Source organism: uncultured Streptococcus sp. (assembly GCF_902463925.1).
In the GTDB taxonomy this organism is placed as follows: Bacteria; Bacillota; Bacilli; order Lactobacillales; family Streptococcaceae; genus Streptococcus.
On record NZ_CABQHE010000002.1, the window covers coordinates 57,672 to 115,342 of the forward strand.

Consider the following 57,671-nt stretch of genomic DNA (forward strand, 5'->3'; position numbering starts at 1 on the left):
TTGATAGTGTGTCAACGGGTGTCTTGACTTTCTTGCTTTCACTACCAACCATCGCCTTGGTTTATATCATTCGTTTGATTGGTTCTGAGATTGGTCTTCCAGATTCCTTCCCTATCTTGGGTGCAGGTGACTGGCGTTCATACGTCTTGCCATCTGTTATTCTCGGTCTCTTGGCAACACCAGGTCTTGCTATTTGGATTCGTCGTTACATGATTGACTTGCAATCACAAGACTTCGTTCGTTTTGCACGTGCCAAAGGGTTGTCAGAACAAGAAATTTCGAACAGACACATTTTCAAGAATTCTATGGTTTCCTTGGTTTCAGGGATTCCAGCATCTATTGTTGGGGTTATCACAGGGGCTACCTTGACAGAAACAATCTTCGCCTACCCTGGTATGGGTAAAATGTTGATCGATTCTGTTCGTGCTTCAAATAACGCTATGGTTGTTGGTCTGGTATTTATTTTCACAGCCCTCACGATCTTCTCATTGCTTGTAGGTGATATCCTTATGACTATGATTGACCCACGTATCAAATTGACATCTAAAGGGGGTAAATAATGGCTTCAATTGATAAAAGTAAGTTCCAATTTGTAAAGCGCGATGATTTTGCCTCTGAAACAATTGATGCACCAGCTTATTCATACTGGAAATCAGTGATGCGTCAATTCTTTAAAAAGAAATCAACAGTAGTAATGTTGGGAGTCTTGATTGCCATCGTTTTGATGAGTTTCATCTACCCAATGTTCTCTAAATTTGACTTCAATGATGTCTCAAAAGTAAATGATTTCAGTTTGCGTTATGTACATCCAAACGCTCAATACTGGTTCGGTACTGACAGTAATGGTAAGTCTCTATTTGACAGTGTCTGGTTCGGTGCTCGTAATTCAATCCTTATCGCTGTCATTGCTACCATCCTTAATGTTGTCATTGGTTTGCTTGTGGGTGCTGTTTGGGGGATTTCTAAGACCTTCGATATGGTTATGATGGAAATCTACAACATCATCTCAAATATTCCTGACCTCCTTGTGGTTATCGTCTTGACTTACTCATTGGGTGCTGGATTCTGGAATATGATCTTTGCCATGACTGTTACAGGATGGATTGGTATTGCCTATACTATCCGTATTCAAATTATGCGTTATCGTGATTTGGAGTATAACTTGGCTTCTCGTACTTTGGGAACACCAACTGCTAAGATTGTGGTTAAAAATATCATGCCACAGCTTGTGTCAGTTATCGTAACCATGGCTAGTCAACTTTTGCCAGGATTTATCTCTTACGAAGCCTTCCTTTCATACTTTGGTTTAGGACTTCCCGTTACTACGCCTAGTCTTGGTCGTTTGATTTCAGACTATGCACAGAACGTTACAGTCAATGCTTATCTCTTCTGGATTCCATTGACTACCTTAATCCTCGTTTCCCTTGCTCTCTTTATTGTCGGTCAAAACTTGGCGGATGCCAGCGACCCACGTACGCATAGATAGGAGTCCAATATGACAGAAAATAAAAATGTAATATTATCGGCTCGCGATATCGTCGTGGAGTTTGACGTTCGTGACCGTGTTTTGACAGCTATTCGAGGAGTTTCCCTTGACTTGGTTGAAGGTGAAGTTTTAGCCTTGGTTGGTGAGTCTGGTTCAGGTAAATCAGTATTGACTAAGACTTTCACAGGGATGCTTGAAGAAAATGGTCGTGTAGCTAGCGGTTCTATTGATTATCGTGGCCAAGATTTGACTAAGCTTAAGAGTCACCAAGATTGGGCACCTATTCGTGGGGCTAAGATTGCGACTATTTTCCAAGATCCTATGACCAGTCTTGACCCCATTAAGACAATTGGTAGCCAAATTGTTGAAGTCATTGTCAAACACCAAGGAAAATCAGTCAGAGAAGCTAAAAAAATGGCTATTGATTACATGGATAAGGTTGGTATTCCAGATGCTGAAAAACGTTTCAACGAATATCCTTTCCAATACTCTGGTGGGATGCGTCAACGTATCGTCATCGCCATTGCCTTGGCTTGTCGTCCTGATGTCCTTATCTGTGACGAGCCAACAACTGCCCTTGATGTGACCATTCAAGCTCAAATCATTGACCTCTTGAAATCTCTCAAAGAGGAGTACGGTTTCTCAGTGATTTTCATTACCCATGATCTTGGTGTGGTAGCAAGTATCGCTGACAAGGTTGCTGTTATGTATGCTGGTGAAATCATTGAGTACGCAACGGTTGAGGAAATTTTCTATGAGCCTTGTCACCCATACACGTGGAGCTTGCTTTCAAGCTTACCACAGTTGGCTGACGATAAGGGTGAGCTTTTCTCAATTCCAGGGACACCACCATCACTTTATACACCGATTGTTGGAGATGCCTTTGCCTTGCGTTCAGACTATGCCATGCAAATTGACTTTGAGGAAAAAGCACCACAATTCCAAGTTTCAGATACTCACTGGGCTAAGACCTGGCTCTTACATGAGGATGCACCAAAAGTTGAAAAACCTGCGGTTATCCAAAATCTACATGAAAAAATCCGTGCCAATATGGGATTTGCACATTTAGAAGATGAGGAGGAAGGCAATGTCTGAGAAGTTAGTTGAAGTAAAAGATGTGGAGATTTCCTTCGGTGAAGGAAGCAAGAAATTCGTTGCGGTCCACAATGCTAATTTTTTCATCAACAAGGGTGAAACCTTTTCCCTCGTTGGTGAGTCTGGTAGTGGTAAAACTACTATCGGTCGTGCCATTATTGGTCTAAATGATACAAGTAATGGTGAGATTATTTTTGACGGTAAGAAAATCAATGGACACTTATCGCACTCTGAGAAAAACGACCTTATTCGTCGTATTCAGATGATTTTCCAAGACCCTGCGGCTAGTTTAAATGAACGTGCAACAGTTGATTATATCTTGTCTGAGGGCTTGCATAACTTCCATCTCTATAAGGATGAGGAAGATCGTAAAGCCAAAATCAAGGAAATTATCAAAGAAGTGGGACTTCTTGAGGAACACTTGACACGTTACCCTCACGAATTTTCTGGGGGACAACGTCAACGTATTGGGATTGCACGTTCCTTGGTTATGCAACCTGACTTGGTCATCGCTGACGAACCTATCTCAGCCCTTGACGTGTCAGTCCGTGCCCAAGTTTTGAACTTGCTTAAGAAATTCCAAAAAGAGTTGGGATTGACCTACCTCTTTATCGCTCACGACTTGTCAGTGGTCCGTTTCATTTCTGACCGTATCGCTGTTATCTATAAGGGGACAATCGTGGAAGTTGCTGAGACAGAAGAACTCTATAACAATCCTATCCACCCTTACACCAAGTCACTCTTGTCTGCTGTTCCTATTCCAGATCCAATCTTGGAACGTAAGAAAGTCTTGAAGGTTTATGATCCAAACCAACACGACTATTCGGTTGATAAACCAGAAATGGTGGAAGTACGTCCAGGTCACTTCGTTTGGGGTAACAAGAAAGAAATTGAGACTTATCGTAAAGAACAAAGTAAGTAAGTCTTTTCAATGCAAAAAAAATCGTGTTCCACAAGGAACACGGTTTTTCTTTAGTCTAAATTTAAGCGCTTTGTCATGATATAGTAGGTACCAAAGTAACTTGCTGCGATGAGAATGAGAGATTGAACTAGACTAAAGATATATGACGAGTTATTAATTATAGTGTTTGTTGCATTTCCGGTCAAGGATGCACCGATTCCAAAGAAGAAACCAATAAAGAACAGGATAGCCTGAATGGCGAAATAGGCGACAAATCCCATAAGAACTTTGTTATTATTGAAGAGGTTTCCGATACTGATACAGAGGTAATAGAATAGGATACTGCCAATTGTTCCTAAAATTGTAGTAGGGATGAAGAGATAGAGAGCTCCCATTTCTTTTAAGATTTGACCAAAGTAGCTGGTAGTCAGTAAGATATCTTTCATATCAAGGTTGAAAGTCGCTATAATGCCAATTGAAGCGAGTACAACGAGAGATGAAATCGTATCTAAAATAAAAGCTGCCAAAAGTTTAGACAAGATTAATTGGTGCACTGAAACAGGAAGTGTGTTGCTTAGGTAGCCTTCTCGTCCAAAGACGCTAGTCGCAAAGCGTTTGATAATGAGAACAATGGTTGCGATATAGATGGTTCCCCAAACAACAATGGTAGCAATCACAATCAGTGTGAAGAAAGCCATAAACAGTAAGCTTGGTTCCTTGTGGCTGTGTTCAAAGGTGACCGTTAATTTCTGAAGCATTAAGCCCAAAGGTATGGACAGTAGGATAGCAATACCATAGATGCCGAGATACCATTTACGGACTGATTGTAATTCATATTTAACTAATTTCCAAAACATGCTCATACCTCCTAGTTGTGGAACATCTCTCTAAAGAGTTTGTCGATAGATTTGCCATGGGCTTGACGAATATTATCAGCGTCACCCTGAAGTTCAATCTGACCGTACTTTAAGAAGACAACTTCATCTAGAACGGATTCAATATCTGCAATCAAATGAGTTGAAATGATAACAGAAGCATCTTCAGAGTATTGGTTGATGATGGTTTTAAGGATGTAGTCACGTGACGCAGGATCGACACCACCGATAGGTTCATCGAGGAGATAGAGTTTAGCCTCACGACTCATAACCAAAATCAACTGAACTTTTTCTTTGTTACCTTTTGAAAGATCTTTAAGGCGCAAATCAGGCTGTAGCTTTAGATCCTGCAAGAGTTGCAAGGCAAGGGGATAGCGAAAGTCAGCATAGAAATCTTGGAAGAAGTCCAAGTAGTATTGGATAGTCTTACTTTCATCTAAATAAGTTGTATCAGGTAGATATGCCACTTGAGCTTTGGTGATAGGTGATGGCTGAAATCCATTAATAGTTACTAAACCAGAAGTTGGTTGGAGGAGGCCATTCAAAATCTTGATGAGAGTTGTTTTACCACTACCGTTTGGTCCTAAGAGACCAATGATTTTACCAGAAGGAATGGACATGGTCACATCTCTAAGGGCTGGAATACCATGATAGGTCTTGGTGAGATTTGTTAGAGTTACAATATCAGTCATCGGTCTATAAGTCCTTTCCTGTTTGTTCGATGTAGTCAGTAATGATAGCTTTGATTTCAGGTGAGCTAAAACCAATAGCTGCCATCTCAGTGACAAAGTTTTTCATGAGACTTTGGGCAATCTCGTGTCGTTTTTGATCAATAAGTTTTTCATCTTCGGTAACAAAGCGACCAGAGGTACGGGCAGAATAGACCAGCCCCTCTTTTTCAAGTTCTTGGAAGGCTCTTTGTACGGTGTTGGGATTGACCCCAGCTTCCTGAGCGAATTCCCTTACAGGTAGGAGTTGTTGTCCCATGCTCAATTCCTTGGAAGCTATCTTCAGTTTGACGCGATAGGCGATTTGGAGATAGATTGGCGATTTTTCATCAAATGTCCAAGCCATAAGAGACTCCTTTCTAAAAGTATAATAGTATTATTTTTGTACTACCGTAATGATACAATTAAAACGATAAATTTGCAAGTAAAATGCCATATTTTCTCTAATTTCTTTGGCTTTTCCCAAACTTATATTCCTATTTTTGGTACAATAGGGGCAAGTATATTCGACCTGAAGGGAGATTATTTTGAAAATTTTAGCAACAGATATGGATGGTACCTTTCTAGACCATCTTGGTGCCTATGACAAAGCACGTTTGGATAACCTTTTGGATGCTTGTGAAGCTAAAGATTATGTTTTTACTGTAGCTTCTGGCCGAGCTCTCTTGGCTTTGGAAGAGCTTTTTGATGGATTTGTGGACCGCATTGCGATTATTGCGGAAAATGGGGCCTTGGTTCAGTACAAGGGAGAGGTCTTGTTCGAGTCCAAGCTAGACCCTAAAGATTATTTGGAAATTGCAGATACAACCCTAGCCTTGCCAACTTGTGAGGGAATTCTTTTATCAGGCCGTCGTGGTGCCTATGCACCAAATGATGCAGACCCAGCCTATCTTAAGGCCATGGAACGTTACTATGAAAATGTTATGGCAACGGACCTTGACGCGGTCACAGATGATATTTTCAAGGTAACTGCTAAGTTCCAAGGGGACACCATCATGGAACGTGGTGACTACCTCAACACAATCTTTGAGGATATGACAGCTGTGACAACTGGCTTTGATTCTATGGATATTATCCTTAAAGGTGTGGACAAGGGCTTTGGTCTCTACCATCTTTGTCAAGAGTTGGGATGCCAGGCTTCAGATGTTGTAGCCTTTGGTGACAATCTCAATGATATGGAGATGTTGACCTTTGCAGGGTATGCGGTTGCTACGGAAAATGCGCGTGATGAGATTAAGGTAGTAGCAGACGAGGTGATTGGTCACCATAAAGACGGTGCAGTTTTTGACTACATGGAAGGATTGGTGGGCTCAGATGTCTGAGATTAAATTATTGGCCTTGGACCTAGATGGGACCCTCTTTACCAAGGATAAGCAAGTAACAGCTGAAAATAGAGCTGCTCTGAAGGCGGCAGAAGCTAAGGGAGTTCATGTGGTCATTACGACTGGTCGTCCTCTGCCAGCTATTACTCATATCTTGGAAGATTTGGGCTTGTTAGATGATAAGCACTATAGTGTGACCTTCAATGGTGGCTTGGTTCAGCGTAATAATGGGGATATCCTCATAAAGAAAGAGATGAGTCGAGAAGATTTAAAGCAGATTTATGCTGTCTTTGAACCTCTAGGGCTCCCTATGGATGTTATCAGTGATGGCATTGTTTATGGTGTTCCGAGTAAAGGCAATCATTCTCTCTATCGTCAGGCTAATCCTACCTTGACCTTCGTTGATGTGGAGAGTATTGATGACATTCCTGAAAATATCGTCTATAATAAGGTAGTTACGGTCTGTGAGGAAGCATTTTTGGATGCCCAAATTCAAGAGCTACCTGACCATCTATACCAAGCGTTTGAGGTCCTTAAGTCTCGTGAGATTATCCTTGAAGTCATGCCCAAAGGAGTTCATAAGGCTGTGGGCTTGAAACTTTTGTCTGATTATCTTGCCCTTGATAAAAGTCAGGTTATGGCTATGGGAGACGAGGAAAATGACTTGACTATGTTGGAGTGGGCTGGTCTAGGTGTGGCTATGGCAAATGCTGTTCCTAAGGTTAAGGCTGTTGCCAAGGCAGTAACGACAAAAACTAATGAGGAATCTGGAGTGGCTGAGGCCATCCACAAGTATATTCTAGATAAATAAGGAGAACCAAATGGGTCTATTTGATCGATTGTTTGGACAAGAGGAAAATCAGTCACAGGAGACTGTAGCAAATCAGGAAATTTCAGAAACTGAGGCTCTTGATAATCAAGACTTATCAACAAGTAAAGGGACAAGCCAAAGTAAAACAGAACAGCTCAGTGAGTCAGAGACTCAAGTAGAAGAGATTTCGTCTACAGAATCTGTTGAAGAAAGCGAACCTACAGTGACAGAGGAAAGTGAAGCAGAGGGCGTATCAGAGTCAGAAGAAAGCCAAGTCGCTGTGGATAACCATTTCGCAGATGTCATGGCTGATTACTATGCTAAAAAGGCTCAGGTAGCTGCTGCTGCAGAAAAAGGTGAAACAGTTACTTTTGAGGCTGTTCAAACCCGTAAAGTTGAGGAAAAACCTGAAGAAGTTCAGGCTTCAAAAACTGAAACAGAACAAGAAAAATATAATCGTACCCTTAAGAAGACGCGTACAGGTTTTGCTGCCCGCCTGAATGAATTCTTTGCGAATTTCCGTCGAGTTGATGAGGAGTTCTTCGAAGAATTGGAAGAAATGCTGATTCTTTCCGATGTTGGTGTTAATGTTGCCACGCAATTAACGGAAGACTTGCGCTATGAAGCCCGCCTAGAAAATGTTAAAAAGACTGAGGATTTGCAACGCTTGATTATTGAAAAACTTGTGGATATCTACGAGAAGGACGATGTTTACAAGGAGCAGATTAATTTCCAAGATGGTTTAACAGTCATGCTTTTCGTTGGTGTCAACGGGGTTGGTAAGACAACGTCTATCGGTAAGTTGGCGCATAAATACAAACAAGAAGGCAAAAAAGTTATGTTGGTAGCTGCTGATACCTTCCGTGCGGGAGCTGTCGCTCAGTTGGTTGAGTGGGGACGTCGTGTTGATGTGCCAGTAGTGACTGGTGCTGAGAAGGCTGACCCGGCTTCAGTGGTTTTTGACGGTATGGAAAAGGCTCTTGCTGAAGGAGTTGACGTCCTTATGATTGATACTGCGGGACGTTTGCAAAATAAAGACAATCTTATGGCAGAGCTTGAAAAGATTGGTCGTATTATCAAGCGTGTGGTTCCAGAAGCACCTCATGAAACCCTCTTGGCCTTGGATGCCTCAACAGGTCAAAATGCCCTTAGTCAGGCCAAGGAATTTTCAAAAATCACACCTCTTACAGGTCTTGTCTTGACTAAGTTGGACGGTAGTGCCAAGGGTGGTGTGGTTCTAGCCATTCGCCAAGAGTTGGATATTCCAGTGAAGTTAATTGGTTTTGGTGAGAAAATTGATGATATTGGTGAGTTCCATTCAGAAGAATTCATGCAAGGTCTCTTGACTGGTTTGGTTTAAAAGAGTGTTTAAAAAGAGTGAGTACTGGGAAAAGGGATTCACTCTTTTTAATGGTGTCCTCACCTTGAAAAAAGTCGCTTTTATTGATAGAATAGTAAGAAAATACGACTGCTTTGAAAAGTGAGCTGTAACTTAATCATTGAACAACCCCTAAGCCATAAAAAGAGATGATTTACTTCTCTTTTTTAAGGTGAGTCATAAGAAGAATTTTAATCTTAGTTTAAGGAGAAGACATGTCTGAACGTGGACTTTTAATTGTTTTTTCAGGGCCTTCTGGTGTCGGAAAAGGAACTGTTCGTCAGGAGATTTTTTCAACACCTGACCACAAATTTGAATACTCAGTATCAATGACCACACGTGCTCAACGTCCTGGTGAAGTTGATGGGAAGGATTATTTCTTCCGTTCGCGTGAGGAATTCGAAGAGCTTATTCGTAATGGTCAAATGTTGGAATATGCTGAGTATGTAGGTAACTACTACGGAACACCTTTGACTTATGTCAATGAAACCTTGGATAAAGGGATTGATGTTTTCCTTGAAATCGAGGTTCAAGGGGCCCTACAGGTTAAGAAAAAGGTTCCAGATGCTGTCTTTATCTTTTTGACACCACCAGATTTGAACGAACTTGAAGAACGTTTAGTTGGCCGTGGGACAGATTCTGAAGAAGTTATTGCTCAACGTATCGAGCGTGCGCGTGAAGAAATTGCTCTCATGAGCGAATACGATTATGCCATTGTCAATGACAAAGTTCCTTTGGCTGCTGAGCGTGTCAAACGTGTCATTGAAGCAGAACACTTCCGAGTTGACCGTGTGATTGGCCGCTATCGTAATATGATTTCTGAAAAGAAATTGTCAGATAAATAAATTAGAAATAGGTATAGAATTATGATGTTGAAACCCTCTATTGATAAACTTTTGGATAAAGTGCCTTCAAAATATTCATTAGTTATTTTGCAAGCAAAACGTGCCCATGAATTGGCAGCTGGTGCTGAACCTACTCAAGAATTTTCGGCTGTAAAATCTACGCTTCAAGCCCTTGAAGAAATTGAATCTGGTAATGTCACTATCCACCCAGATCCAGAAGCTAAACGTGAATTGGCACGTTTGAAAGTTATCCAAGCGCGTCTTGCTGCTGAGGAAGAAGAACGTAAAATCAAAGAACAAATCGCTAAAGAAAAAGAAGAAGGCGATAAAATCTAAAATCAAAGTCTTGCTTTGGTTTACGAGGATAGGAGGAGCTGAGGCATAGTGTCTCAGCTTCCTTCTTTATGATGAATATCACTAGCTCAAGATTTCTGGAGCTTAGGAAATCGCTGGTCCAAAGGTGAAGAGAGGAGATATATGGTTTTAGTTGCACAAATAATTGTAGATGTTCCTCTGATGCAGACGGACAGGCCTTATAGTTACCTTGTACCGGAAACCATGCAAGCACAAATCGCCATCGGTATACGGGTTCATGTGCCTTTTGGTAAAGGAAATCGTCTATTGCAAGGTTTTGTTATTGGTTTAGAAGATCAGGAGAACTTAAGAGATTTTCCTGAATTGAAACCTATCGCTGAGCTTTTAGATTATGAGCCAGTCCTTAATCAGGATCAGCTGGATTTGGCTGATCAGATGCGACATACGGTCTTTTCCTATAAGATTTCCATCTTGAAGTCAATGCTACCTGGTCTCCTTAATTCACAGTACGATAAGGTTATCATGGCAACTGATAAACTGAGTGAAGAGGATAAACAGACTTTTCTTCAGGGGCAGGACCATATTCTTTTCTCGCAGTTGTCAGAGGAGCAGCGTCAAGCCATTCCTCGTCTGGTCCAGTCTGGGCGTGTAACGGTTGATTACCTTGCTAAGGATAAGCAGAACATTAAGACTGAGAAGCACTATAGTGTTCAAAAGGGCATTCTTGAGACTTTGGCTATTTCGCAACGGGCTAAGAGGCGTTTGGAGATGCGAGACTTCTTGCTCGAGAAGAGCGAGTCAGGGAAGGTGGCAGACCTCCACAAGCTTTTTTCACGAGATGTGGTTAAGTTTTTCATTGGGGCTAGAGCTCTAGTCATCACTGAAGTTGAGGTCAATCGTGCTGATAGCTACTTTGAAAAAGTAGAGAAGACGGATTTTCTAGAGCTTAATGCTCAGCAGGCACATGCGGTTGAAGAAATGACAGGTCAGATTGGTCATGGTGGGAAGCCGTTCTTGTTGGAAGGAGTGACGGGGTCAGGTAAGACTGAGGTTTACCTGCATCTTATTGAGAGAACCTTGGCTATGGGAAAAACTGCCATTGTCTTGGTTCCAGAAATTTCTCTGACGCCACAAATGACCAATCGTTTCATCTCCCGTTTTGGTGACTTGGTAGCCATCATGCATTCAGGCTTGTCAGATGGTGAAAAATTTGACGAGTGGCGTAAGGTTAGGTCTGGTCAAGCAAAGGTTGTCGTAGGAGCACGTTCTGCTATCTTTGCTCCCTTGGACAATATTGGAGCAATCATTATCGATGAGGAGCATGAGGCGACCTATAAGCAGGAATCCAATCCTCGTTACCATGCTAGAGATGTGGCCTTGCTTAGGACTAAGAGTCATGGAGCTGTGCTTGTACTTGGGTCAGCTACGCCTTCTATTGAGTCGCGAGCAAGGGCTCAGAAAGGGGTCTACCATTTTCTTGAGTTGACGGAGAGGGCCAATCCTAAGGCTAAAATTCCGCAGGTGGAAGTGGTGGACTTTAAGGACTTTGTGGGTCGACAAGAGGCGAGTGATTTTACGCCCCCTCTCTTAGAGAAAATCCGAGAGCGATTGGCACGTAAGGAACAAGTCGTTTTGATGTTGAATCGTCGTGGTTATTCTTCATTTGTTATGTGTCGTGACTGTGGCTATGTGGATGACTGTCCCAACTGTGATATTTCACTGACTCTGCATATGGATACTAAGACCATGAATTGTCACTACTGTGATTTTCAAAAAGCTATTCCTCATGTTTGTCCTAACTGTCAGAGTCGCCAGATTCGCTATTATGGGACTGGGACACAGAAGGCTTATGATCAATTGACGGAACTTTTGCCAGAAGCCAGAGTGATTCGTATGGATGTTGATACCACACGTAAAAAAGGCGCTCACGAGAAGCTCCTAGAGACTTTTGGAAGTGGCCAGGCTGATATTCTGCTAGGAACCCAAATGATTGCCAAGGGCTTGGATTTTCCCAATGTTACCTTGGTAGGGGTCTTAAATGCGGATACATCGCTAAATTTGCCAGATTTTCGTTCGGCTGAGCGTACCTTCCAGCTTTTGACACAGGTGGCTGGTCGTGCTGGTCGTGCGGACAAGGAAGGGGAAGTTATTATTCAGACATATAACCCTAGTCATTATGCCATTCGTTTTGCTAAGCAACAGGATTATGAGGGATTTTATGCCTATGAGATGGGGATTCGCCGTCAGTTGGCCTATCCGCCCTATTTCTATACGGTAGGGATCACGTTTTCTCACAAGGATGAAGAGTTTGTGGTTCGTAAGAGCTATGAGGTCATGGCATATTTAAGAGAACACTTATCGGACAAGGTGACTTTCTTGGGACCAACACCAAAACCTATTGCCCGAACACATAACCTTTATCATTATCAGATTATTATCAAATACCGTTTTGAGGATAACTTGGAAGAAACGCTTAATAGGATCCTTGATATGACTCAGGAACCTGAAAACAAGGACCTGCGTTTGATTATTGATCACGAGCCTCAGAATTTTACCTAATCTAGAAAAGGAAGAATATGACAAAAATAGTATTTATGGGAACGCCAGCATTTTCAGCGACAGTGCTGGAGGGACTTTTGACAGATGAGCGTTACGATATTGTTGCTGTGGTGACGCAACCAGACCGTGCTGTCGGCCGTAAAAAAGAAATCCGCATGACACCGGTCAAGGAAGTAGCCTTGGCGCATGACTTACCAATCTATCAACCTGAAAAGTTGTCAGGTTCCGAGGAAATGGCACAACTTATGTCACTTGGTGCTGATGGGATTGTTACAGCAGCTTATGGACAATTTTTGCCAAGCAAGTTGCTTGATAGCATGGATTTTGCGGTGAATGTTCACGCTTCACTCTTGCCCAAATACCGTGGTGGAGCACCTATCCATTATGCCATTATCAATGGTGATGCAGAAGCGGGTGTGACAATCATGGAAATGGTCAAGGAAATGGATGCTGGTGACATGGTCAGCCAAAAGGCCTTGCCAATTCTGGACCAAGATAATGTCGGTACTATGTTTGAAAAATTGGCAGTCTTGGGTCGTGACCTATTGCTTGAAACCTTGCCTGCCTACATTGCTGGAGAAATCAAACCTGTTCCTCAAGATGCCAGTCAGGTAACGTTTTCACCAAACATTAGCCCAGAAGAGGAACGCCTTGATTGGAATAAGTCGGCTCGTGACATCTTTAATCAAATTCGTGGCATGTACCCATGGCCCGTGGCACATACTTTGCTTGATGGCAAACGTTTCAAAATTTATGAAGGAGACTTAGTAGAAGGGCAAGGGCAGGCTGGTCATATTATCGAAAAAACTAAGAAGAGTTTGGTCGTTGCGACTGGTCAAGGAGCTATTTCGCTTAAGAGTGTTCAGCCTGCAGGTAAACCTCGTATGGCTATTGCCGATTTCCTTAATGGAGTCGGTCGCAATCTTGAAGTAGGTGATGCATTTGGCCAATGATTGGAAAAAAACAGCCCGTGGACAGGCACTTGAAATCTTAGAAGATGTCTTCCAGGAAGGGGCTTACTCAAATATTGCCCTCAATGCACGTCTGAGCAATTCATATCTAACAGATAAGGACAAGGCACTGGTAACGGAAATTGTTTATGGGACCGTAGCTCGTAAGATTACTTTGGAGTGGATTTTAGCCCATGTCATCGAGGACCGAGATAAGCTTGAACCTTGGGTCTATGACCTCTTGCTTTTGAGTCTCTACCAGTTGGCCTATTTAGATAAGATTCCAGCCCATGCGGTGGTTAATGATGCGGTTTCTATTGCCAAAAATCGTGGCAATAAAAAGGGTGCTGAGAAGCTGGTGAATGCTGTTCTTCGTAAACTATCTAGCCAGCCTTTGCCAGATCCAAGCAAGATTAAACGCGTCAATAAACGCTATTCTGTTCAGTATTCTTTACCTGTATGGTTGGTAAAAAAACTTATCGACCAGTATGGAGAGGACCGTGCCCTTGCTATTTTCCAAAGTCTCTTTGTTAGAAATAAGGCTAGTGTCCGTGTGACGGACGTGTCCCGTATGGAAGAAATTGCGGAGGCCACTGGGGCTGAGCGTTCAGCTTTGTCACCAGTTGGGCTTGTTAAATCTTCGGGTTATTTTGCTGGGACTGATTATTTTAAAGAGGGTTTATTGACCATTCAGGATGAGACCAGTCAACTGGTTGCGCCAACTTTAGGGATTCAAGGTGAGGAAGAAATCCTGGATGCTTGTGCAGCACCTGGAGGTAAGACTGTCCATATGGCTTCATACTTGACAAGTGGACATGTGACGGCGCTTGACCTCTATGATCATAAGCTTGTCCTTATCGAAGAAAACGCACAACGTCTTGGTCTAGCTGATAAGGTTAAGACTCAGAAGCTGGATGCTAGTCAGGTGCATCAAGTCTTTCCATCTGATAGTTTTGACAAGATTCTAGTGGATGCTCCTTGCTCAGGGATTGGTCTCATTCGTCGAAAACCCGACATCAAATATAATAAGGATCTCCAAGACTTTGAATCCCTCAAGTCTGTGCAATTGGATATCTTATCCAGTGTTTGTCAAACTCTACGAAAAGGTGGTATAATAACCTATAGTACTTGCACCATCATAGCAGAAGAAAATCAAGAGATGATTCAAGCCTTTCTTGAGAGCCATCCTGATTTTGAGCAAGTTGCCTTGGATCATCCATGCAAGGATATCGTGGTCAATGGCTGTTTGGCTATTACCCCCGAACAGTATCTAACTGATGGTTTTTTTATCGCTCAGTTGCGTAAGAAGGTCTAGGGTTACAGAGGAGGAAACACTGACGCAAGTCAGAAAGAGAATTATGGAAATATCATTATTAACAGACATTGGCCAAAAACGGTCAAACAATCAAGATTTTGTTAATAAATTTGTCAACAAGGCTGGTGTTACACTTGTCATTGTTGCAGATGGAATGGGTGGACACCGTGCTGGAAATATTGCCAGTGAGATGTCAGTAACTGACCTTGGTCGTAACTGGATTAACACTGATCTTCGTGAGTTGAGCCAAATTCGTGATTGGATGATTGCTGCCATCGATGAAGAAAATCGTAAAATCTATGAGCTTGGTCAAAATGAAGAATATAAAGGAATGGGAACTACTATCGAGGTTCTTGCCTTAGTTGATAATGCTGTGATTTTCGCTCATGTTGGGGATTCACGTATTTCTCTTATCCGTAATGGTGAGTATAAGCAATTAACGAACGATCACTCCTTGGTTAATGCTCTTATCAAGGCTGGTCAGTTGACAGAAGAAGAAGCAGCAGTTCACCCACAACGTAATATTATTACGCAATCTATAGGGCAAGCTGCTCCAGTTGAAGCAGATCTGGGTGTTCAACAATTGGAACCGGGAGATTATATTTTGGCCAATTCAGATGGATTGACTAATATGATTTCAATTGAACAGATTATTCATATTGTTAACAGTCCTGGTTTCGTCGAAGAAAAAACCAGTCGTTTAGTTGCCGCTGCCAATGAGGCCGGTGGTTATGATAATATTACCGTTGCTCTCATCAAAGTAGAAAGTGAGGAAGGATAATGATCCAAGTTGGCAAATTGTTTGCTGGACGTTATCGAATCCTTAAGTCTATCGGACGTGGTGGTATGGCGGATGTTTATCTGGCTAACGACCTGATTCTGGATAATGAAAGTGTAGCTATTAAGGTGCTACGTACCAATTATCAAACTGATCAGGTTGCTGTAGCGCGTTTCCAGCGTGAAGCGCGTGCCATGGCTGAGCTTAGCCATCCGAATATAGTTGCGATTCGAGATATCGGTGAAGAAGACGGTCAGCAGTTCTTGGTGATGGAGTATGTGGACGGTTCGGACTTGAAGAGATTCATTCAAGACCATGCTCCATTGTCTAACCAAGATGTTGTGCGTATTATGGGGGAAGTCCTTTCTGCCATGACTCTTGCCCACCAAAAGGGCATTATTCACCGTGACCTTAAGCCACAGAACGTTCTATTAACTAAGGATGGTAGAGCTAAGGTTACAGACTTTGGTATCGCAGTAGCATTTGCTGAAACCAGTCTGACACAAACTAACTCAATGTTGGGGTCAGTCCATTATTTGTCACCAGAACAGGCACGTGGTTCTAAAGCCACTATCCAAAGTGATATCTATGCTATGGGGATTATGCTCTTTGAAATGTTGACAGGACATATTCCTTTTGATGGCGATAGTGCAGTAACCATTGCACTTCAACATTTCCAAAAGCCCCTACCATCGATTTTGGCTGAGAACCGTAATGTTCCTCAAGCTTTAGAAAATGTTGTTATTAGAGCAACTGCTAAAAAGCTTGAAAATCGTTACAACAGTACTTTGGAAATGAGTCGCGACCTAGTAACTAGTTTGCATCCTAGTCATAGTCGTGATTCTAAGGTAGTTTTTGATGATATGACGGATACTAAGACCCTACCAAAGGTTGATTCAGTTCCATCAGTAGGTCCTGAGAAAAAGGTTTCTCCTAAACCATCAGAGCCAACACCGGCTCCAAGCAAACAACCGAGGGAAAAAGCTTCTCTAGCTAAAAAGAAGAAAAATATCTTTTCAACTCTACTCAAGGTTCTCCTAGGCTTAGTCTTTATAGGAATTATCATTTTTGCCTATCTTGTTTTTACCAATCCTGATAATGTCCAAGTACCAAATGTTGTAGGTCAAGAGTTGTCAACAGCTCAGACGAAACTTGAAAGTGCAGGCTTTAAGGTTGGCGATGTTAATGAAGTCGAGGATGATTCAGTCGATAAGGGCAAAGTTATCAAGACCGACCCTACAGCTGGGACAACGCGTAAAGAGGGAACAAGCATTGATGTCTATGTTTCTTCTGGTAGCAAAGGTTTCACTCTGAAAAATTACAAGGGGAAAAATTATAAGGATGCCATTGAGGATTTAACCTCGAATTATGGGGTTTCCGAGGATCAAATTGATATTCAACATGTCGAAGACGACGATGCTAAAGAAGGTGAAATCCTATCTCAAAGTCCGGGGAAAAACAAGTCCTTCAATCCTAAAGATAGTAAGGTGAAAATCAAGTTCCGTGTGGCAACTCCTAAGACTATAACTATGCCTGATGTGACTGGTTTAACTGTCTCGACAGCAGTCCAAACCTTGAATCGTACAGATATTTCAAGTAGTAGTATTGAGTATCACGACTATAATACTGGTGTTAAGTTGGATAAGAGTAAGGTACCTAGTAATACAGAGGTACTTTATCAAGACCCACAAGTTGGTACTGCCGTTGATGGTACAGTGATTCTCTATGTTTCAGTTGTAACTGAGAGTTCAAGCATTCAACAGTCAAGCTCAGAAAGTATGATGCATTCGTCATCATCTACAAGTTCTAGTTCTTCAAGTACAACTTCTAGTACCGAAACAGCTACAGAAGCTACTCACACAGAGCAATAATAAGTTTGGAAATCTTAGATATAAGAGAAAGAGAGGTTTTCTGCCTCTCTTTTTGATTCAATTGCTTGGGGATTTTAAAGTGGTTGCTTGTCAGGAATGGCAGATTCTTTTATAATGAACGCATCACATAGAGGAGAGGCGCAATGAGAAACCGTAGAAAACTGAAAAAGGTATATTATTAGCTACGATATTGTCATGACGATTCTAGCACTTCTTTCCATATGGAGAGTGATTTTTGATTTGGTTGGGTTGATTACTATTGGGAGACACTCTTTTCTATTTATTAATCAGACCACTTCCCTTATATTTTCTTTAGATTATACTATTGGTTCCTCCTTGGCACTATAGATGATATTTGGTGGTCTGTGGCAACAGTTATCACAGTAGGTTACGGGGAAAGTATCCTTAAAACCCTTGTAGGTAAGGTGATTGCTGTTGTGCTCATGCTTAGTGGAATTACTACTCTGGGGTTGTTGACTAACTCTCTTAATAATATTTTGTACGTTCAGGTCGTCAAACTGAACGAAAATTAGCTGAGTTTGAGAAGGAGTTGGCTGAACAACATGCCATTATTGAGGAAATCAGAAGTACGGTGCTTGCTATGAGTAGGAAAATGGATAAGAACGACGACTAGGTTTTCTATGGCTTAAAGATTGTACTTTCTATAATAGAGGCACTTTTTTGCTCCTATATTCCATAGCTAGTAAGTTCTCAAACTAGGTCTTTTTGTCAATTAGTCCAAAATTTGATAGAATGAACCCTGTATACTTTTATTTGAGAGGTCCTTATGACCAAATTTAATTTTTTCTTAGTGGTGGAGGCTCTTCTTTTAACTCTAGGCTTAATCACCATCTTTAATAATGATATTACCAGTTTTATTTTCATACTGGTTTTGACCTTGTTGGCAGTTCGCTTCTTTAACAAGGAGTCCAAGAGCGACTTTGTCTTGACAATCTGCTTGATTTCACTTTTTCTGGTTTCTATGTGGAATATCTATGTGGTTCTTGCTATCTTAGTGGGTGTGGCCTATGTCATGATTAACCATTTTTCACAGGTCAAGAAAAAGAATCGCTACGCTCTCATTCAATTTAAGGAAGATGACTTGAATCCACAGGCTGTGCGAAATCAGTGGATTGGGACTCGTATGGAACCTGTCAGTGATCGCTATGACTTTGATGATATTAATATTATCCGTTTCTTTGGGACAGATGTGATTGATTTGACCCAGGTTGTCGTTTCAGGTCGAGAAAATGTCGTCATTTTACAGAAACTTTATGGGCCAACGACAATCTTGGTACCAATTGATGTTTCTGTAAAGCTGAATATATCAGCTATCTATAGCTCTGTGACCTTCTTTAATGAAGATGAATACGACCTCCGTTACGAAAGATTGACCTTGCAGGGAGCGGAGTATGAGCATGCCCATCGCACGGTTAAATTGATTCTCAATGTGGGAGCTGGACCAGTGGAGGTACGTCGTAAATGAAGAAACAGTACCTATTTTTAATCCTAACTTATTCAGTTGTTGTTTTAATTGGGGTTACCCTTGTGGTTATGGATAGCTTTAACCTCAACTTTTCGCTGGTTTTCGGTAGTATTTCTCAGGCATTTCACTTCTTTTTTAACATGTTTTTTGTGGTTCTGAGTTTGCTCATTTTACTGTATATTCTTTGGGCCATTGCTAATGATAATAGTATGCGTTCGGTCAATCAGGACTTGCGTCGTATTATCAATAACCAGCCAGTCAAACGTCAGGGAGATATTGAGTTGGACAAGAATATGATGCGTCTATCTCATAAAATGCGTAAATTGACCAAGGATCTGCAAAAAACGGAAAATGCTCAGGCTTTGCAAAGTCGTGATATTCTTAAGAAAGAGCGAGGCCGCATTGCTCGAGATCTTCACGATACCGTTAGCCAGGAGCTTTTTGCGGCTAGTATGATTCTCTCTGGTGTCTCTCAGATGGTGGGCCAGCTAAGTAAGGAAGATTTACATAATCAGATTCAGGCAGTCGAGGCCATGCTGACAGATGCTCAAAATGATATGCGTGTCTTGCTTTTGCACCTTCGTCCGACAGAGCTTGAGAACAAGACCTTACAAGAAGGCTTGCAGATGATTCTTAAGGAATTAACCGATAAATCCAATATCCGTGTTGTCTACAAGGATATGGTCAAGAAAGTGCCCAAACGTATTGAAAATAATCTCTTTAGGATTGCCCAAGAGTTTATCTCTAATACCCTTAAACATGCCAAAGCTAGCCAAATAGAGGTTTACCTCTATCAAAATAGTCAGGAAATTCAGTTAAAAATGCTAGATAATGGTGTTGGTTATGATTTGAATGCCTCGACTGACGAGATGAGTTATGGGCTAAAAAACATTCAAGAGCGTGTTGATGAAATGGCGGGAACTGTGCAGTTCCTATCAGCTAAAGGTAAAGGGACGTCTATTGATGTTCGTGTGCCAATATTAAGAGGAGAAGACAATGTCGAATAAGATTAATGTGATTTTGGTAGATGACCATGAAATGGTTCGTTTAGGCCTTAAGAGTTTCTTGAATCTCCAAGGAGATGTAGAGGTGGTGGGAGAGGCAGGAAATGGTCGTGATGGTGTCGATCTTGCCCTGGAGTTGCGTCCAGACGTTGTTGTTATGGATCTTGTTATGCCTGAGTTAGATGGTGTTCAGGCGACTTTGGAATTACTCAAAGAATGGCCTGAAGCTAGGATTCTAGTTTTGACCAGCTATTTGGACAATGAAAAAATTTATCCAGTCATTGAAGCTGGCGCCAAAGGCTATATGCTTAAAACGAGCAGTGCAGCAGAGATTCTAAATAGTATCCGAAAGGTTTACCGTGGAGAAGAAGCTATCGAAACTGAGGTGGATAATAAAATTAAATATCACGATAGTCATCCGGACTTACATGATGATTTGACCGCACGTGAACGTGATATCTTAGCCCTCTTAGCTAAAGGCTATGACAATCAAACCATTGCTAATGAACTGTTTATTTCTTTAAAAACAGTCAAGACCCATGTGTCTAATATCCTTGGAAAATTAAATGTTGATGACCGTACTCAGGCTGTAGTTTATGCCTTTAGACATCATCTGGTTTCACAGGATGATGAATAAATCTATTTTAGGAGTTGGAAAAGGTTAATTATGGCTGTGCAAATTATCTCTTATTTTGCGAGTCAAAGTGTTTGACTTTATTTCTAGCAACATATATAATTAAATTATCCTAAAACTTTTCTTTTTTATATGAGGTTGCTTTAACCTCGAATCATCAATCTAAGGTCACTTAGATGATGAAATCTCCTAACTCCTAGCAATCGGTTATGCCGATTGTTTTTTTTTGAAAAAAAGTTAAGAAAGGTATTGACAGCCTCCTGATTTTTCTGTAAAATAACAAGAGTCTTTTGGGGTATAGCCAAGCGGTAAGGCAAGGGACTTTGACTCCCTCATGCGTTGGTTCGAATCCAGCTACCCCAGTTCTATCTGAGGGTAGAGATACAGATTATGGTCCGTTGGTCAAGGGGTTAAGACACCGCCTTTTCACGGCGGTAACACGGGTTCGAATCCCGTACGGACTATAAGCACCAGCTAGAGAAAGCTGGTTTTTTTGTGTCCTTTTTGATAAAATAGAGGGGTTGACTGGTCTAAGCTAGACATTTTATATCGCTTTAAAATAAATAATAACAAGAATCTAACCTGGTTTAAAACGTGTGTTTTGAGATGCCGTCATAGGCTACTTGATAATTCGTTGACTCATGGTTTGATTTGAATAAGAAATAATAAGGAAGTTAAATGACATATTATAACGTTGGAAAGATTGTAAATACACAGGGATTGCAGGGTGAACTTCGTGTTTTGTCTGTAACAGATTTTGCGGACGAACGTTTTAAGAAGAAGAGTGTACTAGCTCTTTTTGATGACAAAGATAATCACATCATGGATGTCGAGATTGCGAGTCACCGTAAGCATAAGAACTTTGATATCGTTAAGTTCAAAGGGCTTTATCATATCAATGATGTAGAAAAGTATAAAGGTTGCAGTCTCAAAATTGCTGAGGAAAATCTAACAGATCTTGATGACGGTGAATTTTACTACCATGAGATCATTGGACTTGATGTTTATGAGGGAGAAAATCTCATCGGTCAAGTCAAAGAGATTCTCCAACCAGGTGCTAATGATGTTTGGGTAGTGAAGCGTAAAGGTAAGAAAGACTTGCTCTTGCCTTATATTCCACCAGTAGTTCTTGATGTTGATGTAGCTGCTGGTCGTATTGAGGTTGAGCTCATGGAAGGATTAGACGATGAAGATTGATATCTTGACTCTATTTCCAGATATGTTTGCTCCCTTGGAACACTCCATTGTTGGTAAGGCAAAGGACAAGGGACTCCTAGAAATCAACTATCACAATTTCCGTGAAAATGCGGAGAAGGCACGTCATGTAGATGATGAACCCTATGGTGGTGGGCAAGGCATGTTGCTACGTGCCCAGCCAATTTTTGATACCTTTGATAAATTAAATGTGACTAAGCCTCGCGTTATTCTCCTAGATCCCGCGGGTCGTACCTTTGATCAGGCCTATGCAGAAGAATTGGCGCAAGAAGAGGAATTGGTCTTTATCTGTGGCCATTATGAGGGCTATGATGAGCGTATCAAAACTTTAGTGACTGACGAAATATCACTAGGAGACTTTGTCTTGACTGGGGGAGAGTTGGCTGCTATGACTATTGTAGATGCTACTGTCCGCTTGATTCCTGAGGTCCTAGGTAAGGAAGCTAGTCATAAGGATGATAGTTTCTCGTCAGGGCTTTTGGAATTTCCACAGTACACTCGCCCAGCTGAGTTTCGTGGCATGAAGGTGCCAGATGTACTCTTGTCAGGTCACCATGTCAATATTCGACGTTGGCGTATGGAGCAGAGTTTGCGTAAGACATGGGAGCGTCGACCAGATCTTTTGGAAAACTATGATTTTACGGATGAAGAACGTCAGATTTTAGAAGAGATAAAAGCAGAAGGAAAATAAAATGTCAGAAGAAAAGATTTATGATATTACCATTATCGGTGGTGGACCAGTAGGACTTTGGGCTGCCTTTTATGCCGGTCTACGTGGCATGACTGTTAATATTATTGAGAGTCTGTCAGAACTTGGTGGACAGCCTGCCATTCTCTACCCTGAGAAAAAAATCTATGATATCCCAGCCTTTCCTCAGACGACAGGTGCCGAATTGACAGAAAACCTCTTGACTCAGCTTAAGCGTTTTGAAGATCGTGTCAGCATTCATTTGAAAGAGGAAGTTCAAACCTTTGAAAAGACCGATGGCGTCTTCACAATTGCTACTAGCAAGGGCCAACACTTGTCTAAGGCTATCGTCATTGCCTGTGGAAATGGTGCCTTCGCTCCACGTCCATTAGGTGTGGACAATGAAGAAGAATATGCGGACAATAACTTGTTCTATAATGTGCATAGCCTGGACCAATTTGCTGGCAAGAAGGTTGTGATTGCTGGTGGTGGGGATTCAGCTGTTGACTGGGCCAATCACCTAGATGGGATTGCTGAGAGTGTGACCTTGATTCACCGACGTGATGCCTTTCGTGCCCATGAGCATAGTGTAGAGCTTCTTCATCAATCATCAGTTAATGTGATGACACCTTATGTACCCCTTGAAATCAAGGGTGAAAATGGTCTTGCCAAAAGTTTGACTGTTCAAAAAGTGAAGTCAGATGAAGTTGTGGAATTGCCGCTTGATGCCCTTATTGTTAGCTTTGGCTTCTCAACCAACAATAAAAACCTTCGTAACTGGAATGTTGACTTCAAACGCTCTAGCGTTACGGTCAATGCTCAGTTTGAAACTTCACAAGAAGGTGTTTATGCTATTGGTGATGCAGCAGAATATGAAGGTAAGATTGACTTGATTGCTGTAGGAATGGGTGAAGCTCCTATCGCTATCAACCAAGCCATCCAATATATTAATCCAGACGGTAAGAATCGTCCGGTTCACTCAACATCATTAATTGAAGAATAATGTCAAAAGAAGACTTTGTCTTCAAACTAAGGAGAGACTTGTCTCTCTTTTTTCATGTCTAAAAACGTGGTATAATACACCTATGGCTACAACGAAAAAAACGAAAAAAAGGACGGCTTCTAAGAACGGTAAGAAGCGTCTTACAAAAGCAGAATTAGACAGACAGAAGGCGATTAAGCGAATGCTATGGACCTTCTTTTTTGCCTTTGTCTTAATTTTCCCAGTCTTTCGATTGGGTTTCTTTGGGGTTGCCCTCTATAATATCTTTCGAGTATTTGTGGGGAGTATGGCTTACCCTTTAATTTTTGCTATCTATGTTTATCTCTTTGGCTTTAAATGGTTACGTAAACATAGTAACTATGTAACAGGATTTTGGATGGTCTTTGTGGGGCTCTTGTTGGAGTTTCACGCCTATCTCTTTAGTCTAGAACGCATGAGTGGTCTGGATATTTTCCCTGGTACCAAGGATTTGCTTTTTGGGGAACTTGTGAGTGTGCAAGTCGCTCGTTTTGCGGGTGGCGGTATGTTGGGGGCTCTCCTATACCAACCGATTTCCTTCCTCTTTTCAAATATCGGTAGCTTCATGATTGGGGTATTGATCATTCTCTTGGGTGCCTTCATTCTTAGCCCTTGGGATGTCTTGGATATCATGGAGTATGCTAAGGAAGCTTGGCAGAAAGGAGCTGAGAAGCGTTTGGAACGGACGGCTCAGCGTCAGGAGAAGAAGGCAGAACGTCAGGCTCAGAAAGAGCGTGAAGCAGAAGAACGTGCCGAGGCCGAGCACCTGGCTGATTTGACTGTTGACGAGGAGACGGGAGAAATCTTGGATGATGCCGCAGAAGCCTTGCCACAAGAAGCTGAGATTTTTGCACCTGAACCTGAAATCAGAGATTATGCCTCTGAGGATTACTATGATAATCTGCCTCCAGGGGATTATGAGGATTTCCAAGATAGTTATGTTCCCTATCCGGAGGAATTGCCAACCGAAGAATTTCCACCATCTATGGTGGTTGAGGGAGATGATGCTCCTGTTGAGGTTGATTTTACACCGAAGAAACTCCTACAGTATAAACTTCCTGATATAGATCTCTTTGCACCTGATAAACCAAAGAGTCAGTCTAAAGAGAAAAACATCGTTCGTAAGAATATTCGAATCTTAGAAGATACCTTCAAAAGTTTCAACATTGATGTCAAGATTGAGCGGGCTGAGATTGGACCGTCTGTAACTAAGTATGAGGTCAAGCCTGCTGTTGGGGTTCGAGTCAATCGTATCTCCAATTTAGCGGATGACTTGGCTCTGGCTCTTGCTGCAAAAGATGTCCGTATTGAGGCACCTATACCTGGAAAGTCTTTAGTTGGTATCGAAGTGCCTAATTCCGAGATAGCAACGGTTTCTTTCCGTGAACTTTGGGAACAGTCCAAGACGGATCCTAATAAGCTCTTGGAAGTTCCTCTTGGTAAGGCTGTTGATGGTTCAGCTCGTAACTTTGACCTAGGTCGGATGCCTCACTTGTTAGTGGCTGGATCAACTGGTTCTGGTAAATCTGTTGCGGTTAATGGAATCATCTCTAGTATTCTTATGAAGGCTCGCCCAGACCAGGTTAAGTTCCTTATGGTCGATCCTAAGATGGTTGAACTTTCTGTTTACAACGATATTCCTCATCTCCTTATCCCTGTGGTGACCAATCCACGTAAGGCCGCCAAGGCTCTTCAAAAAGTGGTCGATGAGATGGAAAATCGTTATGAACTCTTTAGTAAGTTTGGCGTGCGTAACATTGCTGGCTACAATGCCAAGGTGGAAGACTGGAATGCCCAGTCGCAAGAGAAACAGATTCCCTTGCCTTTAATTGTGGTTATCGTCGATGAGTTGGCTGACTTGATGATGGTGGCCAGTAAGGAAGTGGAAGATGCTATCATTCGCCTTGGACAAAAAGCACGTGCAGCTGGAATTCACATGATTCTCGCAACCCAACGTCCATCGGTTGATGTTATCTCCGGTTTGATTAAGGCCAATGTGCCATCTCGTGTGGCCTTTGCTGTGTCTTCTGGAACAGATAGTCGTACCATTTTAGATGAAAATGGGGCAGAGAAACTACTCGGACGCGGGGATATGCTTTTCAAACCGATTGATGAGAATCATCCTGTTCGTTTGCAAGGTTCCTTTATTTCAGATGATGATGTGGAACGTATTGTGACCTTTATTAAGGAGCAGGCTTCAGCTGACTATGACGAGAGCTTTGATCCTGGTGAAGTTTCAGAGAATGATTTTGGTGGTGGTTCATCCACTAATGGTGGTAGCTCGGAAGGGGATCCTCTCTTTGAAGAAGCGAAGGCCTTGGTATTGGAAACACAAAAAGCTAGCGCTTCTATGATTCAACGTCGTCTGTCGGTTGGATTCAACCGTGCCACTCGTTTGATGGAAGAACTGGAAGAAGCCGGAGTGATTGGACCAGCTGAAGGCACTAAGCCACGTAAGGTTTTGATGACTCAAGAGTGATGATGGGAAAAGTACTACCCACCATTTACATATGTTTTAAAAATAATAAAAGGATGAGAGAGTAACTGTTTCGGCGCAAATTTTCTCATTCTTTTTTATGTTTAACACAAATCAAAAAGTGTCAAACTGTTTCATAATAACGCTTACAAAACGAACGCTTTTTGCTATAATAAAAGAAAAGTGAGTAATAAAGATTAAAGGAGTTTAAAATGGACAATTTATTAACCGTTCATTTTCATAGTATGCATGGCGACTATTCGAGATATAATATGTGGAAGTGGCTAGATGGTTATTGGGGCGAAGAAGCCTATTTTTCTCGCGAGGATGATTTTGGACTGGTAGGTCAGCTCACCTTTCCGGCTAATCGTTTTATTGACTATGTCAATCTCTTGGTTAAGACGGAAGATTGGTCAAAGCAGACACATGATTATCGTATCAGACGTTTCTTGGGGGATGCCCCGAATGCTATTTGGGTGGTTGAAGGAGACCCGACTGTTTATTATTCTAAACAGGCTGCTTTGACGAGTCATAGTTTTGAAGGGCGTGATCAGCATGCCTTTGATATGGCTCTTCGTAGACAGGAATTTGATCAAAAGTGGGGATTTCAAGGTTGGTTAGGACATAAGTATGAAAAAGGTTCCACAGAGTTTCGCCTTTGGGGGCCACTAGCTCGGCGTGTGCAGCTACTACTTTTTAAAAAAGGTAGTAAAACTAAGGTGATTAAGATGAGCCGAGGAACCAGTGTAAATAAGGATCGTCACGAGATGAACACACACGGTGTTTGGAGCGTCTCTGTCCCTGGGGATTTGGATGGGGTAGCCTATCAGTTTCGAGTCTACCATGAGGAGAGTTTCTATCAAGATACTAGAGATCCGTATAGCATTGCCCTTAGCTTAAATAATAAAAAGAGCTTGGTGGTAAACCCTGAGCGTTTGGTTCCTAAGGGGTATCAGAAGGTTACAAGACAAGAGGCCAACTGGCGTAATGCCAACGCCTGCTCATCTGTTATTTGTGAGATGCATCTACGAGACTTCTCAATCTCAGAAACATCTGGTGTTAAGAAGGCATATAGAGGGACTTATCTGGGTGCCTGCCAGAAAGGAACTAAAAATGCCCAAGGGGATGTGACTGGTTTTGATTATATCAAACGCATGGGTTACAACTATGTCCAGTTACAGCCGGTCTTTGATCATCACAAGAACTATGATAAGAATGGTAATCTTCTCTATAATTGGGGATATGATCCCGAAAATTACAATGTTCCAGATCGTCAGTTTGCGGTTGATCAAAAAAATCCCTTAGCACCAATTTTGGAGCTTAAGAAGATGATTCAGGCCTACCATGAAGCGGGTATTGGGGTTATCATGGATGTTGTTTATAACCACACATATTCGTCATACAGTTCGCCCTTCCAACTGACAGTACCAGCTTATTATTACCGTATGCATGACAATGGTTCATTCCAAGATGGATCAGGTTGTGGGAACGAAACGGCTAGTGAGAAAGAAATGTACCGCAAGTATATGATTGATTCTTTGACCTATTGGGCAGAGGAATTTGGAGTGGATGGTTTCCGTTTTGACCTTATGGGCTTGCATGACGTTGCTACTATGAATGCCATTCGTTCAGCCATGGATGATATAGATCCTAGGATTCTTATTTATGGTGAAGGATGGGACATGGGGATTGGGCTTCCTGTGGACCAAAAGGCCAAGAAGGATAACGCAGCTTTGATGCCTAGAATAGGATTTTTTAATGACAATGCGCGTGATGCCGTTAAAGGGGCAGAAGTCTATGGACAAATCAGCAATGGTTATGTGTCCGGAGCTCCTTTAGAAGACAAAATTGCTAAGAGTTTACTTGGTAGCCGTGGCTTTGTAAACTACCTCATGCCAGGTCAGGTTCTTAACTATATTGAAGCTCATGACAATTACAATTTGAATGATCTTATGCATCATCTGCATCCACATGATTCGCCAGAGGATATTGAAAAACGAATTTACTTGGCTAACGCTCTTAATCTGACTATGCAGGGGATGTGTTTCATGCAATTAGGGCAAGAATTCCAGCGTAGTAAGATGGTTGCAACAGGTGAAGATGGAAATTACACAGAAGCAGATGTTAAGCGTGCTATGAATAGCTACAATGCCCCTGATGAGGTAAATTGTGTGGATTGGAATCAGGTGACTCTTAAGAAAGAATTGATTGATAAAATTGCCAAATTAATTGAACGCAAGCGAACAGTAGCAGAATTTTCATATCGTTCATATGCGGATATATATGATAATCTCTACGTGACTAAAGCAGACTTTGCTTCAGGTATCGTGGAACTACATATTTCTGGAAAACTGGATGAAACCTTAGTGTTCGATAATATGAAAAAAGATTTAGAGGTTTACTGACAAGGCAGTAAAAAAATGATATAATATAGAAAACGCTTACAAAATTGATTTTTGTGGGCTTGAAAGCTCTATCATCGTAAAGGGTTTTCTGGTGTATTTACAGATATTAATTACAATGTTTTAGTGCCTTGATATCTCTTATCAAGACGAGTTTAAGGAAGGAGTGATGGTATGAATCTTGATGAAGCCATGTACACGTTTGGAACAGGTGAGAACTTCCACCTTCAGAATTATTTGGGTGTGCATGAATTGGAGGGTGAAGAAGGATTTGTCTTCCGTGTGTGGGCCCCTCATGCTGAGCAGATTCAGGTAATCGGAGATTTCACAGGTTGGTTTGATGCACCTCTGGATATGACTAAAAACCATATCGGCGTTTGGGAGGCGACTTCAGCTCTCCCTGAAGAAGGACAACTTTATAAGTTCTTGGTGAAACGTAAGGGAGGTCAAGTCGTCGAAAAGATGGATCCTTTTGCCACTTATTTGGAACCACGCCCAGGAACAGGAGCTGTCATTCGTAAGCAGAAAGCTAAGAAGTGGAAAGATGGCCTTTGGATGGGGTGTCGCAAACGATTTGGGTTCCAAAAACGTCCGGTAAATATCTATGAAGTTCATGCATCGTCTTGGAAACTAAAAGAGGATGGTCAGCCTTATACTTTCAAGGAATTGAAAGAGGAGTTGATACCATATTTAGTTAAGATGAATTATACTCACGTGGAATTTCTGCCACTCATGGCTCACCCATTAGGGATGAGTTGGGGTTACCAGCTCATGGGTTACTTTGCTTTTGAGCATACTTATGGTACACCAGAAGAGTTTCAAGATTTTGTTGAAGCATGCCACCAGAATAATATCGGTGTCTTAGTGGACTGGGTCCCAGGTCACTATACACAAAATGACGATGCTTTGGCCTATTTTGATGGCACACCAACATTTGAATATCAAGATCACGATCGAGCTCATAATTATCGTTGGGGTGCATTGAACTTTGACTTAGGAAAAAATCAAGTACAGTCATTCCTTATTTCAAGTGCTCTTTATTGGATTGAGAATTATCATATCGATGGTATCCGAGTGGATGCAGTTTCTAATATGCTCTATTTAGACTATGATGAGGGTCCATGGATGCCCAACAAGGATGGTGGTAATCGTAACTTGGAAGGTTACGGCTTCCTTCAAAAACTCAATCGTGAAATTAAAAAACGCTATCCAGACGTTATGATGGTTGCGGAAGAATCAACTGCAGCAACGCCAATTACACAACCTATTGAAGAAGGTGGTTTAGGCTTTGACTTCAAATGGAATATGGGTTGGATGAACGATATCTTAAGATTCTACGAGGAGGACCCTGTTTACCGTCAGTATGATTTCAATCTGATGACTTTCAGTTTCATGTATTGCTTCAATGAAAACTATGTTCTACCATTCTCACATGATGAGGTGGTACATGGTAAGAAGAGTATGATGCATAAGATGTGGGGCGACCGATACAATCAGTTTGCTGGTCTTCGTAACCTCTACGCTTATCAACTCTGTCACCCAGGTAAAAAATTGCTCTTCATGGGATCTGAATTTGGTCAATTCTTAGAGTGGAAACATGATTACCAACTTGAATGGGGAAATCTTGAAGATGAGATGAACCAGAAGATGCAGGCCTTCACTAGTCATGTGAATGCTTTCTATAAGGATCACAAGTCTCTCTGGCAGATTGATGATTCTTACGATGGTATTGAGATTATTGATGCGGATAACCGTGCTGAAAGTGTTCTTTCTTTTATCCGTAAGGGTGATAAAGGTGATAAGGGGGATATCCTAGTCTGTGTCTTCAATCTTACTCCAGTGGAACGTAAAGACTTCACTATTGGCTTGCCAATTGCCGGTATTTACGAAGAAGTCCTTAACACTGAGATGGAAGAGTTCGGTGGTGTCTGGAAGGAAAGAAATCCTGATACCCGTACCCAAAAAGCGAAGTGGAAGGATTATGAAAATACTCTTAGCTTTACATTGCCAGCTCTTGGAGCAAGTATTTGGCGTGTTAAACGTCGCTTGAAATAAAGGTTAGATGTAAATGTGTACACGATTTGTTTTTCAGAGATGATAGAAAGAAAGTCGCGGTTGAAAGAAGCTTTTGGGCGCCCAAACTATTACTACACTGAGAAACCTACTTTAATTGTCATAATCAGTTTCGACTGATTGTCTTACATTCTTTTGAGGATGGAACTAAAAATCATGAGGGGGACTATTCATGAAAAATGAAATGTTGGCTTTGATCCTTGCTGGTGGGCAAGGAACTCGTCTTGGAAAATTGACCCAAAGTATTGCCAAACCAGCTGTTCAGTTTGGTGGACGCTACCGTATCATTGACTTTGGTTTGTCTAACTGTGCCAATTCAGGAATTAACAATGTAGGTGTCATTACACAGTATCAACCACTTGCTTTGAATAATCATATCGGTAATGGTTCAAGTTGGGGCTTGGATGGTGTTAACTCTGGTGTATCAATTCTTCAACCTTACTCAGCTAGCGAAGGTAATCGTTGGTTTGAAGGTACCAGCCACGCTATTTATCAAAACATTGACTATATCGATAGCATCAATCCTGAATATGTTTTGATTTTGTCTGGTGACCATATTTACAAGATGGACTATGACGATATGCTCCAATCTCACAAAGACAACAACGCAAGTCTTACAGTCGCCGTTCTAGATGTGCCACTTAAAGAAGCTAGACGTTTCGGTATCATGAACACTGATGCTAATAACCGTATTGTTGAGTTCGAAGAAAAACCTGAAAATCCTAAATCTACGAAAGCATCAATGGGTATTTACATCTTTGACTGGAAACGACTTCGTAATATGTTAGTTTCAGCTGAAAAGAACTCAGTTGGTATGTCAGACTTTGGTAAGAACGTTATCCCAGCTTATCTTAAAACAGGTGAAAGCGTCTTTGCTTATGAATTTGAAGGCTATTGGAAAGACGTAGGTACTATCGAATCCCTTTGGGAAGCAAACATGGAGTACATTTCTCCTGAAAATGCCTTGGATAGTCGTAACCGTCAATGGAAAATTTACTCACGTAACGTGATTGCTACACCAAACTTCTTTGGTGAACATGCTCATGTTGAAGATTCACTCGTTGTTGATGGCTGTTTGGTTGATGGAACTGTTAAACATTCTGTGCTTTCAACAAATGCACAAATTCGTGAAGGTGCAGTCGTTGAAGATTCAGTGATTATGAGTGGTGCAGTTATTGGTAAAGGTGCAAAAATTAAACGTGCTATTATCGGTGAAGGTGCACACGTTTCTGATGGTGTGGAAATTGACGGTACAGAAGAAGTGCAAGTCGTAGGATACAATGAAGTAGTGGGGGTACCAAAAGATGAAGATTGATAAATATTCTGCAATTCTAGGAAATACCGTAGGATTCCATGACATGGATGGCCTGACTGATCAACGTCCTATTGCCAGTCTACCATTTGGTGGAAAATATCGCCTCATCGACTTCCCGTTGTCTAACTTGGCTAATGCTGGTATCCGTAGCGTCTTCGGAATCTTCCAAAACGAAAACATCAGTTCTGTCTTCGACCATATTCGCTCAGGTCGTGAGTGGGGCTTGTCTACTCTCCTCAGCCACTACTATCTTGGTATCTACAATACTCCAGTTGATAGTTCAACTGTTGATAAAGAATACTATCGTCAAATTTTGACCTACCTTAAACGTTCAGGCTCAGACCAGACTGTAGCTCTTAATAGTGATGTTTTGGTCAACATTGATCTTAACCAAGTTTTCCACCTTCACAATGCAACAAAACAAAAAGTTACTGTAGTCTACAAAAAACTTCCTAAAGAACTCATTTCAGATGTAAACAGCATTTTGGATATTGATGAATCTGATAAAGTTCTTAAGCATGAGCTCTTCCAGGGTGGGGATAAAGAAGTTTATAATATGTCTATAGACATATTTGTCGTGGATACACGATTCTTGATTGAAAAATTGGAAGAAGAAGCTGCTAAAGAAGAGCCACGTAAGCTTCGTTATGTGCTTCGTGATTTGGCAGTTGCTGAGAATGCTTTTGCTTACGAGCACACTGGTTACCTTTCAAATATCCACTCAGTGAAAGCGTACTTTGATGCCAACTTGGATATGTTGGAATCACAAAAATTCTATTCACTTTTTGCACCAAACCAAAAAGTTTATACAAAAGTAAAAAATGAAGAGCCAACATATTATGCAGACTCTTCTGAAGTTAAGGTTTCACAATTTGCATCTGGTTCGATCGTACGAGGTAAAGTTGATAACTCAGTGATTTCACGTAATGTTGACTTATCTGAAGGATCCAGTATTAACCATTCGATTATCTTCCCACGTGTTAAAGTTGCTAAAGGTGCAACAGTTAAATATGCTATTGTGGATAAAGATGTTGAAATCGCTGAAGGTGTTACGATTCGCGGTACAGAAAACAATCCAGTTGTCATCAAAAAAGGTAGTGTTGTAACAGAGGATATTGTACGATGAAAATTTTATTTGTAGCAGCAGAGGGGGCACCTTTTGCTAAAACTGGCGGTTTGGGTGACGTTATCGGTGCTCTTCCTAAATCTCTAGTCAAAAATGATCACGAAGTTGCCGTAATTCTACCATATTATGATGTGGTTTCGGCTAAATTTGGCAATCAAGTTGAAGACCTTGGCTTCTTCTATACAAATGTTGGTTGGCGTCGTCAATATGTCGGTATTAAGAAAATTGTCCGTGATGGTGTGACCTTCTTCTTCATTGATAATGAGCAGTATTTCAACCGAGGTACGGTATACGGTGAGTGGGATGATGGTGAGCGTTTTGGCTTCTTCCAAATGGCCGCCCTTGAGTTGATGGAAAAAGTGGACTTTATTCCAGACATTCTCCATGTTCATGACTATCACACAGCCATGATTCCATTCCTTCTTAAGGAAAAATACCATTGGATTCAAGCTTACCAAGGTATTAAGACGGTCTTCACTATCCATAATATTGAATTCCAAGGTCAATTTGACAGTGGTATGCTTGGGGAAATCTTCGGTGTTGGTTACGAGCGTTATGCAGACGGTACGCTCCGTTGGAATGACTGCCTCAACTGGATGAAAGCCGCGGTTCTTTACGCAGATCGTGTCACAACAGTTTCTCCATCTTATGCTGGTGAAATTCAAACACCTGAATTTGGTAAAGGTCTTGATCAAGTCATGCGCATGGAATCTGGTAAGTTGTCTGGTATTGTTAATGGTATCGATACAGACCTCCTTGATCCAGAAACAGATACTCACATTCCTTATCATTTCTCGGTGGATGATTTATCAGGTAAAACCCAAGACAAGGCAGCTCTTCAAGAGCGTGTTGGCCTCCCAGTTCGTGAAGATGTTCCATTGATTGGTATTGTATCACGTTTGACAGACCAAAAAGGTTTCGATTTGGTGGTTAACGAACTTCACAATATTTTGCAACATGACGTCCAGATTGTTCTTTTGGGTACTGGTTACAGCGACTATGAGAATTCTTTCTCTTGGTTTGGTCATGCTTATCCAGAGAAAATGTCTGCCAACATTACCTTCAACTTAGAGTTGGCTCAACAAATTTATGCTGGTTGTGACATTTTCCTCATGCCTTCAGCCTTTGAACCATGTGGGCTCTCACAAATGATGTCTATGCGTTATGGTACCTTGCCAGTGGTTAGTGAGGTTGGTGGTCTTCGTGATACTGTTGAACCTTTCAACCCTGTAACGGGATCAGGTACAGGATTCTCATTTGGCAACTTTTCAGGTTACTGGATGGTTAAAACCCTTGAAAAAGCTCTCGATATGTACAAAAATAATGCTGATGCTTGGAAACAACTCCAGCACAATGCTATGACTTGTGATTTCTCATGGGATACAGCAAGTTTGGCATATGTTGATTTGTATAAACAATTAGTGTAATCCAAAGGTAACTTTTCTCGAAAGGGAAAAGTTATCTTCATGTAAAAAAGTTTGAAAGCGTTGTAACTGCAGTTGAAAAAAACAAGATAGTCGCCCAAATCTTGTTGCTAAAGCAAATGAGAGAGGAGCTATCTAGAAGTATAACTCTCATTATGTTATCATTAATTTAATTTTTTTGACATTTTTTGTAAATAAAGATGCAGAAACTGAGGTTTCTAATCTTGACTTTCAAGTTTTGGAAGTTTTAAAGAAATTTCCAGTTCCCTTTTATCTTAATATTCACTCTATAAGATGTGTATCAAAGGTATAGAAGTATAAGAAAGGATTTCTATGCAATTCGAAAATTTAACAAAAGAACAATTTATCCGTGATTTTAAAGATACGCTCCATCAAGAACAGTTGATTAGAGTGGCTAAGGCTACACCAACCGAAATTTTCACAGCCTTGGCTGGTTTGATTCGTAAGTATTACACTGACACATGGATTGAACGTAAGCATGCACTTTCAGACAATCAAGAAAAGATTGCTTTCTACTTCTCAATCGAATTCCTTCCAGGTCGTATGTTGGAAACTAACCTCCTCAACCTAGGTATTCTTGACCTTGTTAAAGAAGGTTTCGCAGAACTTGATATCGACTTCCGCGAAGTAGTAAAAGCCGAGCATGACATGGCACTTGGTAATGGTGGTCTTGGTCGTTTGGCTGCTGCCTTCATGGATTCACTTGCGACTACTGGTTACCCAGGTTTTGGTAATGGTCTTCGTTACCGTTATGGACTTTTCAAACAACGTATTGTTGATGGTTATCAAGTTGAATTGCCAGATGGTTGGTTTGGCTCAACAGGGAATGTTTGGGAAACACGTAAAGACCATGATACCGTTGATGTGAAACTCTTCGGTGATGTTGTCCTTGAAAGCAATGAAGATGGTCGTTTTGTTCCAACTTATAAGAATGCTCAAGTCCTTCGTGCCGTACCTTACGATGTGCCACAAATTGGTTACCAAAATGGTGTGATTAACAACCTTCGCCTTTGGGATGTTGAAATTCCTGAAGAATATGAGTTGGATTACCCAACATTGGAAGCTCGCCGTCGTGTGAAAGATATTACAGCCATTCTTTATCCAGATGATTCAACGATTGAAGGTAAAGAATTGCGTTTGGTTCAAGAGTATTTCATGACAAGTGCAGGTCTCCAAACCATTATCAAATCTTACCTCAAGATGGGCTTGCCATTGAAAGATATCCACGAAAAGGTGTCTGTTCACATCAATGATACTCACCCTGCGGTAGCACCAGCTGAATTTATGCGTCTCCTCCTTGATGAATACGGTCTTTCATGGGAAGATGCTTGGAATGCGACTGTTAAGACAATGAGCTACACTAACCACACAATCCTTCAAGAAGCCCTTGAAAAATGGGATCAACAGCTCTTCAAACGTGTTCTTCCACGTGTTTACCAAATCATCTTGGAAATAGACAACCGTTATGTAGCTGAAATGGCTGGACGTGGTGTTGTTGCAGATGTTATCGAACGCACACGTATCGTTAAGGATAACCAAGTACATATGGCTAATTTGGCTATCATTGGTGGTCATTCAGTCAACGGGGTTGCCAAACTCCACACAGAACTTCTTAAAGAAGATACGCTTCACGACTTCTACAATATTTATCCTGAAAAATTCAATAACAAGACAAATGGTATCGTTCCACATCGTTGGACACAAATTGCAGCTCCAGAACTTTCAGCAGCAATTGATGATGTGATTGGTGACGGTTGGCGTAACGACATTCATGAGCTTGAAAATCTTACAACCTACTTGGATGACAAGGAAGTCTTGAACCAGTTCTATCAAGTTAAGAAGACTGCTAAACAACGTTTGGCAGACTACATCAAGGAAACTACAGGAGTAGAAGTGTCAACAGATGCTATCTTTGATGTTCAAGTGAAACGTCTTCACGCTTACAAACGTCAATTGCTTAACCTTCTTCACATCATCAAACTTTATTGGGATCTGAAAGATAATCCAGATAAAGACATGCTACCACGTGTATTCATCTTTGGTGCCAAAGCTGCACCTGGTTATCACTTCGCAAAATCTGTTATCAAACTCATCAACGAGGTTGCCAATCTTGTTAACAATGATGAAAGTCTTCAAGGCAAACTTAAAGTAGTCTTCCTAGAAAACTACCGTGTAAGCCTTGCAGAACTTATCATTCCAGCAGCAGATGTATCTGAACAAATTTCATTGGCTTCTAAAGAGGCCTCTGGTACTTCAAACATGAAATTCATGATGACTGGTGCTATTACCTTGGCAACACTTGACGGTGCCAACATTGAAATCAAGGACGAAGTTGGCGATGAGAATGTTGTTATCTTCGGTATGGACAAGGACGAAGTTTATGAACACTATGCACGTCACGATTATTATTCTCGTGCAGTTTATGAAAATAACCCAGTCATTCGTCGTGTCGTTGATACCTTTGTTAACGGTACGATTCCAAATGCTCAAGCTGAAGGTACTGAAATCTATGAAGCACTTATAACACACAACGATGAATACTTCCTCTTGGAAGATTTCGCTGCTTATGTAGAAGCTCAAGAGAAAATCGATGCCCTTTATCGTGATCATGACAAGTGGGCACGTATGAGCTTGGCTAATATTGCTAAATCTCATAAGTTCACTTCAGATGATACGATTACAGAATACGCTAAAGAAATTTGGGAATTGAAAAAATAGGCGATAGCTTATAAATCACAAAAAAGATAACGACTAGAATTGGTCGTTGTCTTTTATTTTTTTAAGAAGAGAGGAGTCGTAGACGGCCAAGTAGCATTTATAAAATGTAGTAGGAGTTTACCCGCAGATCTATCTTAGCCCTTGAAACTTGCACTTGCATATCAAGGTGTTATAATGACCTATAGGTATAAGTATCAAAAAGGGGGAAAATTTATGGCTTTACGTAGCCAATTAATTACCAAAGAGTTTCCAGAATTAGATAGGGTAGAGCGATTAAACAACGAGGCTTTTCCAGAAGAAGAACGTATTCCTTTGAGTGAGTTCTTACAACTAGATGGCCGTGATGATTATCATTTCTTTGCCTTTTATGACGAAGATGATTTTGTTGGATTTGCCTCAGTTCTCTACAATGCCAAAGTTTTTTATGTAAGTTTCTTTGCCATTGTCCCTCAAATGCGGAGTCATGGCTACGGAAGTGAGATTATTGATAAACTGGTGGACTTTTATGGACCATCGCGTTCTATGGTCTTGGAAGTAGAGCGCTTGGATGAACCCAATGACAATCCTGAGCAACGTGCGGCGCGTTGGGATTTCTATAAGCGTAATGGTTTTAAGACTTCCAACGCCTTTTTGGAATATGAGGGCTTAAGCTTTGAAATTCTCTATCGTGGCGATCACTTTGACGAAGAAGCCTACAGAGAGATATTTCATAAGCTTCAGGAAAATGCTTATTTTGATTTTAGTATCAAACATCGTCGCTTGAGTGATTTATAAAAAATTGAGTTAAACAGGTACTATTTGGCCTGTTTTTTCATTTGTTTTCAACGTTTGCCAATCGTTTTCAGAATATTTTGTCGTCCTATGCTATAATGGAGGTACTATGAAGAAAGTAATTTTACAGTATTTGGCAAGTGCTCTGACTGTAATCCTCATACTTGGTCTTGTGGTTTTTGATCGGCATCAAAACCAATACTTGGTCACAAAGGTCAATGATCCCGAGATTTCCTATATTTATCAGGATTCTCTTGAAAATCTAGACAAACTGGCTCTGAGTCGAGCTGGGGTCATTCAATCCTATCAACTCGCTCCCCTGTCAGTTAGGAAGGAAAACGGTAAGCTTCGTCTAGCTCTCCATATCAATCATTCCTATGATATGCAGGTAAATCTTGTCCTTAAGGCCGATATCTACGGTGATTTATCTGTGGTTGAAGCGACGCCGTCAAAGGCTTTGAAACTGGCTTTGGAGGCTGAGCCTTATCAGAAACGGTTGACCTTAATTTCCCAAAAGGCAGATGCCATTATAACTCGTGATCACTGGGATCAAGGCATTAAACCGGCCTATGTGGCTCAGGTCAGAAGTAAGATGAAGAAGACTTCTTTGAACCAGTTGGATAAGGTTCTGCAAAAAATCGATCAAGAAAGTAAGGAAGTGGGCTCAGATACCTATACAGCCTTTTTCCAAGCTTCTAAACTGCCTAATCGTGACAAGCTCAATTTGGTTATGGAGCACATGCAGGTTTATGTAGATAAGTATCAGTTCCTTCAATTAGGGAAGTCAGGTTATAAATTTTCCAAGAAACTAGAGCCAACCAGTCCTTTTTACAGTTACTTCCGCGAAGCTATTATGGAGACTTATCAGACGGATCTAGGGCTTGGGGTGGATGACTTAGGTATCAAGCTCCATCTTTTTAGGTCTTGGATTGATAAGCAGTCCATGGACTATATTAGGACCAACTACAAGGGCAAGACGGATTTGGACAAGCTTCTGGCCTACAGCAAGGACAAGAAGATTCGTCTGGATTATACGACAGGTGCTTCCTACCATAATCGAAGCTTGGGAGACTTTACCTATCCGCAGAACATGAAAATTCAGCTACCTCAGACCAGTGTCATGGGCCCTTACGGAGTTAGCAATTCCCGTTTTATTGAGTTTATTGTCAATATGGATACAGGGAGATTTGTCTCTGAGTGGAATGTCTACAAGAAAAGGAAAGACGACAGCATCGACTCTAATCCTAAGCATTATAAGATTGAAGATGGTGCTGACATTGCCGATACGGACTCTGCTAACTATGGGCTGTCTAAGGGCTTGAATGCTGACTTACCGGCCTATCTCAATAATAGCCATACCTATCTCGATGTTCGTCACCCTGCTGACAATGCGATTAGACGCAAGATGGTTAGGAAGTGGAAAAATCCCAAGAATGTCTTAAACGGTGGGCGCTATGCCGATATTGTTAAAAAAGGAGGCTTGAAAGACCTTGAAACATGGAGACAAGTTAAAGCTGAAGACCGGCTCCAGGTCTACAATGCTTACCTTGATTATATTCGCTCTCATCTTGTGCTTAATGGGTTTGACAGCTTTTACCAAGAAACCTACAAGTCCCAAGGTGGAGACAAAAAAGACTGGAACCCTTGATAGTGTTCTTGTCGCTAAAAATTTCTATCGTGTAAGGGATGCCTATGCCATCAAGCTCTACGGGCAGGATGAGGGGATGTCCTTTGATGTGGCTGGCCAAAGACTTTTTGGATCAAACATTGCTATTAAGGATGGCTTACTATATGGTTCCAGTCTTGGGGATTTAACCATTGAGGCTTATTTTCAAGGAGAGGTGTCCTACCTCTTAGAGGCTACCCAGAAGCTCCCAGTAGACAAAAATCGCATAAAAGCTAATCACTATAGTCAGGATATTGTTCTGAATAAGGTCTGGTCTAATCTGGAAGGCCAAGAGACCTCCAACAGTATCATCACTCAGTTTCAGGATAAGACCTTACTCAGGCTGCGCATCAGCTACAACAAAGAGTTTCTTCCCACAAAGATTCAAGGTTTCTACAATAGTCAGACCTTTAATGGCTGGCGGGATCTCTTTTACATAGATTATCCTTATAGTGATCAGGAAGCCTTCAATCAGGCTCAAGATGCCTACATACAACACATCCAGTACATGGAAACTCATCCTGAGGAAGAAGCAGGAGAGTTTGGTTAATAAAGCAAAATCACCTTTATCTCGAGATAAAGGTGATTTGTTTGCTCCTAAGATTTAAGTTTTAGTTTTTATTTGTGGCAACTTCTGGAAAAAGTTTATCTAGGATTTTAGGAGTGATAGCTTGGCCAGGACCTTCAGCACAGTAGGTGTGCATATACATCGAAGGGTTAAAGTTGAGCTCAATGCAGGTGCAATGAGGATTTTCCTTGCTAGCAGGTTGGGTTTTATCTGGAATAATGAGGTCAACCCCACAAGCCCAAGCGCCCATGCTAGTTGCCATAGCTGCAGCCAGTTCTTGGTAAGAGGAATCCATAGTCTCAGTGACATCAATAGAGTCACCACCCGTAGAAATGTTAGAGTTACGGCGTAGATTGACCTTTTTCCCTTCTGGGAGAATATCATCAGGTGCATAACCTTGCTGAGTTAACATTAATTGTTCGATATCTCCTAGCTCGATGATTTCAAGTGGTGAGCGGTGATCACGTCCTCGCAATGGATTGGCATTTTTCTGAGTGACCAATTCACGAATGGTGTGTTTTCCATCACCGACAACATTGGCAGCAACACGAAGGAGGACAGCCTCACAACGCCCATCCAAGATGAAGAAACGGTATTCGGTTCCTGGGATAAATTCTTCCACAAGAACAGCTGTATCTTCTGCAAAGGCAATTTCGAGGGCTTTCTTATAGTTCTCAAGGCTGGCAGGCTCTTGGAAAATGGAAATGCCCAGACCAAAGTTGGTTGATTTTGGTTTGACTACAATTTGCTTTTCCTTGATAAGAGGGTAGTAGGCAAGCCCTTGCTCCAGACTGGTAAATTCGTCGCCAGCGGGAACAGGGAAACCAGCATCAGCCAGGATTTTTTTGGTCACGGTTTTATTAGCCATGGCAAGAGGTACTACATAGTTGTCTTTTGAGGTCATGTTACCATTTTTGACGTACTCAACATGATCTTTATGCCAGAGTTTAAGGAACTGATCCTGCTCATCTAAAATCTCAAAATGAATCCCCTTTTGGATGGCATCAAAGAGCAACATCTGAGTGGAGAGTTCCATCTCTTCATAGCCCTTGAGAGCATAGTAGGCAGTCCAGTCGTAATCATGATAGGCAAGAGCTTTGTCAAGGGCAAAGTCAGCAAGGGACTTGTCTTTGATATGAGGCAGAAGTTGAGCAGCTAGTGTCTGGCTAGGATCAGCAAAGGCATCTTTGACTTGCTTGACTAAACCTTGATGATAATCACTAAGCCCAAAATGTTGCACCAGTTGGTCCAGAGCCGTCGTAATGTTTTGAGTTTCAGCTTCAGAAGGTAGAGGCTCTAAAGGATGAGAGAGGGCAACTTTTTCATTTAGCGCGTGACCTTGAGCTAGAGCCTGATCAACATTTTCAGGGGCATCCATCCAGAGGAAGGCTAGCAGAAGCAGATGTACGGTATCCATGGTAGTTTGGCTAATACCGATACGCTCAAAGGGGTTAAGGTCGAAGTTACGGAATTCCAGATAGGTGATTCCTTTGTCAAGGAAGGAACGATTAACCTTTTGTCCGCGGAAACGAACAGCCGAGTAAAATTCCTTCTCCGCAATCAAATCTCCTTGTTCGATATAGTTTTCGATGGCAGAGACATAATCTTCGAGGCTTGCAAAAGATACTCGGATTTCTTCCTTATTGACATAACCATGGTCACTGTTACGGAAGGAACGAACGAGTTCTGGCACTTCTTGGTCGAAGAAGCCTTGCTCAGCAACAGGTGCAGCACCAAAGAGATAGGTAATTACCCAACGGTAGCGCAAATAGTTCTGAGCCAGCTTAAGATAGAGGGCATTTTTGAAAGCAATCATATCAGTCTGGTCACTTTCTTTGAATAGGGCCTCAACCAAATCTTTCCCTAGTTCCATATTATAGTGGATACCTGAGATAGCTTGAAGTTTAGTTCCGTATTTTTCGGCCAAGTAGTTACGATAATGGCGTTCGAATTCATTTTCCAGTTGGGCGACTTGGATTTCTTGGGCCTTGATACGAGGTGGCATGGACAAGGGCCAGAGAAGTTCATCTTTACTGATGGAACGTCCAGCTACATCGGTAATGGCTCCAAGAAAACGACGGGCCTCAGTGGTAGATTTAGCAACTGGTGTGATGAGCTCCATTTGAAACTCGCAAAAGTCAGTCTGAATATGGGGGTGGAAACTTCGAGCTCCTAGGCAAGAAGGGTGAGGCGTATGTGCTAATTTTCCCTGTCTATTGACACGAAGACTTTCGCGTTCAATCCCAAAGTTTGCTTGAAGGATAGGGCTAGTAGGCTCTAGCTTTTGAAGCAGTTGATTTATAGTCATAGAGTCACCTTTTCATCTAATGTTAGTGTTAGTCTATTATAAATAGGGACAGAAAACAAATTTCTGCTACGTTTGGTAATGGTTTACGAACATTTATGATAAGTTTGTGAAAAATAAGCAGGTTTTAGAACTATTCTTTATCAAATGTTATAAAATACTTACAAATGTTAGTGAAATGATATTATGCTTGCAATTTTACTCAATTTAACCTATACTAGTGACATATATATGAGAACGAAAAAATCCCTAGGGTCTGCCCTCAGGGGCTTTTGTATGCTCTCAAAAAGGGTCTAGCCGTTCTTTTATAGATAAATGATAAGCATAAGACTGTTAGTTTTAAGCTTTGCTCTGCCCAACAGCGATGCTTTCGCCGTGATGATATTCCTATAACTGCAGAGCAGTTATAGGAAGCGGAGTTATCGAGACTTTGGCTCGATAACTAGTCATGGAACGACTGAGTCGGTCGCTGACGTCCGCCATCACTTAAGAAAGCATCAAAAAAGAAAAATTTCAAAAGAAAAAAGAATAAAAAACGGAGGTAATTATGTTTCAAACCCTGATCGCCCAGATAAAGGAATACAAGAAACCCTCAATCCTAGCGTCCCTCTTCATGACGCTAGAAGTTATGTTTGAGATTTCCATTCCCTTTGTCATGGCCAATCTTTTGGACAAAGGTGTCCAGCAATCTAACATGTCTAACATTTGGCTCTATGGTGGCCTAATGTTGGTCTGTGCCTTCCTGTCGCTTTTCTGTGGGATGCAGTCGGCACGCTATGCGGCCTTTGCCTCTGCTGGATTTGCCAAGAATCTACGTCAGGCCATTTTCAAAAAGGTTCAAACCTTCTCTTTTGAAAATATCGATAAGTTTTCAGCTGGTGGTTTGGTAACACGTATGATGACTGATGTTACTAACGTGCAGAACTCTTACCAGATGATTATCCGTGTCTGTGTACGTGCACCACTTAATCTGATTTTTGCCATTGCAGCAAGTTTCCTGATTAATGGCGAAATGGCTTGGATTTTCGTTGGTGTGACACTCTTCCTCGGTCTGGTTTTGGCCATTATTACCAAAATCGTATATCCTCTCTTTACTCAAGTGTTTGAGGCTTATGACAACCTCAATAACAGTATCAAGGAAAACATCACCAACATGCGTGTGGTGAAATCCTATGTTAAAGAGCAGGAAGAGACTGACAAATTCAAGAAGGCCTCACGTCGTATTTACAAGATGTTCATGCGTGCCATTCGTGTGGTTGTCATGTCTAACCCAGCCATGATGTTGTCTATGTATGCATCCTTCCTCATGATTTCTTGGTTTGGTGCCCATCTTATCGTTGGAGGTAGCCTGACTACTGGGGAATTGACTTCCATGTTCAGCTACACCATGACCATTCTCATGTCACTCATGATGTTTATGATGATCTTTGTCATGTTGTCTATCTCTATGGCCTCTGTAGAGCGTATCAATGAAGTTCTCAACACTGATTCAACCATTGTTTCACCTGAAAATGGCTTGACAGAAGTCATAGATGGTTCTATCAGCTTTGATCATGTGGATTTCTCATATACTGATGAAAATGGTGATAAGACCCATGTCCTCAAAGATATCACACTTGATATTAAGTCTGGTGAGGTTATCGGTATTCTTGGTGGAACAGGTTCTGGGAAATCAAGTTTGGTTCAGTTGATTCCTCGTCTTTACGATGTGGAAGCTGGTCAAGTTAAGGTTGCTGGCCACGATGTTAAGGATTATGATTTGGATAGCTTGCGTAAGCAAGTTGCTATGGTGCTACAAACCAACGTCCTTTTCTCAGGGACCATTAAGGAAAATATGCGTTGGGGAAATAAACAGGCGACAGATGAAGAAATCATTGAAGCTTGTAAGATTGCCCAAGCTGATGAATTTATCCAAGAGTTTAAGGATGGCTATGACACCAAGATTGAACGTGGTGGAGCCAATGTCTCAGGAGGACAACGTCAACGTCTTTGTATTGCACGTGCCCTTCTCATGAATCCAAAAATCTTGATTCTTGATGATTCGACATCGGCAGTTGATACTAAGACAGATAGTTTGATTCGTCAAGGTTTTGCGTCAAGCCTAAAGGAAACAACTAAGATTATCATCGGACAACGTATTTCATCTATCCAAGATGCAGACCGCATCGTTGTTATGGATGACGGCCGTATCGATGCTATTGGTACCCACGATGAATTGGTGGCTAACAATGCCATTTATCGTGACGTCTACAAGATGCAAACACAAGGGAAAGGAGTAGCAGATGCAGAATAAGAAAAAAGCTAATTGGGGCTCTCTAGCACGTCTTCTACGCTTTTTGTGGCAAGACTACAAACTTTCGCTTTCTATCGCCTTTGTCCTCATTGTGGTCGCTTCTTTGGCAACGGTCAATTTGACGGCTTCTATTCAGTCCTTGGTTGACGTTTATGTTCAACCCATGCTCAAATCTGGTAGCCACGATTTTAGACCGCTTTTACGTTTCTTGACTTCGGTGGGTGTTTTCTGTCTTATCGGTGTGATTGCCAACTATGTGTCATCACTCCTCATGGCGACGATTTCGCAAGATTCTCTGCGTTCCCTTCGTAATCAGCTCTTTGCTCGTATGCAAAAGCTGCCCGTTCGTTACTTTGATACTCACCAACACGGTGACATCATGTCTATCTACACCAACGACATCGATGCCCTTCGTCAGGCCATTGAACAATCCATTCCACAGTTGCTACAAACAGCCATTACCCTTATCGGTGTGACAGTAACCATGCTTACCGTGAGTCCTCTCCTTTTTATCGTGGTTCTGGTCGTGGTAGGTATCATGTTTATGGTTATTAAAAATGTATCCGCTAAATCAGGCCGTTACTTCGGTGAACAACAAAAGAATCTGGGGATTGAAAATGGCTTCATCGAGGAAATGATGTCAGGTCAAAAGGTGGTCAAGGCCTTTGTCCACGAAGAAGAAAGCATGGCTGATTTTGACAAGATTAACGAGCAACTCTTTGAATCTTCTTACTTGGCTAACCGCTATGCCAATGTTCTCATGCCAATTCTTGGGAACTTAGGAAATGTTTCCTTTGTTTTGACCGCCTTGGTCGGTGGACTCTTTGCCCTTAATGGCGTCGGTGGTTTGACTATCGGTGGTCTCATGGCCTTCCTACAATTGAACCGTTCCTTCAACGGACCTATTACTCAGGTCTCTCAACAACTTAACTTTGTCCTTATGGCGCTTGCTGGTGCTGACCGTATCTTTGACCTCTTGGATGAGCCAGAAGAAGTAGACCAAGGTAAGGTCACTCTGGTCAACTACGAATTGGTAGACGGTCAAATGGTTGTGACAGACAAGAAAACCAATCTCTGGGCTTGGAAACACCCACGTCCAAATGGCGACTACGAATTGGTCGAGTTGGTCGGAAATGTGGTCTTCCAAGACGTTGATTTCTCTTACGATGGTAAGAAACAAATCCTTCATGACGTTAATCTATACGCAGACAAGGGGCAAAAGGTTGCCTTTGTTGGTGCGACGGGTGCAGGTAAGACAACGATTACTAACTTGGTTAATCGTTTCTACGACATCCAATCTGGTGTGATTACCTATGATGGTATTGATGTCAAGCTGATTGAAAAAGATTCTCTTCGTCGATCACTTGGTATCGTGCTTCAAGATACCCATCTCTTCACGGGAACTATCGCTGAAAATATTGCCTATGGTCGTGCCGATGCGACACGCGAGGAAATCCTTGAAGCTGCCCGTATTGCTAATGTGGATTCCTTTGTGCAACATTTGGACAATGGTTATGACACTGTTCTTACAGATGATGGCGCAGGCTTGTCTAATGGACAACGTCAGCTGATTGCAATTGCGCGTGCTGCCCTTGCCAATGCACCGGTTCTTATCCTTGATGAGGCGACTTCCTCTATTGACTCTCGTACTGAAAAAATGGTACAAGAGGGGATGGACCGACTTATGGAAGGACGTACGGTCTTCGTTATCGCCCACCGTCTTTCAACCATCGTTAATTCTGATGTTATCATGGTTATGGATCATGGACGTATCATTGAACGTGGTGATCATGATGCCCTTATGGAACAAGGTGGTACCTACTACCGACTCTATACTGGTGGTCTTGAAATTGATTAACATTAAAAGAACTCAGGTTTTGCCTGAGTTCTTTGCATATGAAGAAAAGGTTTCTTTTGAGAATTTTCTTATAAAAACGACAGATTTAATGTCTTAAATCTCAACTTCTTCTAAACCGAGTGAGTCTAGTCGATAGATCTTTTGGCAGACTTGTCTGAGATAGTTGACATCATGTGATACTGTAAGAATTACACCTGGATAGTTCTCAAAGAGCTGTCGGACTTGGGGTTGTGAGGTGGGTAAAAAATTTTGGTTGCTTCATCTAAGATTAGGAGCTGAGGGCTTTCTAAGACTATATGCAGTAGGAGCAGTTTTCCTTTTTGCCCACCAGATAGGTCAGCGATTGAAGGCACTGCATCCATAAAATGAGACACAAAAAAAGCATATTCAGTAGAAACTAAGCTAGCCTGTATCGAATGGTTTCATTCTGTTCTCAACTCTGAAACCTTCCATCTCTATAATTGAAGAAACTTAACTATAGTATAATAGATATTGTTAAAAATGACATCATATTTTATAATGAAGCTAGAATTCAACAAAAATTAAATGACCAGTCTCCTGTAGAGTACAGAAAACTGGTCGCATAAGAGGTTTTTCTTGTCCCATTATTGGGGTGCAGTGCCAGTAGTGGGGCTCTTTTGTGTCTATTGAAAGATGATCTTCACTTACATTAAAGTATTAGATAAAGAATAAAATAAAAGAGATTAGACCAATTATTTTACTTTGGGATTGTTATTAGTTTAAATTTCAAGAGAATATTTTTACAAATGTTAGAGTCTTTGTAGTTATTTACATGAAAAGGTTTTAGATGTTTTCATGAAAGAAAAGTATGGTCGCTAAACAATTATTTATATTGATTAAAAATTAGAGAAAATACTTGCCTAAACATTAAAAAAAGGATATGATAGACCTCTGAAGAAGGTTAATAGATGCATAAAGTGCGTGTTTATCCGATAATATCTTTATTTTTGACGTGCCTTCGAGGTACAATGATTAACAAATAGGAAGTTTATGAATGAAACAAGCAAATCATGTTGTTGAAAAAGTGACAAAATACGCTATTCGTAAATTGTCAGTTGGTGTTGGACCAGTTGCTATTGGAACATTCTTCATAGCAGGTGGTCTTTTCGTGTCTAAGCCAGTTTCGGCGGATCAGGTTACTACGGATCCATCGGTACATCTGGCTTATGTTACTGAAAATGAATTGACAGCCGAAGAGCAGAAGCAAGTGGTTCATGCTATTCCAAAGGCATATCAAAATGATGATACTTTTTATCTGGTCTATAAACGTAAGGGAGATAGTCAAGCTACTCTGCCTAAGACAGGCAGTTCTGACTGGGCGGCAACAGGGTTAGGACTGACGACAGCAACTTTGGCTGTGCTCCTATTTTCAAAAAAATATCGCAAAAAGAGTATTGGATTGGTCTTGATTGGAGCAGCTGGGCAAAGCTTACTTATCCCTCTTGAGGTTCTTGCTTTGCAAAATAAAGAGTTGCAGGCTTATAATCAGAATCTAGCTGTCTCAGATGAGGCGGACCTAGCTAAAGGTGTTATTACCATTGATGGTTATGAGTATGTCGGTTATTTGCGTTACTCATCTAAGCCTGAGCTTGAACAACCTTTGGAGAATACTTTGAAAGGACTTGAGCCATCAAGAGAAGATAGAAACACAGCAAGCCGGTATGAAATAGATAAAGAAATAAGTTGGGGAAAAGGAACTCAGGAAGCCGGTCACGCAGGTGAATCCTTTGTTCAACCTGCCAATCTAGAGTACACTGACTCAATCAGTGCTAATGGCACGCAAGAATCAGGTCATGAAGGCGAATCCCTTGTTCAACCAGCAGTCCCAGAGAACACTGTCCCAGAGTACACTGGATCGATCAGTACCGATGGCACGCAAGAATCCGGTCACGAAGGCGAATCTCTAGTTCAACCAGCAACCCCAGAGTACACAGGTCCAATTAGTGATAACGAAACACAAGAATCCGGTCATGAAGGCGAATCTCTAGTTCAACCAGCAACACCAGAGTATACAGGTCCAATTAGTGCCAATGGTACGCAAGAATCCGGTCACGAAGGTGAGGCAGCTGTTCAACCTGCTAACCCAGACTATACAGGTAAACTGGAAGCCAAGGGTACACAGGAATCCGGTCACAAAGGTGAGGCAGCTGTTCAACCTGCTAACCCAGACTATACAGGCAAACTAGAAGCTAAGGGTACACAAGAATCAGGTCATGAAGGTGAGGCTATTGTCCAAGCTGAGAATCCTGTTTATACCCCAGTTGTCGGAAGTATCACAGAGACTGAAACGCAAGCCATTGATTATCCTATCGAAGTTATTACTGATGATAACAAATATGTGGATGAAGAAGTTGTTGATCAAGAGGGCCAAAAAGGTAGCCAAGAAATCCATAAAGTTTACCAAACCATTGATGGTGTTAAGATTGGTGAGCCGACTATTGTGTCAGGTAAGGTTATTGAGGTGCCACAACCTAGAAAAATCCGTCGTGGCAGCAAGCCTCTAGATGGGACAACGACTGAAGAGTCTATTGTAGAGCTTCCATTTAAAGAAATTGTCCAAGAAGATGATACACTTGAGAAAGGCGTTGTGCAGGTTGTCCAAGAAGGACAAAAAGGACAAAATAAAATTACCAAGATTTATAAGACCTTTAAGGGAAGTAAGACTGCTGAAGAACCAACTGTTACTGAAACAGTGCTAGTTCCTGCCCAAGATCGTATCGTTCGCAAAGGTACTAAGATATCTGAAAAACCAGTTCTTACACTGACACAGGTTGACAAGGATGACTTGAGTCGCAGTGCTAAACTTAGCTACAACTTGACTAATCCAGGTTCAGCAGCTATCACGACTATTAAGGCGGTCCTCAAGCAAGATGGACAGGTTATTCAAACGCTTGATATTCCTAGCACGACCTTGACTGCTGACTTAACCAACTTAGCCTATTACAAGCCTTATACCCTTACGACAACCATGACCTTTGATCGTGGCAACGGTGAGGAGAGTCAGGTTTTGGCAGACCAAACTATCCAACTGGATCTCAAGAAGGTTGAGCTTAAAGATTTTACACGTACAGATTTGATCAAGTATGATAATCAAACAGAGGTGGACGAGACTCGCCTGACAGCTGTGCCTCAGGATCTGACGAATTACTACTTGAAGCTGACTTCTGCGGATCAGAAGACCACTTACTTGGCAGTGAAAGCCATCGAAGAAACAACAGTTGGTGGCAAGGCGGTTTATAAGGTAACTGCAGAAGCGGATAATTTGGTGCAACGTGATGCCCAAAACCATTTTGCGAAGACTTATAGCTATTACATTGAGAAACCTCAGGCTAGCCAAGCCAATGTTTACTATGATTTTGCTGAGTTGGTCAATGCCATTCAGGCTAATCCATCAGGTGAGTTTAGACTTGGTCAAAGCATGAGTGCTCGCCACGTCGTTCCAAATGGCAAGTCATATATCACGACTGAGTTTACTGGTAAGTTGCTCAGTGATGGTGACAAACGCTTTGCCATCTATGATTTAGAGCATCCATTGTTTAATGTCATCAATGGCGGAACGATCAAGAATATCAACTTTGAAAATGTAGACATCAATCGCCCTGATCAAAATCAAATCGCGACGGTTGGATTTAACCTTAAAAACAAGGGTCTGATTGAAGATGTTAAGGTGACTGGTTCAGTCACTGGTAACAATGACGTGGCAGGTATCGTCAATAAGATTGATGAAGATGGCAAGGTTGAGAATGTCGCCTTTATTGGTAAGATTAACTCTGTCGGTAATAACTCGACAGTTGGTGGGATTGCTGGTTCAAACTACATGGGATTCGTCAACAGAGCCTATGTGGATGCGACTATTACAGCTAATAATGCCAATGCAAGTATGTTGGTGCCATTTGTCACTTACATGCTCAACAGTTGGAAGTCAGGAACTAAGGCCAAGGTGACCAATTCAGTAGCCAAGGGTGTTCTTGATGTCAAGAACACACGAAATGTCGGTGGTATTGTCGCTAAGACATGGCCATACGGTGCTGTTCAAGACAACGTGACCTATGCCAAGGTTATCAAAGGTCAAGAGATTTTTGCTTCTAATGATGTCAATGATGAAGATGGTGGGCCTCAGATCAAGGACCTCTTTGGTGTTGTTGGTTACAGCTCGGCCGAAGATGGTACGGGTAAAGATACCAAGAGTCCTAAAAAACTCAAACATTTGACTAAGGAAGAAGCCGACAAGCGTGTTGAAGGTTACAAGATTACAGCTGATACATTTGTCAGCGAGCCTTACGCGTTGAATACCCTTAACAACGTTTCTAGTCAAGCAGATTTTGCCAATATTCAAGATTATAATCCAGAATACAAGCAGGCTTACAAGAATATTGAGAAATTCCAGCCATTCTATAACAAGGATTATATTGTCTACCAAGCCAACAAACTGGCTAAGGACCACAACTTGAACACCAAAGAAGTGCTCTCAGTGACACCAATGAAGGATAGTAATTTTGTCACTGACCTAAGCTCTGCTAATAAGATTATTGTCCACTATGCTGATGGTACCAAAGACTACTTCAAGCTTTCAGATAGTTCTGAAGGATTGAGCAACGTTAAGGAGTATACTGTTACTGATTTGGGTATCAAGTACATTCCAAATATCGTTCAAAAAGATCACTCGAGCCTTATCAATGGGATTGTTGATATCCTGAAACCAATTGAGTTGCAGTCTGACCCAATTTACCAAAAACTTGGTCGTACAGGTCAAAATAAGGTTAATGCTATCAAGAACCTCTTCTTGGAAGAAAGCTTTGACGCTGTTAAAACTAATTTGACGAACCTTGTGACTAAGTTGGTTCAAAATGAAGACCACCAGCTTAACCAATCATCTGCTGCCCAACAAATGATTCTTGACAAGGTCGAGAAAAATAAAGCAGCCCTCTTGCTAGGCTTGACCTACTTGAATCGTTATTACGGTGTGAAGTTTGATGATGTTAACATCAAAGAAATCATGCTCTTCAAACCAGATTTCTATGGTAAAAATGTGGATGTCCTTGACCGTTTGATTGAGATTGGCTCTAAAGAAAATAATATCAGTGGTTTAAGAACCTACGATGCTTTCGGTGAAGTTCTCGCTAAGAGTACCCTTTCTAGTGATCTTACCGACTTCCTCAACTACAACCGAAAACTCTTTACGACTATCGACAATATGAATGATTGGTTCATCGATGCTGCTAAGGATAAAGTCTACGTTGTAGAGAAGGCATCTCAAAATGAAGGTGTTGGCGAGCACAAGTATCGTGTTTATGACAATCTTAGTCGTGGTCTCCACCGCAAGATGATTTTGCCTTTGTTGAACCTTGATAAGACAGAGATGTTCCTGATTTCTACTTATGACACCATGTCTTATGGAACAGCTAACAAGTACAACACAACCCTAGAGAAGTTGAAACCTGAGATTGATCTAGCCGCCCAACGTCAAATCAACTACCTTGATTTCTGGCAAAGATTGGCTGCAGATAATGTCAAAAACAAATTGTTCAAAGACATTGTCAATCCAATCTGGGAAGGTTTCTATGTCTGGGGTCATGGTTGGCCAGGTTGGCCAGAGCGCTACGGCCAATTCAAGAACAGTACGGAAGTCTATGCGCCAATCCGTGAAATCTATGGACCAGTCGGTGAGTACTACGGCGATAATGGAGCTTTGGCTGGTGCCTATGCTGCCATCTACGACAATCCATACGACAATCGTGCTAAGGTTACTTACGTCATGTCTAACATGATTAGCGAGTACGGTGCTTCAGCCTTTACGCATGAAACGACTCATCTCAATGACCGTATTGCCTACTTTGGAGGTTTTGGTCGTCGTGAAGGAACAGACGTTGAAGCCTATGCCCAAGGAATGTTGCAATCACCGGCTACTCAGGGGCATCAAGGTGAATACGGCGCCTTAGGACTTAACATGGCATTTGAAAGAGCAAATGACGGTAATCAGTGGTACAACACTAATCCAAACAAGTTGAACTCACGTGAAGCCATCGACCGTTACATGAAGGGCTACAATGATACTCTCATGCTTCTTGACTCACTTGAAGGGGAAGCAGTCCTCAGTCAAGGAAATCAAGAGCTCAATAACGCATGGTTCAAGAAGGTAGATAAACAGTTACGAGGTAATAGTAAAAATCAATACGACCAGGTTCGTTCTCTAAGTGATAGTGAAAAGGCTATTAACTTGACCTCTATTGATGACCTTGTAGATAATAACTTTATGACCAATCGTGGTCCTGGGAATGGTGTCTATAAACCAGATGATTTCTCTTCTGCCTATGTCAATGTCCCTATGATGTCTGCTATTTATGGTGGTAATACCAGTGAGGGATCTCCAGGAGCTATGTCCTTCAAGCATAACACCTTCAGACTCTGGGGTTACTATGGCTATGAAAAAGGCTTCCTAGGTTATGCTACTAACAAATATAAACAAGAAGCAAAAGCGGCTGGTAAGGCCACTCTTGGAGACGACTTTATCATTAGCAAGATTTCTGATGGTCAGTTCAACTCACTAGAAGCCTTCAAGAAGGCCTACTTCAAAGAAGTGAAAGACAAAGCGTCACATGGTTTGACGACAGTTGCAATTGACGGCACAACAATAAGCTCTTATAATGATTTATTAGCCTTGTTTAAAGCTGCAGTAGCAAAAGATGCTGCAAGTATTAAAACAGATAATAAGGGTAATAAATCTGTGTCAACAAGTCATACGACGAAACTCAAAGAAGCTGTCTATAAGAAACTCCTACAAGAGACAGATAGTTTCACAAGTTCTATTTTCAAATAATAGATGAAAGAATTTCCTTTGGCGAAAATGAACTGCACCCTAAAAGTTAGACAGAAAAGATCTAACTTTTGGGGTGCTTTTATTATGAAATTGACTTATGAAGATAAAATTCAAATATATAAATTGAGGAATCGTGGTTTTGTAGTGAACTATAAGAAGGTGCAACGTCTTATGAAAGTACTTGGTTTAACCGCTAGAATTCGTCGTAAACGGAAATATTCTTCATATCAAGGAGAGGTTGGTATGAAAGCAGATAATCTCATTCAACGCCAGTTTGAAGCATTAAAACCAATGGGAAAGTGCAACAAAGATGTGACCGAGTTTAATATTCCAAGTAGCTAACAGGGGTAGTTATATCAACACCGTATTCTCATCGCATTTTATAGTGGGTAAGGGGATTCAGCCTTCCATGTCCCGTAAAGGGAACAGCCCATACAACGGTATGATAGAGTCTTTCTTTGGCATTCTTAAGTCTGAGATGTTTTATGGTTATGATAAGACGTTTAAGTCGCTTAATCAATTGAAACCAGCTATTGTAGACTATTTTGATTATTACAACAACAAACGAATTGATGCAAAACTAAAACTTTCTAGCCAAGGAACATATCACCAAACGTGGGAATCCCTATGCCAGAAAAATCTTGTTCAAGTGCATTCACAACATCGCTTCAGCTAGTCATACCAATCCCTGCCATATCGCTGATTTTTATGAGAAACGAAAAAGACAATCGACAATAGCTTCAACTAAGCCACATACGATTGCCTCTATACATCGTCTCATTAGAACAATGTATTATCTCATAACGCATAACAAACTTTACGATTATACTTCTACCCAAAATCGGTAAAATTGTTTATGCCATATTATTGTAACGCCTTATCAAAAAAATCACCAGATAAGGTGTTGGTTTGGTGTACACTTTTTACACTAAACTTTAGTTCAAAAAAAGACAATTTCCTTAGTTTGACTATGGAACTCAAACTATTTTTCATCAAATACCTTGATATACTTGACAAATGGTAGCAAAGGACTCAATCCTGTGCAATACTGAACTAAATCCTTTACTTAAATTAATTGTCTAATTTTTTGGGGTCAGTACAGGATAGCTCGGGAGAGATTTTTTGGTCTTTTTAGATAAAAAGTGGGAAAACTATCAAAGCTTGTGAAACTTTTAAGCAGTATTTAGCGTGATAAGGTACAATAGAGTAAGACAAAATGAATGAGGAGACTGTCATGAAGTTTTTACATACGTCAGATTGGCATGTAGGACGAACCCTCAATGGCTGGTCTTTGTTGGAAGAGCAGGAGTGGGCTTTTCAACAAATTGTGGATTTGGCTGTTAGGGAAAAAGTGGATGGGGTCATCATTGCTGGGGACCTCTATGATCGTGCAGTGCCTCCTGTGGATGCGATTAAGCTTTTTAATAAGACCTTGGCACGTTTGGTCTTAGAGGAGCAGATTCCTGTCTATGCCATCAGTGGTAATCACGATGGGGCTGAACGCTTGCATTTTGGCCGAGACTTTTTTCAACCTCAGGGCCTTCATTTAAGCACACGTTTGGAGGAGGCTTTTGAGCCTATTGAGTTAGAGGATTGCCAGATTTTCCTGCTTCCCTTTATCGACCCTATTGATGCTCGTATTTACTATAAGGATGATGAGGAAAAGGAAATTCAAGGGATTGGTGATGCCTTGGCCTACATTCTTGAGGATATGGAAAAAGCTTTTGATTATGACAAGGCCCATGTCTTGGTGACGCATTTTGCGGTTTCTAAGAAAGATGACCAGGATGGTCAAAGTCTACGTGACCTGATGTTGTCTGAAACCAGCAATACGGTAGGTGGTCTTACCAATGTGACCAGTGACCTTTTCAAGGCTTTCGATTATGTGGCCTTGGGGCATATCCATACCCGCTTTGCTAGTCCGACCAAGTGTGTGCAATATTCAGGTAGCCCAGTCGCCTTTAATGTCAAAGAAGCAAAACGTAAGGAAGAGAAGGGTGTCTATATTGTTGAATTGGATGCGTCTAGTGATTTGTCTCAGACTTTCCATCCTCTAGAGGTCAGACGGCCGATTTTGACCTTGCAGGCGCCTTTTGAAACCTTGATGTCACCTGAATTTTATAAGGAACAGCCTTGTCAAAAGGCTTGGTTTGCCTTTGATATTCAACTGTCCAGTCGTAAGGAATTAGAGGGTATCAATGTGCGTGCCCGTCTGGAAGAAATTTATGGGACAGATATTGTAGAAATCACTTTCAGTCGTTTGGGTGATGTCAGAGAAGAAAACGTGACTGTTGATCAGCACTTAAAAGATTTGGAAATGCAGTCGCCACAGGAAATTGTTTCTGATTTTTACCAGACAGTGACTGGGGGCGACGTCTTGTCTGAGAGACAGGCTGCCCTTGTGGAAAGTATTTTTGAGGAGATTGAGAGGAGTGGACAATGAGACCAGTTCAGTTAGAATTGACTAATTTTGGACCTTATCGTAAGGAAGTCATCAATTTCACCCAATTTGACCATGCTCCCCTCTTTTTGATTGGTGGGGACACGGGGGCTGGCAAGAGTACGCTTTTTGACGCCATGACAGTGGCCTTGTTTGCGACAACTAGTGGTGACCGCAATGTCGAGGAGATGCGGTCGACCTTTGCTGGTCCAGAGGATGATTTGACCAAGGTGACTTTTTATTTCCAACAAGGCAGGCATCTTTATCGCATTGAGCGTGTGCTCCAGCAGGAGAGGGCCAAGCGAGGCGGTGGTACGACCATGCAAAAAGCAACGGCTTCTCTAGTCATTGTGGATAAGATTGGTGGTCAAGAAATTGAAAAACTTGGGGATAAAATCAAGGAAGTGAGTGACCAGATTGAGCAGATTTTGGGCCTCAATGCTGAGCAGTTCAAACAGATTATCCTCCTTCCTCAAAATGATTTTAGCCGTTTCTTGAAAGAAGATTCTAAGACTAAGACTCAAATTTTGAAGAAAATCTTTGGAACAGGTATTTTTGACCGTTTTCAAAAGAGTTTGGAAGAGCGTCTGCGTCAGAGCAACAAGGATATGGAAAAGCGTCAGGCTCAGCTAGATGGTCATTTTGCCAGTCAGGCTTGGTCTGAGGAAGAATTAGCCGTCTTGGAGCAAACGCCAGCCTCTGAAAAATTGACACGTCTTGAAGAGCTTCTGATTCAGCGTCAAGAAAATCTTGAAGAGCAGAAAAGCATTTTGAAGGATGCCCATGAGGATTTGGCACAACTGCAGAAGAGTTTGCAAACTGCACAAGATGTAGCAAAGATTTTCCAAGACGTGGAGCAAGCCAAGGAGCGTTACCGTCTAGAAATTGAGGAAGGGGTTCAGGAACAGGCAGAAGCGAAATCGCATCTGGAGGAATTACAGTTCGCTCAAGGTCTGCAGGAGACCATTCGAACCTTGAAGCAATATCAGAAACAGTTGATACAATTAGAGCAGGATCTTGAAATTGCTCAAGAAGCATTAAGTGCTAAGCAGCAGGCATTTGAGGATGTTAAGGCTCAAAAAGAGGAACTTGCAGCTCAATCTGAGGATTTTCTTCAGAAAGAAGGGAAACTGGAAGCGTGGAAAGAGGACATTATCTATGCCCAGGGTCTTGCTCAAGAACAGGAAAAAATCAAACGGTCGAGTGCTAACTACAAGCAGTTGGAAGCAACCTATCAGAAGGCTTCAAAAGAGATCGAGACTCTTAACCAGTCTCTGTCAGATTTGGAAGCTAATCGTCTTAGTTTAGAGAGTCTGCATGAGGCTGAAAAACTCCTTCAGTCTGTAGGCTACAGTGTGGATAAGCAACTGGCTCAGGATCTAAAAGAATTAGAGGGCTTGAATCAGGAGTTGACAAAGACCGAAAAACGTCATCAAACGCTATCTTTTGATATTGACCAAGCCCAAGAAATTCTCAAAGAATTGGAAGAGGAGTTAAGAAGGACTTTGGCTTCACGCCGTCAACTCATGATTGCCCAATTGCAAGCAGAGTTAGAAGAGGGACAGCCTTGTATGGTTTGTGGTGCCCTGGAACACCCTAACATTGGTGGAACACAAGCTGATGAAGTGGCTTTGAAAAATCTCATGGATCAGGTGGAGAAGCTTCAAGTTCAAAAGGAAAAGCAAGTCGCTACTTTGTCAAATCGTCAGGCTACCTTGAGCGAAGTTGAATCTAAACGTCAAGATTTGCTTGATCAAGTGACTAAAGTCAAGGTAACTCTTGAAAAGCACTATCAAGAATTAGAAGAGCAGGTTAAGGGACGGTTTGATTTTGATTTTTCGGAAGACTATGAAACTGACCGTGGGCAAGCCTTGTTGAGTGCTGTTGGGAAGCATTATCAAGAGTTCCAAAAACGCTATGATAAGGAAGAGGATGATTATGTCCGATATCAGGATGAGATAGGTAAAGCTCAGGAAAAATTGACAAAATTGGCTAAAACCTATCAAGAGGCCAAGGCAGCGCTTGACCAAGCTAAGGAACGCCTAAGGGATTTACAAGAAGCTCATCCGGAGCTTGAGTCTGTTGAGGTTTATCAAAATC

General features: G+C 41.5%; 41 protein-coding genes, 2 tRNA genes and 3 pseudogenes (2 of these 46 cut by a window edge). 41 read left to right on the forward strand and 5 right to left on the reverse strand.

Annotated features, from left to right (window positions below; genetic code table 11):
- The 4 genes in view from RDY04_RS02050 to RDY04_RS02065 are tightly spaced (at most 9 nt apart) and all read left to right on the forward strand, a layout consistent with a single transcriptional unit that may run on beyond the window.
- Positions 1–560, forward strand: the 3' end of a protein-coding gene (locus RDY04_RS02050) for an ABC transporter permease (RefSeq protein ID WP_303951624.1). Its footprint begins 934 nt before the window's first position; 560 of the gene's 1,494 nt are visible here — the last part of the coding sequence; its start codon lies off the left edge, out of view; the stop codon is at positions 558–560.
- The gene (gene oppC, locus RDY04_RS02055; RefSeq protein WP_303951626.1) at positions 560–1,486 is read left to right on the forward strand and encodes an oligopeptide ABC transporter permease OppC; all 927 of its coding nucleotides are present in this window, start codon (positions 560–562) and stop codon (positions 1,484–1,486) included. The genes RDY04_RS02050 and oppC overlap by 1 nt, the downstream gene beginning before the upstream one ends.
- A 9-nt stretch (positions 1,487–1,495) precedes the next feature.
- Positions 1,496–2,581, forward strand: a complete 1,086-nt coding sequence (locus tag RDY04_RS02060) for an ABC transporter ATP-binding protein (RefSeq protein ID WP_303951628.1) — start codon at positions 1,496–1,498, stop codon at positions 2,579–2,581.
- Positions 2,574–3,503 (forward strand): ATP-binding cassette domain-containing protein, encoded by a 930-nt coding sequence (locus RDY04_RS02065; protein ID WP_303951630.1) that lies wholly within the window; start codon positions 2,574–2,576, stop codon positions 3,501–3,503. The genes RDY04_RS02060 and RDY04_RS02065 overlap by 8 nt, the downstream gene beginning before the upstream one ends.
- Positions 3,504–3,553: 50 nt before the next feature.
- On the opposite strand, the gene RDY04_RS02070 is transcribed toward RDY04_RS02065, so the two are convergent.
- From RDY04_RS02070 to RDY04_RS02080, 3 genes are read right to left on the reverse strand one after another with little or no spacing between them, the layout of a single operon-like run.
- Positions 3,554–4,339 carry an ABC transporter permease gene (locus RDY04_RS02070; RefSeq protein WP_303951632.1) on the reverse strand — a complete coding sequence of 262 codons (786 nt, stop codon included), beginning with the start codon at positions 4,337–4,339 and terminating at the stop codon, positions 3,554–3,556.
- An 11-nt stretch (positions 4,340–4,350) separates the two neighbouring features.
- Complete coding sequence (locus RDY04_RS02075; protein ID WP_303951634.1) at positions 4,351–5,049, reverse strand: ABC transporter ATP-binding protein; 699 nt, start codon at positions 5,047–5,049, stop codon at positions 4,351–4,353.
- 4 nt (positions 5,050–5,053) lie between these two features.
- Positions 5,054–5,431, reverse strand: a complete 378-nt coding sequence (locus tag RDY04_RS02080) for a GntR family transcriptional regulator (protein ID WP_002884206.1) — start codon at positions 5,429–5,431, stop codon at positions 5,054–5,056.
- 181 nt (positions 5,432–5,612) lie between these two features.
- Between RDY04_RS02080 and RDY04_RS02085 the strand changes: the two genes are divergently transcribed.
- From RDY04_RS02085 to RDY04_RS02225, 29 genes are all read left to right on the forward strand, one after another.
- Positions 5,613–6,407, forward strand: coding sequence for an HAD-IIB family hydrolase (locus tag RDY04_RS02085; RefSeq protein WP_303951637.1), 795 nt, complete (start codon positions 5,613–5,615; stop codon positions 6,405–6,407).
- The gene (locus RDY04_RS02090; RefSeq protein ID WP_303951638.1) at positions 6,400–7,218 is read left to right on the forward strand and encodes a Cof-type HAD-IIB family hydrolase; all 819 of its coding nucleotides are present in this window, start codon (positions 6,400–6,402) and stop codon (positions 7,216–7,218) included. The genes RDY04_RS02085 and RDY04_RS02090 overlap by 8 nt, the downstream gene beginning before the upstream one ends.
- A 10-nt stretch (positions 7,219–7,228) precedes the next feature.
- Positions 7,229–8,578, forward strand: coding sequence for a signal recognition particle-docking protein FtsY (gene ftsY / locus RDY04_RS02095; RefSeq protein ID WP_303951639.1), 1,350 nt, complete (start codon positions 7,229–7,231; stop codon positions 8,576–8,578).
- A 233-nt stretch (positions 8,579–8,811) separates the two neighbouring features.
- On the forward strand, positions 8,812–9,441 hold the full coding sequence (gene gmk / locus RDY04_RS02100) for a guanylate kinase (RefSeq protein ID WP_303951640.1): 630 nt from the start codon (positions 8,812–8,814) through the stop codon (positions 9,439–9,441).
- A 21-nt stretch (positions 9,442–9,462) separates the two neighbouring features.
- Positions 9,463–9,777 (forward strand): DNA-directed RNA polymerase subunit omega, encoded by a 315-nt coding sequence (rpoZ, locus tag RDY04_RS02105; RefSeq protein ID WP_003093276.1) that lies wholly within the window; start codon positions 9,463–9,465, stop codon positions 9,775–9,777.
- A 141-nt stretch (positions 9,778–9,918) separates the two neighbouring features.
- Positions 9,919–12,315 carry a primosomal protein N' gene (locus RDY04_RS02110; protein WP_303951643.1) on the forward strand — a complete coding sequence of 799 codons (2,397 nt, stop codon included), beginning with the start codon at positions 9,919–9,921 and terminating at the stop codon, positions 12,313–12,315.
- A gap of 17 nt (positions 12,316–12,332) precedes the next feature.
- The gene (fmt, locus tag RDY04_RS02115; RefSeq protein WP_003094002.1) at positions 12,333–13,268 is read left to right on the forward strand and encodes a methionyl-tRNA formyltransferase; all 936 of its coding nucleotides are present in this window, start codon (positions 12,333–12,335) and stop codon (positions 13,266–13,268) included.
- Complete coding sequence (rsmB, locus tag RDY04_RS02120) at positions 13,258–14,580, forward strand: 16S rRNA (cytosine(967)-C(5))-methyltransferase RsmB (RefSeq protein WP_303951644.1); 1,323 nt, start codon at positions 13,258–13,260, stop codon at positions 14,578–14,580. The genes fmt and rsmB overlap by 11 nt, the downstream gene beginning before the upstream one ends.
- 43 nt (positions 14,581–14,623) lie before the next feature.
- Positions 14,624–15,361, forward strand: coding sequence for a Stp1/IreP family PP2C-type Ser/Thr phosphatase (locus tag RDY04_RS02125; protein ID WP_303951645.1), 738 nt, complete (start codon positions 14,624–14,626; stop codon positions 15,359–15,361).
- Positions 15,361–17,229, forward strand: coding sequence for a Stk1 family PASTA domain-containing Ser/Thr kinase (pknB, locus tag RDY04_RS02130; protein WP_295494991.1), 1,869 nt, complete (start codon positions 15,361–15,363; stop codon positions 17,227–17,229). The genes RDY04_RS02125 and pknB overlap by 1 nt, the downstream gene beginning before the upstream one ends.
- Before the next feature lie 365 nt (positions 17,230–17,594).
- Complete coding sequence (locus RDY04_RS02135) at positions 17,595–17,762, forward strand: ion channel (protein ID WP_303951648.1); 168 nt, start codon at positions 17,595–17,597, stop codon at positions 17,760–17,762.
- A gap of 254 nt (positions 17,763–18,016) precedes the next feature.
- On the forward strand, positions 18,017–18,715 hold the full coding sequence (gene liaF, locus RDY04_RS02140; protein WP_295494997.1) for a cell wall-active antibiotics response protein LiaF: 699 nt from the start codon (positions 18,017–18,019) through the stop codon (positions 18,713–18,715).
- Positions 18,712–19,722: a sensor histidine kinase gene (locus tag RDY04_RS02145; RefSeq protein WP_048788123.1), complete on the forward strand. Its 1,011-nt coding sequence runs from the start codon at positions 18,712–18,714 to the stop codon at positions 19,720–19,722. Before liaF ends, RDY04_RS02145 begins: the two co-directional genes overlap by 4 nt.
- Positions 19,712–20,356 (forward strand): response regulator transcription factor, encoded by a 645-nt coding sequence (locus RDY04_RS02150; protein ID WP_117647092.1) that lies wholly within the window; start codon positions 19,712–19,714, stop codon positions 20,354–20,356. Before RDY04_RS02145 ends, RDY04_RS02150 begins: the two co-directional genes overlap by 11 nt.
- A gap of 288 nt (positions 20,357–20,644) precedes the next feature.
- Positions 20,645–20,716, forward strand: a tRNA-Gln gene (locus tag RDY04_RS02155).
- A gap of 29 nt (positions 20,717–20,745) precedes the next feature.
- Positions 20,746–20,817, forward strand: a tRNA-Glu gene (locus tag RDY04_RS02160).
- Between the two features lie 214 nt (positions 20,818–21,031).
- A complete protein-coding gene (rimM, locus tag RDY04_RS02165; RefSeq protein WP_303951652.1) occupies positions 21,032–21,550 on the forward strand; it encodes a ribosome maturation factor RimM in 519 nt (172 codons plus the stop codon).
- Positions 21,540–22,259: a tRNA (guanosine(37)-N1)-methyltransferase TrmD gene (trmD, locus tag RDY04_RS02170; protein WP_002886864.1), complete on the forward strand. Its 720-nt coding sequence runs from the start codon at positions 21,540–21,542 to the stop codon at positions 22,257–22,259. The genes rimM and trmD overlap by 11 nt, the downstream gene beginning before the upstream one ends.
- Position 22,260: 1 nt before the next feature.
- Positions 22,261–23,259, forward strand: a complete 999-nt coding sequence (locus RDY04_RS02175) for an NAD(P)/FAD-dependent oxidoreductase (RefSeq protein WP_303951658.1) — start codon at positions 22,261–22,263, stop codon at positions 23,257–23,259.
- Positions 23,260–23,341: 82 nt separating this feature from the next.
- The gene (locus RDY04_RS02180; protein ID WP_303951660.1) at positions 23,342–25,756 is read left to right on the forward strand and encodes a DNA translocase FtsK; all 2,415 of its coding nucleotides are present in this window, start codon (positions 23,342–23,344) and stop codon (positions 25,754–25,756) included.
- A 209-nt stretch (positions 25,757–25,965) separates the two neighbouring features.
- Positions 25,966–28,158, forward strand: a complete 2,193-nt coding sequence (gene pulA, locus RDY04_RS02185; protein ID WP_303951663.1) for a type I pullulanase — start codon at positions 25,966–25,968, stop codon at positions 28,156–28,158.
- 171 nt (positions 28,159–28,329) lie between these two features.
- Positions 28,330–30,210: a 1,4-alpha-glucan branching protein GlgB gene (gene glgB, locus RDY04_RS02190; protein ID WP_303951666.1), complete on the forward strand. Its 1,881-nt coding sequence runs from the start codon at positions 28,330–28,332 to the stop codon at positions 30,208–30,210.
- Positions 30,211–30,400: 190 nt separating this feature from the next.
- Positions 30,401–31,543, forward strand: coding sequence for a glucose-1-phosphate adenylyltransferase (locus tag RDY04_RS02195; RefSeq protein ID WP_303951669.1), 1,143 nt, complete (start codon positions 30,401–30,403; stop codon positions 31,541–31,543).
- Entirely contained in the window at positions 31,533–32,669 is a 1,137-nt protein-coding gene (gene glgD, locus RDY04_RS02200) for a glucose-1-phosphate adenylyltransferase subunit GlgD (protein ID WP_303951672.1), read from the forward strand. Before RDY04_RS02195 ends, glgD begins: the two co-directional genes overlap by 11 nt.
- Positions 32,666–34,096 carry a glycogen synthase GlgA gene (gene glgA, locus RDY04_RS02205; protein ID WP_303951675.1) on the forward strand — a complete coding sequence of 477 codons (1,431 nt, stop codon included), beginning with the start codon at positions 32,666–32,668 and terminating at the stop codon, positions 34,094–34,096. The genes glgD and glgA overlap by 4 nt, the downstream gene beginning before the upstream one ends.
- A gap of 330 nt (positions 34,097–34,426) precedes the next feature.
- Complete coding sequence (locus RDY04_RS02210; RefSeq protein WP_303951678.1) at positions 34,427–36,832, forward strand: glycogen/starch/alpha-glucan phosphorylase; 2,406 nt, start codon at positions 34,427–34,429, stop codon at positions 36,830–36,832.
- 213 nt (positions 36,833–37,045) lie between these two features.
- Positions 37,046–37,606, forward strand: a complete 561-nt coding sequence (locus tag RDY04_RS02215) for a GNAT family N-acetyltransferase (protein ID WP_303951680.1) — start codon at positions 37,046–37,048, stop codon at positions 37,604–37,606.
- Positions 37,607–37,712: 106 nt separating this feature from the next.
- Positions 37,713–39,251, forward strand: coding sequence for a DUF1310 family protein (locus RDY04_RS02220; RefSeq protein WP_303951683.1), 1,539 nt, complete (start codon positions 37,713–37,715; stop codon positions 39,249–39,251).
- Complete coding sequence (locus tag RDY04_RS02225) at positions 39,223–39,819, forward strand: hypothetical protein (RefSeq protein ID WP_303951685.1); 597 nt, start codon at positions 39,223–39,225, stop codon at positions 39,817–39,819. The genes RDY04_RS02220 and RDY04_RS02225 overlap by 29 nt, the downstream gene beginning before the upstream one ends.
- Positions 39,820–39,880: 61 nt before the next feature.
- Here the strand turns inward: RDY04_RS02225 and gshAB are convergent, their stop codons facing one another.
- Positions 39,881–42,145: a bifunctional glutamate--cysteine ligase GshA/glutathione synthetase GshB gene (gshAB, locus tag RDY04_RS02230; RefSeq protein WP_303951687.1), complete on the reverse strand. Its 2,265-nt coding sequence runs from the start codon at positions 42,143–42,145 to the stop codon at positions 39,881–39,883.
- Between the two features lie 544 nt (positions 42,146–42,689).
- Here gshAB and RDY04_RS02235 point away from each other — a divergent pair.
- On the forward strand, positions 42,690–44,435 hold the full coding sequence (locus RDY04_RS02235; protein ID WP_303950381.1) for an ABC transporter ATP-binding protein: 1,746 nt from the start codon (positions 42,690–42,692) through the stop codon (positions 44,433–44,435).
- Positions 44,425–46,293: an ABC transporter ATP-binding protein gene (locus RDY04_RS02240; protein WP_303950382.1), complete on the forward strand. Its 1,869-nt coding sequence runs from the start codon at positions 44,425–44,427 to the stop codon at positions 46,291–46,293. Before RDY04_RS02235 ends, RDY04_RS02240 begins: the two co-directional genes overlap by 11 nt.
- Positions 46,294–46,386: 93 nt before the next feature.
- Here RDY04_RS02240 and RDY04_RS02245 read toward each other — a convergent pair.
- Positions 46,387–46,637, reverse strand: a pseudogene (locus RDY04_RS02245) (ABC transporter ATP-binding protein); the annotation flags it as partial.
- A gap of 117 nt (positions 46,638–46,754) precedes the next feature.
- On the opposite strand from RDY04_RS02245, the gene RDY04_RS09545 reads away from it, so the two are divergent.
- From RDY04_RS09545 to RDY04_RS02265, 6 genes and pseudogenes are all read left to right on the forward strand, one after another.
- A complete protein-coding gene (locus RDY04_RS09545) occupies positions 46,755–46,880 on the forward strand; it encodes an IS3 family transposase (protein WP_369683899.1) in 126 nt (41 codons plus the stop codon).
- Positions 46,881–47,308: 428 nt separating this feature from the next.
- Positions 47,309–53,131, forward strand: coding sequence for a ZmpA/ZmpB/ZmpC family metallo-endopeptidase (locus RDY04_RS02250; RefSeq protein ID WP_308000820.1), 5,823 nt, complete (start codon positions 47,309–47,311; stop codon positions 53,129–53,131).
- A 120-nt stretch (positions 53,132–53,251) separates the two neighbouring features.
- A pseudogene (locus RDY04_RS02255) lies at positions 53,252–53,807 on the forward strand (IS3 family transposase); the annotation flags it as partial.
- Positions 53,716–53,979, forward strand: a pseudogene (locus tag RDY04_RS09550) (IS110 family transposase); the annotation flags it as partial. The pseudogenes RDY04_RS02255 and RDY04_RS09550, both read left to right, overlap by 92 nt.
- Before the next feature lie 386 nt (positions 53,980–54,365).
- Positions 54,366–55,574 carry an exonuclease SbcCD subunit D gene (locus RDY04_RS02260; RefSeq protein WP_303950386.1) on the forward strand — a complete coding sequence of 403 codons (1,209 nt, stop codon included), beginning with the start codon at positions 54,366–54,368 and terminating at the stop codon, positions 55,572–55,574.
- On the forward strand, positions 55,571–57,671 hold the 5' portion of the coding sequence (locus tag RDY04_RS02265) for an SMC family ATPase (protein ID WP_303950387.1). It continues 1,079 nt past the right edge of the window; 2,101 of the gene's 3,180 nt are visible here — the first part of the coding sequence; the start codon lies at positions 55,571–55,573; the stop codon falls past the right edge of the window. Before RDY04_RS02260 ends, RDY04_RS02265 begins: the two co-directional genes overlap by 4 nt.

Coding starts and splice junctions, on each gene's coding strand:
- RDY04_RS02215 (WP_303951680.1), top strand. CDS start 37,046: ATGGCTTTACGTAGCCAATTAATTACCAAAGAGTTTCCAGAATTAGAT.
- RDY04_RS02210 (WP_303951678.1), top strand. CDS start 34,427: ATGCAATTCGAAAATTTAACAAAAGAACAATTTATCCGTGATTTTAAA.
- RDY04_RS02125 (WP_303951645.1), top strand. CDS start 14,624: ATGGAAATATCATTATTAACAGACATTGGCCAAAAACGGTCAAACAAT.
- fmt (WP_003094002.1), top strand. CDS start 12,333: ATGACAAAAATAGTATTTATGGGAACGCCAGCATTTTCAGCGACAGTG.
- pknB (WP_295494991.1), top strand. CDS start 15,361: ATGATCCAAGTTGGCAAATTGTTTGCTGGACGTTATCGAATCCTTAAG.
- gmk (WP_303951640.1), top strand. CDS start 8,812: ATGTCTGAACGTGGACTTTTAATTGTTTTTTCAGGGCCTTCTGGTGTC.
- RDY04_RS02220 (WP_303951683.1), top strand. CDS start 37,713: ATGAAGAAAGTAATTTTACAGTATTTGGCAAGTGCTCTGACTGTAATC.
- RDY04_RS02070 (WP_303951632.1), bottom strand. CDS start 4,339: ATGTTTTGGAAATTAGTTAAATATGAATTACAATCAGTCCGTAAATGG.
- RDY04_RS02090 (WP_303951638.1), top strand. CDS start 6,400: ATGTCTGAGATTAAATTATTGGCCTTGGACCTAGATGGGACCCTCTTT.
- RDY04_RS02195 (WP_303951669.1), top strand. CDS start 30,401: ATGAAAAATGAAATGTTGGCTTTGATCCTTGCTGGTGGGCAAGGAACT.
- RDY04_RS02060 (WP_303951628.1), top strand. CDS start 1,496: ATGACAGAAAATAAAAATGTAATATTATCGGCTCGCGATATCGTCGTG.
- RDY04_RS02110 (WP_303951643.1), top strand. CDS start 9,919: ATGGTTTTAGTTGCACAAATAATTGTAGATGTTCCTCTGATGCAGACG.
- RDY04_RS02180 (WP_303951660.1), top strand. CDS start 23,342: ATGGCTACAACGAAAAAAACGAAAAAAAGGACGGCTTCTAAGAACGGT.
- glgA (WP_303951675.1), top strand. CDS start 32,666: ATGAAAATTTTATTTGTAGCAGCAGAGGGGGCACCTTTTGCTAAAACT.
- glgD (WP_303951672.1), top strand. CDS start 31,533: ATGAAGATTGATAAATATTCTGCAATTCTAGGAAATACCGTAGGATTC.
- RDY04_RS02080 (WP_002884206.1), bottom strand. CDS start 5,431: ATGGCTTGGACATTTGATGAAAAATCGCCAATCTATCTCCAAATCGCC.
- RDY04_RS02075 (WP_303951634.1), bottom strand. CDS start 5,049: ATGACTGATATTGTAACTCTAACAAATCTCACCAAGACCTATCATGGT.
- RDY04_RS02145 (WP_048788123.1), top strand. CDS start 18,712: ATGAAGAAACAGTACCTATTTTTAATCCTAACTTATTCAGTTGTTGTT.
- oppC (WP_303951626.1), top strand. CDS start 560: ATGGCTTCAATTGATAAAAGTAAGTTCCAATTTGTAAAGCGCGATGAT.
- pulA (WP_303951663.1), top strand. CDS start 25,966: ATGGACAATTTATTAACCGTTCATTTTCATAGTATGCATGGCGACTAT.
- rimM (WP_303951652.1), top strand. CDS start 21,032: ATGACATATTATAACGTTGGAAAGATTGTAAATACACAGGGATTGCAG.
- glgB (WP_303951666.1), top strand. CDS start 28,330: ATGAATCTTGATGAAGCCATGTACACGTTTGGAACAGGTGAGAACTTC.
- RDY04_RS02175 (WP_303951658.1), top strand. CDS start 22,261: ATGTCAGAAGAAAAGATTTATGATATTACCATTATCGGTGGTGGACCA.
- rpoZ (WP_003093276.1), top strand. CDS start 9,463: ATGATGTTGAAACCCTCTATTGATAAACTTTTGGATAAAGTGCCTTCA.
- gshAB (WP_303951687.1), bottom strand. CDS start 42,145: ATGACTATAAATCAACTGCTTCAAAAGCTAGAGCCTACTAGCCCTATC.
- RDY04_RS02250 (WP_308000820.1), top strand. CDS start 47,309: ATGAAACAAGCAAATCATGTTGTTGAAAAAGTGACAAAATACGCTATT.
- RDY04_RS02260 (WP_303950386.1), top strand. CDS start 54,366: ATGAAGTTTTTACATACGTCAGATTGGCATGTAGGACGAACCCTCAAT.
- RDY04_RS02235 (WP_303950381.1), top strand. CDS start 42,690: ATGTTTCAAACCCTGATCGCCCAGATAAAGGAATACAAGAAACCCTCA.
- RDY04_RS02065 (WP_303951630.1), top strand. CDS start 2,574: ATGTCTGAGAAGTTAGTTGAAGTAAAAGATGTGGAGATTTCCTTCGGT.
- RDY04_RS02150 (WP_117647092.1), top strand. CDS start 19,712: ATGTCGAATAAGATTAATGTGATTTTGGTAGATGACCATGAAATGGTT.
- liaF (WP_295494997.1), top strand. CDS start 18,017: ATGACCAAATTTAATTTTTTCTTAGTGGTGGAGGCTCTTCTTTTAACT.
- ftsY (WP_303951639.1), top strand. CDS start 7,229: ATGGGTCTATTTGATCGATTGTTTGGACAAGAGGAAAATCAGTCACAG.
- RDY04_RS02240 (WP_303950382.1), top strand. CDS start 44,425: ATGCAGAATAAGAAAAAAGCTAATTGGGGCTCTCTAGCACGTCTTCTA.
- trmD (WP_002886864.1), top strand. CDS start 21,540: ATGAAGATTGATATCTTGACTCTATTTCCAGATATGTTTGCTCCCTTG.